The 53,160-nt window shown below is 58.7% G+C and carries 54 protein-coding genes; 27 read left to right on the top strand and 27 right to left on the bottom strand.

All coding sequences use genetic code 11. From position 1 onward, the window contains the following. From fdnG to fdnI, 3 genes are all read left to right on the top strand, one after another. Positions 1-2,863: formate dehydrogenase-N subunit alpha (gene fdnG / locus HMPREF3140_RS20285; RefSeq protein ID WP_228705082.1), on the top strand; the 2,863-nt coding region annotated here is incomplete at its 5' end. A gap of 11 nt (positions 2,864-2,874) precedes the next feature. Next, positions 2,875-3,759 (top strand): formate dehydrogenase subunit beta, encoded by an 885-nt coding sequence (gene fdxH, locus HMPREF3140_RS20280; protein WP_004143747.1) that lies wholly within the window; start codon positions 2,875-2,877, stop codon positions 3,757-3,759. Continuing rightward, positions 3,752-4,408, top strand: coding sequence for a formate dehydrogenase-N subunit gamma (gene fdnI, locus HMPREF3140_RS20275; RefSeq protein WP_032411560.1), 657 nt, complete (start codon positions 3,752-3,754; stop codon positions 4,406-4,408). The genes fdxH and fdnI overlap by 8 nt, the downstream gene beginning before the upstream one ends. A 51-nt stretch (positions 4,409-4,459) precedes the next feature. On the opposite strand, the gene HMPREF3140_RS27720 is transcribed toward fdnI, so the two are convergent. From HMPREF3140_RS27720 to HMPREF3140_RS20260, 4 genes are all read right to left on the bottom strand, one after another. Further along, positions 4,460-4,786, bottom strand: a complete 327-nt coding sequence (locus tag HMPREF3140_RS27720; RefSeq protein ID WP_015958479.1) for a CcdB family protein — start codon at positions 4,784-4,786, stop codon at positions 4,460-4,462. Next, positions 4,783-4,968 (bottom strand): hypothetical protein, encoded by a 186-nt coding sequence (locus tag HMPREF3140_RS20270; protein ID WP_004175994.1) that lies wholly within the window; start codon positions 4,966-4,968, stop codon positions 4,783-4,785. Before HMPREF3140_RS20270 ends, HMPREF3140_RS27720 begins: the two co-directional genes overlap by 4 nt. 178 nt (positions 4,969-5,146) lie before the next feature. Beyond that, on the bottom strand, positions 5,147-5,965 hold the full coding sequence (ppk2, locus tag HMPREF3140_RS20265) for a polyphosphate kinase 2 (protein WP_004200045.1): 819 nt from the start codon (positions 5,963-5,965) through the stop codon (positions 5,147-5,149). A gap of 67 nt (positions 5,966-6,032) precedes the next feature. Then, positions 6,033-6,473 (bottom strand): VOC family protein, encoded by a 441-nt coding sequence (locus tag HMPREF3140_RS20260; RefSeq protein WP_032411557.1) that lies wholly within the window; start codon positions 6,471-6,473, stop codon positions 6,033-6,035. Between the two features lie 264 nt (positions 6,474-6,737). Between HMPREF3140_RS20260 and araJ the strand changes: the two genes are divergently transcribed. Continuing rightward, positions 6,738-7,892: an MFS transporter AraJ gene (araJ, locus tag HMPREF3140_RS20255; protein WP_004180082.1), complete on the top strand. Its 1,155-nt coding sequence runs from the start codon at positions 6,738-6,740 to the stop codon at positions 7,890-7,892. Positions 7,893-7,898: 6 nt separating this feature from the next. On the opposite strand, the gene HMPREF3140_RS20250 is transcribed toward araJ, so the two are convergent. The 7 genes from HMPREF3140_RS20250 to adhP form a co-directional block, all read right to left on the bottom strand. Next, positions 7,899-8,990 carry an alkylhydroperoxidase domain protein gene (locus HMPREF3140_RS20250; protein ID WP_004184179.1) on the bottom strand — a complete coding sequence of 364 codons (1,092 nt, stop codon included), beginning with the start codon at positions 8,988-8,990 and terminating at the stop codon, positions 7,899-7,901. A 9-nt stretch (positions 8,991-8,999) separates the two neighbouring features. Continuing rightward, entirely contained in the window at positions 9,000-9,986 is a 987-nt protein-coding gene (locus HMPREF3140_RS20245) for a putative FMN-dependent luciferase-like monooxygenase (protein WP_004200040.1), read from the bottom strand. Continuing rightward, a complete protein-coding gene (locus HMPREF3140_RS20240; RefSeq protein ID WP_032416215.1) occupies positions 9,986-11,602 on the bottom strand; it encodes a dipeptide ABC transporter ATP-binding protein in 1,617 nt (538 codons plus the stop codon). Before HMPREF3140_RS20240 ends, HMPREF3140_RS20245 begins: the two co-directional genes overlap by 1 nt. Next, positions 11,599-12,447: an ABC transporter permease gene (locus tag HMPREF3140_RS20235; RefSeq protein ID WP_020324770.1), complete on the bottom strand. Its 849-nt coding sequence runs from the start codon at positions 12,445-12,447 to the stop codon at positions 11,599-11,601. Before HMPREF3140_RS20235 ends, HMPREF3140_RS20240 begins: the two co-directional genes overlap by 4 nt. Beyond that, positions 12,444-13,388 (bottom strand): ABC transporter permease, encoded by a 945-nt coding sequence (locus HMPREF3140_RS20230; protein ID WP_002906228.1) that lies wholly within the window; start codon positions 13,386-13,388, stop codon positions 12,444-12,446. Before HMPREF3140_RS20230 ends, HMPREF3140_RS20235 begins: the two co-directional genes overlap by 4 nt. A gap of 10 nt (positions 13,389-13,398) precedes the next feature. Continuing rightward, positions 13,399-15,021, bottom strand: coding sequence for a TIGR04028 family ABC transporter substrate-binding protein (locus HMPREF3140_RS20225; RefSeq protein WP_002906226.1), 1,623 nt, complete (start codon positions 15,019-15,021; stop codon positions 13,399-13,401). Between the two features lie 169 nt (positions 15,022-15,190). Then, positions 15,191-16,201 (bottom strand): alcohol dehydrogenase AdhP, encoded by a 1,011-nt coding sequence (adhP, locus tag HMPREF3140_RS20220; protein WP_002906221.1) that lies wholly within the window; start codon positions 16,199-16,201, stop codon positions 15,191-15,193. A 252-nt stretch (positions 16,202-16,453) separates the two neighbouring features. Here adhP and HMPREF3140_RS20210 point away from each other — a divergent pair, with 252 nt between their 5' ends. Then, complete coding sequence (locus tag HMPREF3140_RS20210) at positions 16,454-17,053, top strand: inorganic diphosphatase (protein ID WP_002906218.1); 600 nt, start codon at positions 16,454-16,456, stop codon at positions 17,051-17,053. A 167-nt stretch (positions 17,054-17,220) separates the two neighbouring features. Beyond that, positions 17,221-18,174 carry a bifunctional helix-turn-helix transcriptional regulator/GNAT family N-acetyltransferase gene (locus tag HMPREF3140_RS20205; protein ID WP_032411551.1) on the top strand — a complete coding sequence of 318 codons (954 nt, stop codon included), beginning with the start codon at positions 17,221-17,223 and terminating at the stop codon, positions 18,172-18,174. 36 nt (positions 18,175-18,210) lie between these two features. Here HMPREF3140_RS20205 and HMPREF3140_RS20200 read toward each other — a convergent pair whose 3' ends face one another. The 4 genes from HMPREF3140_RS20200 to HMPREF3140_RS20185 form a co-directional block, all read right to left on the bottom strand. Beyond that, on the bottom strand, positions 18,211-19,926 hold the full coding sequence (locus HMPREF3140_RS20200; protein ID WP_032411550.1) for an ABC-F family ATP-binding cassette domain-containing protein: 1,716 nt from the start codon (positions 19,924-19,926) through the stop codon (positions 18,211-18,213). A gap of 361 nt (positions 19,927-20,287) precedes the next feature. Beyond that, complete coding sequence (locus HMPREF3140_RS20195) at positions 20,288-20,974, bottom strand: hypothetical protein (protein ID WP_004200032.1); 687 nt, start codon at positions 20,972-20,974, stop codon at positions 20,288-20,290. Continuing rightward, positions 20,971-21,666 (bottom strand): hypothetical protein, encoded by a 696-nt coding sequence (locus HMPREF3140_RS20190; protein WP_023285188.1) that lies wholly within the window; start codon positions 21,664-21,666, stop codon positions 20,971-20,973. Before HMPREF3140_RS20190 ends, HMPREF3140_RS20195 begins: the two co-directional genes overlap by 4 nt. A gap of 180 nt (positions 21,667-21,846) precedes the next feature. Beyond that, a complete protein-coding gene (locus HMPREF3140_RS20185) occupies positions 21,847-23,544 on the bottom strand; it encodes an NAD-dependent malic enzyme (protein ID WP_002906125.1) in 1,698 nt (565 codons plus the stop codon). A 77-nt stretch (positions 23,545-23,621) separates the two neighbouring features. Between HMPREF3140_RS20185 and HMPREF3140_RS28940 the strand changes: the two genes are divergently transcribed. Continuing rightward, positions 23,622-23,729 (top strand): hypothetical protein, encoded by a 108-nt coding sequence (locus HMPREF3140_RS28940; protein ID WP_198406546.1) that lies wholly within the window; start codon positions 23,622-23,624, stop codon positions 23,727-23,729. Here the strand turns inward: HMPREF3140_RS28940 and sra are convergent. Together sra and HMPREF3140_RS20170 are read right to left on the bottom strand one after the other, a co-directional pair. Further along, complete coding sequence (sra, locus tag HMPREF3140_RS20175) at positions 23,726-23,866, bottom strand: stationary-phase-induced ribosome-associated protein (RefSeq protein ID WP_004143727.1); 141 nt, start codon at positions 23,864-23,866, stop codon at positions 23,726-23,728. The genes HMPREF3140_RS28940 and sra overlap by 4 nt on opposite strands. Positions 23,867-24,043: 177 nt before the next feature. Further along, positions 24,044-24,895 carry a Vmh family MBL fold metallo-hydrolase gene (locus HMPREF3140_RS20170; RefSeq protein WP_070553084.1) on the bottom strand — a complete coding sequence of 284 codons (852 nt, stop codon included), beginning with the start codon at positions 24,893-24,895 and terminating at the stop codon, positions 24,044-24,046. Between the two features lie 113 nt (positions 24,896-25,008). On the opposite strand from HMPREF3140_RS20170, the gene HMPREF3140_RS20165 reads away from it, so the two are divergent. Continuing rightward, the gene (locus HMPREF3140_RS20165) at positions 25,009-25,902 is read left to right on the top strand and encodes a LysR family transcriptional regulator (RefSeq protein ID WP_021440195.1); all 894 of its coding nucleotides are present in this window, start codon (positions 25,009-25,011) and stop codon (positions 25,900-25,902) included. 67 nt (positions 25,903-25,969) lie between these two features. Here the strand turns inward: HMPREF3140_RS20165 and HMPREF3140_RS20160 are convergent, their stop codons facing one another. Then, the gene (locus tag HMPREF3140_RS20160) at positions 25,970-26,215 is read right to left on the bottom strand and encodes a YmjA family protein (protein ID WP_004180069.1); all 246 of its coding nucleotides are present in this window, start codon (positions 26,213-26,215) and stop codon (positions 25,970-25,972) included. A gap of 196 nt (positions 26,216-26,411) precedes the next feature. Beyond that, positions 26,412-27,326 (bottom strand): SDR family oxidoreductase, encoded by a 915-nt coding sequence (locus tag HMPREF3140_RS20155; protein WP_004151242.1) that lies wholly within the window; start codon positions 27,324-27,326, stop codon positions 26,412-26,414. Positions 27,327-27,981: 655 nt separating this feature from the next. Between HMPREF3140_RS20155 and HMPREF3140_RS20150 the strand changes: the two genes are divergently transcribed. From HMPREF3140_RS20150 to HMPREF3140_RS20130, 5 genes are all read left to right on the top strand, one after another. Then, positions 27,982-28,167, top strand: coding sequence for a con-10 family general stress protein (locus HMPREF3140_RS20150; RefSeq protein WP_004143718.1), 186 nt, complete (start codon positions 27,982-27,984; stop codon positions 28,165-28,167). Positions 28,168-28,532: 365 nt separating this feature from the next. Then, positions 28,533-28,748, top strand: coding sequence for a hypothetical protein (locus tag HMPREF3140_RS20145; protein ID WP_004143717.1), 216 nt, complete (start codon positions 28,533-28,535; stop codon positions 28,746-28,748). 23 nt (positions 28,749-28,771) lie between these two features. Next, positions 28,772-29,278, top strand: a complete 507-nt coding sequence (locus HMPREF3140_RS20140; protein WP_023301896.1) for a ferritin-like domain-containing protein — start codon at positions 28,772-28,774, stop codon at positions 29,276-29,278. A 16-nt stretch (positions 29,279-29,294) separates the two neighbouring features. Continuing rightward, positions 29,295-29,477 (top strand): hypothetical protein, encoded by a 183-nt coding sequence (locus tag HMPREF3140_RS20135; RefSeq protein WP_020802170.1) that lies wholly within the window; start codon positions 29,295-29,297, stop codon positions 29,475-29,477. A gap of 39 nt (positions 29,478-29,516) precedes the next feature. After that, positions 29,517-31,142, top strand: a complete 1,626-nt coding sequence (locus tag HMPREF3140_RS20130; protein ID WP_004898428.1) for an alpha-amylase family protein — start codon at positions 29,517-29,519, stop codon at positions 31,140-31,142. Here the strand turns inward: HMPREF3140_RS20130 and HMPREF3140_RS20125 are convergent. From HMPREF3140_RS20125 to HMPREF3140_RS20115, 3 genes are all read right to left on the bottom strand, one after another. Continuing rightward, positions 31,139-32,134: an SDR family oxidoreductase gene (locus tag HMPREF3140_RS20125; RefSeq protein WP_004151245.1), complete on the bottom strand. Its 996-nt coding sequence runs from the start codon at positions 32,132-32,134 to the stop codon at positions 31,139-31,141. The two genes, HMPREF3140_RS20130 and HMPREF3140_RS20125, sit on opposite strands and share 4 nt — an antisense overlap. 318 nt (positions 32,135-32,452) lie before the next feature. Continuing rightward, positions 32,453-32,899: a DUF421 domain-containing protein gene (locus tag HMPREF3140_RS20120; protein WP_004148482.1), complete on the bottom strand. Its 447-nt coding sequence runs from the start codon at positions 32,897-32,899 to the stop codon at positions 32,453-32,455. Positions 32,900-32,907: 8 nt separating this feature from the next. Beyond that, complete coding sequence (locus tag HMPREF3140_RS20115; RefSeq protein WP_004184168.1) at positions 32,908-33,411, bottom strand: hypothetical protein; 504 nt, start codon at positions 33,409-33,411, stop codon at positions 32,908-32,910. A gap of 155 nt (positions 33,412-33,566) precedes the next feature. Here HMPREF3140_RS20115 and HMPREF3140_RS20110 point away from each other — a divergent pair, with 155 nt between their 5' ends. The 4 genes from HMPREF3140_RS20110 to HMPREF3140_RS20095 all read left to right on the top strand — a co-directional run bounded on the left by HMPREF3140_RS20110 (position 33,567) and on the right by HMPREF3140_RS20095 (position 35,652). Further along, positions 33,567-33,971: a YdeI family stress tolerance OB fold protein gene (locus tag HMPREF3140_RS20110; RefSeq protein WP_020316426.1), complete on the top strand. Its 405-nt coding sequence runs from the start codon at positions 33,567-33,569 to the stop codon at positions 33,969-33,971. Between the two features lie 15 nt (positions 33,972-33,986). Continuing rightward, the gene (locus HMPREF3140_RS28935) at positions 33,987-34,133 is read left to right on the top strand and encodes a hypothetical protein (protein WP_002906033.1); all 147 of its coding nucleotides are present in this window, start codon (positions 33,987-33,989) and stop codon (positions 34,131-34,133) included. Positions 34,134-34,246: 113 nt separating this feature from the next. After that, positions 34,247-34,678: an OsmC family protein gene (locus tag HMPREF3140_RS20100; RefSeq protein WP_002906030.1), complete on the top strand. Its 432-nt coding sequence runs from the start codon at positions 34,247-34,249 to the stop codon at positions 34,676-34,678. A gap of 104 nt (positions 34,679-34,782) precedes the next feature. After that, on the top strand, positions 34,783-35,652 hold the full coding sequence (locus tag HMPREF3140_RS20095; protein ID WP_004176040.1) for an oxygenase MpaB family protein: 870 nt from the start codon (positions 34,783-34,785) through the stop codon (positions 35,650-35,652). 1 nt (position 35,653) lies between these two features. On the opposite strand, the gene HMPREF3140_RS20090 is transcribed toward HMPREF3140_RS20095, so the two are convergent. Both HMPREF3140_RS20090 and HMPREF3140_RS20085 read right to left on the bottom strand, forming a co-directional pair. Continuing rightward, entirely contained in the window at positions 35,654-36,340 is a 687-nt protein-coding gene (locus tag HMPREF3140_RS20090) for an ABC transporter substrate-binding protein (RefSeq protein WP_004184165.1), read from the bottom strand. After that, entirely contained in the window at positions 36,330-36,512 is a 183-nt protein-coding gene (locus HMPREF3140_RS20085) for a hypothetical protein (protein ID WP_004143707.1), read from the bottom strand. Before HMPREF3140_RS20085 ends, HMPREF3140_RS20090 begins: the two co-directional genes overlap by 11 nt. Positions 36,513-36,561: 49 nt before the next feature. Here HMPREF3140_RS20085 and HMPREF3140_RS20080 point away from each other — a divergent pair, with 49 nt between their 5' ends. The 5 genes from HMPREF3140_RS20080 (at position 36,562) to HMPREF3140_RS20060 (ending at position 42,851) form a co-directional block, all read left to right on the top strand. Further along, positions 36,562-37,503 (top strand): cation diffusion facilitator family transporter, encoded by a 942-nt coding sequence (locus HMPREF3140_RS20080; RefSeq protein ID WP_023280135.1) that lies wholly within the window; start codon positions 36,562-36,564, stop codon positions 37,501-37,503. Between the two features lie 232 nt (positions 37,504-37,735). After that, positions 37,736-38,653 (top strand): bestrophin family protein, encoded by a 918-nt coding sequence (locus HMPREF3140_RS20075; protein WP_004148478.1) that lies wholly within the window; start codon positions 37,736-37,738, stop codon positions 38,651-38,653. 315 nt (positions 38,654-38,968) lie between these two features. Next, positions 38,969-41,269 (top strand): FdhF/YdeP family oxidoreductase, encoded by a 2,301-nt coding sequence (locus HMPREF3140_RS20070; protein ID WP_002906020.1) that lies wholly within the window; start codon positions 38,969-38,971, stop codon positions 41,267-41,269. Between the two features lie 149 nt (positions 41,270-41,418). Next, complete coding sequence (locus HMPREF3140_RS20065) at positions 41,419-42,300, top strand: LysR family transcriptional regulator (RefSeq protein ID WP_002906016.1); 882 nt, start codon at positions 41,419-41,421, stop codon at positions 42,298-42,300. 236 nt (positions 42,301-42,536) lie between these two features. Beyond that, positions 42,537-42,851, top strand: coding sequence for a PTS lactose/cellobiose transporter subunit IIA (locus tag HMPREF3140_RS20060; RefSeq protein ID WP_004180041.1), 315 nt, complete (start codon positions 42,537-42,539; stop codon positions 42,849-42,851). 40 nt (positions 42,852-42,891) lie between these two features. Here HMPREF3140_RS20060 and HMPREF3140_RS20055 read toward each other — a convergent pair whose 3' ends face one another. After that, positions 42,892-44,298 (bottom strand): MFS transporter, encoded by a 1,407-nt coding sequence (locus HMPREF3140_RS20055; RefSeq protein ID WP_070553083.1) that lies wholly within the window; start codon positions 44,296-44,298, stop codon positions 42,892-42,894. Positions 44,299-44,885: 587 nt separating this feature from the next. Here HMPREF3140_RS20055 and HMPREF3140_RS20050 point away from each other — a divergent pair. Both HMPREF3140_RS20050 and zapE read left to right on the top strand, forming a co-directional pair. Next, a complete protein-coding gene (locus HMPREF3140_RS20050) occupies positions 44,886-45,566 on the top strand; it encodes an MgtC family protein (protein ID WP_002906011.1) in 681 nt (226 codons plus the stop codon). Between the two features lie 97 nt (positions 45,567-45,663). Then, on the top strand, positions 45,664-46,725 hold the full coding sequence (zapE, locus tag HMPREF3140_RS20045; protein WP_070553082.1) for a cell division protein ZapE: 1,062 nt from the start codon (positions 45,664-45,666) through the stop codon (positions 46,723-46,725). A 34-nt stretch (positions 46,726-46,759) separates the two neighbouring features. On the opposite strand, the gene katG is transcribed toward zapE, so the two are convergent. Together katG and HMPREF3140_RS20035 are read right to left on the bottom strand one after the other, a co-directional pair. Further along, positions 46,760-48,937 (bottom strand): catalase/peroxidase HPI, encoded by a 2,178-nt coding sequence (katG, locus tag HMPREF3140_RS20040; protein WP_009485840.1) that lies wholly within the window; start codon positions 48,935-48,937, stop codon positions 46,760-46,762. Positions 48,938-49,205: 268 nt separating this feature from the next. Then, positions 49,206-50,138, bottom strand: coding sequence for a LysR family transcriptional regulator (locus HMPREF3140_RS20035; RefSeq protein WP_023280131.1), 933 nt, complete (start codon positions 50,136-50,138; stop codon positions 49,206-49,208). A gap of 99 nt (positions 50,139-50,237) precedes the next feature. Between HMPREF3140_RS20035 and HMPREF3140_RS20030 the strand changes: the two genes are divergently transcribed. From HMPREF3140_RS20030 to mrdA, 3 genes are all read left to right on the top strand, one after another. Beyond that, positions 50,238-50,672, top strand: a complete 435-nt coding sequence (locus HMPREF3140_RS20030) for a DMT family transporter (protein ID WP_004143693.1) — start codon at positions 50,238-50,240, stop codon at positions 50,670-50,672. Positions 50,673-50,681: 9 nt separating this feature from the next. After that, entirely contained in the window at positions 50,682-51,158 is a 477-nt protein-coding gene (locus HMPREF3140_RS20025) for a DMT family transporter (RefSeq protein WP_032411542.1), read from the top strand. A 198-nt stretch (positions 51,159-51,356) separates the two neighbouring features. After that, on the top strand, positions 51,357-53,160 hold a 1,804-nt coding region (gene mrdA, locus HMPREF3140_RS20020; RefSeq protein ID WP_181023170.1), incomplete at its 3' end, for a penicillin-binding protein 2.

Raw genomic sequence — 53,160 nt, 5'->3', positions numbered from 1 at the left:
TAGCCTCGGCGACGGTGCGAAAAACGCCAAAGAAGCGATCTACCATATCGAAGGGGACCCGGACCATCCGGTGAGCCGCGGCGCGCTGTGCCCGAAAGGGGCAGGCCTGCTGGACTATGTCCACAGCGAAAACCGTCTGCGTTATCCGCAATACCGCGCCCCGGGCTCGGATAAATGGCAGCGCATCTCCTGGGATGAAGCCTTTAACCGCATCGCCCGACTGATGAAAGCCGACCGCGACGCCAACTTTATTGAAAAGAATGAACAGGGCGTGACGGTTAACCGCTGGCTTTCCACCGGCATGCTGTGCGCCTCGGCGGCAAGCAATGAGACCGGCATGCTAACGCAAAAATTTGTGCGATCGCTGGGTATGCTGGCGGTAGACAACCAGGCGCGCGTCTGACACGGACCAACGGTAGCAAGTCTTGCTCCAACATTTGGTCGCGGTGCGATGACCAACCACTGGGTGGATATCAAAAACGCCAACGTCGTGGTGGTGATGGGCGGTAACGCCGCCGAAGCCCATCCGGTGGGTTTCCGCTGGGCGATGGAGGCGAAAAACAATAACGACGCCACGCTGATCGTCGTCGACCCGCGCTTTACGCGCACCGCGTCGGTGGCCGATATCTATGCGCCGATTCGTTCCGGTACCGACATTACCTTCCTGTCGGGCGTGCTGCTGTACCTGATCGAAAACAATAAGATCAATGCCGAGTACGTTAAGCATTACACCAATGCCAGCCTGCTGGTGCGGGATGATTTTGCCTTCGAAGAGGGGCTGTTCAGCGGCTACGATGCGGAAAAACGCCAGTACGATAAATCGTCCTGGAACTACCAGTTCGATGAAAACGGCTACGCCAAACGCGATGAAACGCTCACCCACCCGCGCTGCGTGTGGAATCTGCTGAAGCAGCACGTTTCCCGTTACACGCCCGAGGTGGTCGAAAACATCTGCGGTACGCCGAAAGCGGACTTCCTTAAAGTGTGCGACGTGCTGGCCTCAACCAGCGCCGCGGACCGCACCACCACGTTCCTGTATGCCCTGGGCTGGACGCAGCACACCGTCGGCGCGCAGAACATCCGCACCATGGCAATGATCCAGCTGCTGCTCGGCAATATGGGGATGGCCGGCGGCGGCGTCAACGCCCTGCGCGGCCACTCAAATATTCAGGGGCTGACCGATTTGGGCCTGCTGTCGACCAGTCTGCCGGGCTATTTGACGCTGCCATCGGACAAACAGACCGATCTGCAAAGCTACCTCAGCGCCAACACGCCGAAGGCGACCCTGCCCGAGCAGGTGAACTACTGGAGCAACTACCCGAAATTCTTCGTTAGCCTGATGAAATCCTTCTACGGCGAGGCGGCGCAAAAAGAGAACGACTGGGGCTTTGAGTGGTTACCGAAGTGGGACCAGGCTTACGACGTTATCAAATACTTCAATATGATGGATAACGGCAACGTCACCGGCTATATCTGCCAGGGCTTTAACCCGGTTGCCTCCTTCCCGGACAAAAACAAAGTGGTTCGCAGCCTCAGCAAGCTGAAATATATGGTGGTTATCGACCCGCTGGTGACCGAAACCTCGACCTTCTGGCAGAACCACGGCGAGTCTAATGATGTCGACCCGTCGGCGATTCAGACCGAAGTCTTCCGTCTGCCGTCGACCTGCTTTGCCGAAGAGGACGGTTCGATCGCCAACTCCGGCCGCTGGCTGCAGTGGCACTGGAAAGGTCAGGATGCCCCAGGTGAAGCGCGCAATGATGGCGAAATCCTTGCCGGGATTTACCATCGCCTGCGCGAACTGTACCGCACCGAAGGCGGGAAGGGCGCGGAACCCCTGCTGAAGATGAGCTGGCGCTACAAGCAGCCGGACCATCCGGAATCGGAAGAGGTGGCAAAAGAGAACAACGGCTACGCGCTGGCGGATCTCTACGATCAAAATGGCACTTTGCTGGCGAAAAAAGGCCAACTGCTCAATAGCTTCGCGCTGCTGCGCGATGACGGCAGCACCGCGTCGTCTTGCTGGATCTATACCGGCAGCTGGACCGAGCAGGGTAACCAGATGGCGAATCGTGATAACGCCGATCCTTCGGGCCTGGGCAATACGCTGGGATGGGCCTGGGCGTGGCCGCTCAATCGTCGGGTGCTGTACAACCGCGCTTCGGCCGATATCAACGGCAAGCCCTGGGATGCGAAGCGGATGCTGATCCAGTGGAACGGCAGCAAGTGGGTCGGGAATGATATTCCGGACTTCAATACCGCGCCGCCAGGGAGCAACACCGGGCCGTTTATCATGCAGCAGGAGGGGCTGGGTCGCCTGTTTGCGCTCGATAAACTGGCGGAAGGGCCGTTCCCGGAGCACTACGAGCCGATGGAAACCCCGCTTGGCACCAACCCGCTGCACCCGAAAGTGGTCTCCAGCCCGGTGGTGCGGTTGTATGAAGAGGACGCCATTCGCTTAGGTAAGAAGGATAAATTCCCGTATGTCGGGACCACCTATCGTCTGACCGAGCATTTCCACACCTGGACCAAGCATGCATTGCTCAATTCCATCGCGCAGCCGGAACAGTTTGTCGAAATCAGCGAAGGGCTGGCGAAAAGCAAAGGTATCGCTAACGGCGATTGGGTGAAAGTCAGCAGCAAGCGCGGCTTCATTCGCGCGGTTGCCGTGGTGACCCGCCGACTGCGCACGCTGAACGTCAACGGCCAGCAGGTGGAGACCGTCGGGATCCCGCTGCACTGGGGTTTTGAAGGCGTGGCCCGCAAAGGCTACATCGCCAACACCCTGACGCCTAACGTTGGCGATTCCAACTCGCAAACGCCGGAATACAAGGCGTTCCTGGTCAACATCGAGAAAGCGTAAGGAGCGATTCAATGGCGATGGAAACCCAAGACATTATTAAACGCTCCGCGACCAACCCGATCACCCCCGCGCCGCGCGCGCGGGACTATAAAGCGGAAGTCGCCAAGCTTATCGATGTCTCCTCCTGCGTGGGCTGTAAAGCCTGCCAGGTGGCCTGTTCCGAGTGGAATGACATCCGCGATGACGTGGGGCACTGCGTCGGGGTGTACGACAACCCGGCGGATCTCAGCGCCAAATCCTGGACGGTAATGCGTTTTAGCGAGACCGAACAGAACGGCAAACTGGAGTGGCTTATCCGCAAGGATGGCTGTATGCACTGCGCAGAGCCGGGCTGCCTGAAGGCCTGCCCATCCGCCGGGGCGATTATTCAGTACGCCAACGGCATCGTCGATTTCCAGCAGGAAAACTGCATCGGCTGCGGCTACTGCATTGCGGGGTGTCCCTTTAACGTCCCGCGCCTCAATAAAGAGGATAACCGGGTCTATAAATGCACCCTGTGCGTGGATCGGGTCAGCGTCGGCCAGGAACCGGCCTGCGTGAAAACCTGTCCTACCGGCGCGATCCACTTCGGTACGAAGAAAGAGATGCTGGAGGTGGCCGAGGAGCGGGTGGCTAAGCTTAAAAAACGCGGTTATGCCAACGCCGGGATTTACAACCCGCCGGGCGTCGGCGGAACCCACGTGATGTACGTCCTGCATCATGCCGACCAGCCGGAGCTGTATCACAAGCTGCCGAAGGAACCGCAGATCGATACCAGTATCAGTCTGTGGAAGGGGGCGCTGAAACCGCTGGCGGCGGCGGGCTTTATCGCCACCTTCGCCGGGCTGATTTACCACTACATCGGTATCGGGCCGAACAAGGAAGTTGACGACGACGAGGAGAAGCATGATGAGTAAATCGAAGATGATTGTGCGCACAACGTTTATCGATCGCGCCTGTCACTGGACGGTGGTTATCTGTTTCTTCCTCGTGGCGCTGTCGGGAATATCGTTCTTCTTTCCGACGCTACAGTGGCTAACGGAAACCTTCGGCACGCCGCAGATGGGGCGTATTCTGCACCCGTTCTTTGGGGTGCTGATTTTTGTCGCGCTGATGTTTATGTTCGTGCGCTTTGTCCACCACAACATCCCTGATAAACAGGATATTCCGTGGCTGAAAGGCATCGTCGAGGTGCTGAAAGGCAACGAGCATAAGGTGGCGCGCGTCGGTAAGTATAACGCCGGGCAGAAGATGATGTTCTGGACCATCATGAGTATGATTTTCGTGCTGCTGGTGACCGGGGTGATTATCTGGCGGCCCTATTTCGCGCCGTATTTCCCGATGCAGGTGATTCGCTATAGCCTGCTGATTCACGCAACATCGGCCATCATTCTGATCCACGCCATCCTTATCCATATGTATATGGCGTTCTGGGTGAAGGGGTCGATTAAGGGAATGATTGAAGGCAAGGTGAGCCGCCGCTGGGCGAAGAAACACCACCCGCGCTGGTATCGCGATGTCGAACGCCTGGAAGCGCAAAAAGAGAGCCGTGAGGGAATGAAGTAAGCCTTTACGGGGGAAACCCGCTCCGAGGATGTCGGAGCGGATTCCCGGCAGTCAGCAGTTCGTGATAAGAGTATCGATTGAATCGATAACGCCCTGGCGCGCATGACTCAGATTGCAGACGAAATCCTGTGGCGGGATCCGTTTATTATTTAAGTTACTGCTCATTGGCGTACAAAGTAAAAAGCTGTCAAATTCTATATTTATCCTTGGTACGACATGCTGATGCCAGCGTGGTAACTGTTGTGGTCGCATTAAAGGAATAATGACTCTCGTGGCCAGGTCTGTATAATAATCATTCTGCACGATCATATAATATGGCAGGGTTTTATTTGTCTGAGCAGAACAATTTCGATAAACATTGAATTGTTCAAGCATCATAGCACCCTGAAAAATTCATCATCAGTAAGAGTGCCTCCTTTTGCAATAAATTCATTCATTGCGGCAATGAATTCCTTGTGCTGTCGCTGTTTATCCGCTTCTCGTAAATCCTTACCTGGCTGTTCTGACGCCTTCTGGACGGGTACGTCAGTGGGTCTTTTACGTAGCGTATTACTTTTCATCATAGGCTCCTTGCGGTTGGTTCTGTGATTATTGACTTTACCCACTAAAAAATAAATACCAGCAGTAAGTTTAATATTTATTTTGCGAGACAGCTTCCAGAGGGAAGTAACAGCCTGAAATATTCATGGTTATAGTAATAAACCTGGCGCTGGCATTAACCAGCGCGACGGGAAATAATCAAAACTTCTCCGGAATAAAGCGGAAAGGAAAATTAGTCTGTTTCATTTTGCCAATTTTGCGCTTCGGCAGCGTCACAGGCTCCACCGGTAAAGCTTCATAGGGGATCTGCGACAGCAGATGGGTGATGATATTCAGACGCACGCGCTTTTTATCCTCCGAGCGGGCGACGAACCACGGCGCCCAGGCGGTATCGGTGGCGGCGAACATGGCGTCGCGGGCAGCGGTATATTCATCCCAGCGGTTGAAAGACTTAATGTCCATCGGCGAGAGCTTCCAGATTTTACGCCCGTCGTCGATGCGATCCCGCAGACGGCGCTCCTGTTCCTGCGGAGAGACCTCCAGCCAGTACTTGAGCAGAATAATGCCCGATTCGACCATGCCGCGCTCCACCATCGGCGCGCCGTCGAGGAACTTCTGCACCTCCTCCGGCGTACAAAAGCCCATCACCCGTTCGACGCCGGCGCGGTTATACCAGCTGCGATCGAAAATCACGATTTCGCCGGCCGCCGGGAGATGCTTGATATAGCGCTGAAAGTAGAGCTGGCTTTTTTCGCGCTCGGTGGGCGAGGGTAAGGCGACGACCCGAAAGATACGCGGGCTGACGCGCTCGGTGATGGCCTTAATGGTGCCGCCTTTCCCGGCGCCGTCCCGGCCTTCAAAGACAATGCACACTTTCAGTCCCTTGTGCACTACCCAGCGCTGCAGTTTCACCAGCTCAACGTGGAGTTTGCGCAGCGCTTTCTCGTACGCTTTGTTGTCGAGCGGCGCGATTTTTGTCGCCGTGTCGACCGGATTACCGCTTTTCTTGTTGCCCATCGCCATGCTCCGTGTTGCCGAGGTATCCCTTTGAAGTGTAATCCTCCCCCGGCGAGGCGGTGGAAAATTATTCGCCGGGTTTTCCCGCCAGGATGACTTCCAGTCCCACCCGCTGCCCCCACGACAGCTCCAGGGTGTTACCGTCCGGGTCGGCAAAGAAAGCGAAATAGCCCACCGGATCGCCCAGCTGCTCCGGCTCCCGGCGTAAAACACCTTCCCGCCGTGCGAGGGCCACTTTCTCATCGATCTCGGCCTGGGTGGCGCAGGCGACGCCGAGGTGGCCGAACGGTCCCAGCGGCGTATCGGCCGGATCGTCACTTTGCACCAGCACCAGGGCGAAAGGCCGGGTGCGGTCGCTGAGCCATGCCACTTTCCGCGCCGAGGGGAGGTCGGGCTCGCGCTGGTGAATGACGGTCATCGCGGTATAGCGGGTATAAAAATCGATGCTGCTGGCCAGACAGCGGATGGTAAAGGCGACATGAGTAAAACCGACATCAACACTTTGCATGGATAATTCTCCCAAGGTGAACGATGTTTTGACTTTACAACCTCAAGTTAACTTGAGATCAATGAGGTGTTTATCTCTTTGAGCTCACTGATTTTGATAGGGGATTGTTTCTACGAAACCACGCCGCCGGTATGCCACGCGGCTGGGGAACATGAACGAATCAGGCTGTTGTATGGAGGAAACTGCCGTCGGGCGTTTTTAGCTGGTGTGTCGGGGCGGGATGGTAAATAATGCCGGCCGGCTCTCAATACCCCTATAAGATGTATGAAAAAAACGATTTTTTCACTGGCGCTGGGCACCTTTGGACTTGGCATGGCGGAGTTTGGCATTATGGGCGTGCTGCCGGATATGGCGCACGATGTCGGAATATCCATACCCGCCGCCGGCAATATGATTGCCTGGTATGCCTTCGGCGTGGTGATCGGCGCGCCGATCATGGCGCTGCTCTCCAGCCGGTTTTCCCTGAAATCGGTGATGCTGTTCCTGGCTGGCCTGTGTATTCTCGGCAATACCCTGTTTACCTTCTCCAGTAGCTACGCCATGCTGGCGCTTGGCCGGCTGGTTTCCGGGTTTCCCCACGGGGCGTTCTTTGGCGTCGGCGCGATTATCCTGTCGAAAATCGCGCCGCCGGGGAAGGTGACCGCCGCGGTGGCGGGGATGATTGGCGGCATGACGATCGCTAACCTGGTGGGCGTCCCGGGCGGCACCTGGCTTGGGCATCACTTCAGCTGGCGCTATACCTTTGCGCTTATCGCGGTATTTAACGTGGCGGTATTTCTGGCGATCTTCTGCTGGGTGCCCACGCTTTATGACCGGGCCAGCACGCGGCTGCGCGAGCAGTTCCGTTTTCTGGCCTCCCCGGCGCCGTGGCTGATTTTCGCCGCCACCATGTTCGGTAACGCCGGCGTGTTTGCCTGGTTCAGCTATATCAAGCCCTTTATGCTCAATGTATCCGGCTTTGCTGAAAGCAAGATGATGCTGATTATGATGCTGGCGGGGCTGGGAATGGTGGTCGGCAATCTGTTCAGCGGCAAAATTTCCGGGCGCTACAGCCCGCTGCGCATTGCGGCCATGACCGACGGGGTCATAGCCGTGACGCTGCTGCTGATCTTTGCCTTCGGTGAACACAAAGTCGCTTCGCTGGCGCTGGCATTTCTCTGCTGCGCGGGACTATTCGCCCTGTCAGCGCCGCTGCAGATCCTGCTGCTGCAGAACGCCAAAGGCGGCGAGATGCTGGGGGCGGCCGGGGGACAGATCGCCTTTAACCTCGGCAGCGCCATCGGCGCCTTCTGCGGCGGAATGATGATCGCCCAGGGCTTTGGCTGGAACAGCGTGGCGCTCCCCGCCGCCGCGCTGTCGTTTCTGGCGATGAGCGCCTTGCTCATCTATGGCTGCCATCAGCGGCGACAAGCTTACTAACGACGCCTACTCACGCCAGGGTTCGCCCAGGGTAAGCATCAGGCGGTTGGCCCAGGCGAAAAAGGCCGCGGACTGCAGCAGATCCAGCTGGGCCAGAGTATCTAAGCCCTGCTCATCAAGCGCCGCCAGATGATCGGCGTTTAACGCGGGTGGCGTCACCGATAGCGCGGCGGCGGCGTCGATTTCCGCCTGCCAGCGCGGCGATTGCCCGTCGCGTAGATCCTCTCCCGGCGTCACCGCCAGCAGCGTGTCGACGGCGGTCTCGTCCTTCGCCAGCTGCGCCGCTTTGCGGGCATGCACCGAGGCGCAGTAGATACAGCCGTTGATTTTACTGGCGACCGTGGCGGCCAGCTCGCGTTCGGCGCGCGGCAATCCTCCCGCGGTATAGAAAATGCCCCTATCGGTCAGGGTCCGCTGCTCCAGCACCGGCTGGTTGCGCGCCAGCAGGCGAAAGTAGGGGGAGTCGCTATGGCCATATTTGGCCAGAATCGCCTGTTCTTCAGCGTTGAATTCCGCCAGCGGTTTATCGGCCAGCCAGGGTTCCCAGTGCAGCTCGTCGCGGGTGAAGCGAACCGGGGCCGCTTTGCCGCTCTGCGCGTACGGGGTGGTATGCCAGTATCCGGCGACCAGCGGCGTATCTGCGCTGACGATGGGCTTATGGTTGAGCGCCCGCAGGCCCAGCAGCAGTCGGCTCTGGAAGCTGACAAAGGCTACCAGCTGCGCCAGGGTGACGATGCCCCGCAGGCTCCAGCCCGCGCCGGTTAAGGTGTGCAGCGCGCCGGGAGTGGCTTCAACGGGGGTGAAGGTGAGCAGGCGGGCAAAGGCCAGCGCCGGGACCAGACGATCGGTGGTCGGATCGGCGAGGCCGAAACCGGCATAGTGCGCCGCCAGCGCGTCCGCCTGGTGCAGTTTCGCCACCTTCGCGGCCACCGCGAAGCGTTCATCAAGAGGAAAGTCAGCGTCCTGCTGGCGGAACAGCACTTCATAACTTCCCTGGGCGTGACGGGTGGCGGCATCGCGGACGGCGCGCGCCTGATCGAGCGGGGAACCGGGGGCGATCTCCGCCAGTTCGGCCAGAATATCCTGACTCAGCGTCATGGGGACTCCTTATCTGATGTGGGGGGCAATATGCTGAGCGATCAGCTCAATGGAACGCAGCGTATCCCGGTGCGAAGGCTCGACCGAGTGCACCTGAAACGAAATATCGGTGGCGCGGGCCAGCACGCTGTCCTGCGCCAGGGAGGCAATAACATGCTCAGGATCGCCAACGTGGGCATCCAGCTGTTGCAGATAGTCGGTGACACTGTCACCTTCTATCGTATGACCCGCCGCCCGGTGCTGAGTCGCCTGCTTGCGCAGACCGGGCTCGGCGACCTGCAGGGCGTGGGCGTGACTGTCGGCGACGAAGGCGGTGCGCGAGGCGAGGATCCGCGGCGCAACGCCGTCCGGTAGCGCCGACAGGTAGGCGTCGATGATCGGGTTCTGAATGGCGTCCAGCGGCAGACGTGGCTCGCCGGGCGGCCGTGGCTGGGTGCGCGACAGCATCAGCCCGTGTCCCGCCTGACCGGCGCGGATGGCGCCCTCCGCCGAGAAGGTGGCGATCCAGATACGCTCCGCCAACTGCGGCGCCGGCGGATAGAGACGGTTGTCCGGGTGGCTCAGCGTGTCGCCGCGCCAGGCGCTATGGATCAGGTGCAGATGGTCGGCAAACGCCGCCCCGCGCTGCTCGCTGGTCAGGCCGAAGGGCAGAAACGAGGTTGGCGTGCCGCCGGAGCCAAAACCCACCTCCAGACGTCCGTCGGTGAGTAAATCCAGTACCGCTGCGTCTTCGGCGACGCGCAGCGGATTTTCCATCGGCAGAGTGATAATCGCCGTGCCGAGACGGATCCGGTCGGTCTGTGCCGCGACGTGGGCGAGAAACACCAGCGGTGAAGGCAGGCCGCCTTCCTGTTCATGAAAATGGTGCTGGGCAATCCATGCGCTGTCGAAGCCCAAACGCTCCGCGTGGCGGATCTGTTCGGCCGCCAGCCGGTAGCGCGTTTGCGCGGAGCCCTGATCGAGCAGACGGGTAAAAAAACCGAGGCGTTTAGGCATTATGCGTTCTCCGTGTGGGCCTGTGCTAAGCGGGGGGAAACCTGGGGAATGGCGGCGATCAGTTCGCGGGTGTAGGCCTGCTGCGGGGCGGCGAACAGGCGGTTTACGTCGCCATGCTCCACCACCTGGCCGGCGCGCAGCACCGTGACGCTGTCGGCGATCCGCCTGACCGTCGCCAGATCGTGGGTAATAAACAGGTAGCTCAGACCCAGCTGCTGCTGTAGCTGCTGCAGCAGGGCGAGGATCTGCGCCTGAACGGTGACGTCGAGCGCCGAAGTCGCTTCGTCAAGGACCAGTATCGCCGGCTCGAGGATCAGCGCCCGGGCAATCGCCACCCGCTGGCGCTGGCCGCCGGAAAGCTCCCGCGGCGTACGCGACAGCAGCTCGGGGGCCAGGGCCACCCGGGCGGCAACGCTCTCCACACGCTGGCGACGCGTCGCCGCGCTGAGGCGCTCAAAGTTTTTTAACGGCTCTTCGATAATCGCAAACAGCGTCTGGCGCGGGTCGAGCGAAGCGAAGGGGTTCTGGTAGACAAACTGGATCTTGCGCCGCAGCTGACGCTGCGCCTCGCGGCTGAGATGCCCGGCGTCAATACCGTCGATGGTGACCTGTCCGGCGTCGGCGCGCTCAAAGCCCAGCAGGATCCGCGCCAGGGTGGTTTTCCCGGAGCCGGATTCGCCCACCAGCGCATGGGTGCTGCCGCGTCTGACCTCAAAGCTGACGCTGTCGAGCGCCTGCAGCGCCTGTTTGCCCAGCGAGAAGCGTTTGCTGATCCCCTCCACGCGAATGGCCGGCGTGGCCAGCGGCCGGTGACGCGCCGCCGTTAGCCTCAACGGCGCATCCTGCAGGTCGTGGAGCAGCTGGCGGGTGTAAGGATGCTGCGGACGCTGGACAATCGCCTCGGTGGCGCCTTGTTCCTGAATCTCTCCCTGGCGAAACACCATGATCCGGTCGGCGCGTTCGGCGGCCAGCGCCAGATCGTGGGTGACAAACAGCACGGCGGTGCCCGACTCGCGACGCAGGATATCGAGCAGGTCGAGAATGCGCTTCTGCACTGTGACGTCGAGGGCGCTGGTGGGCTCGTCGGCAATAATCAGATCCGGCTGCAGGGCAATGGCGATGGCTATCAGCACCCGCTGTTTCATCCCGCCAGACAGCTGATGCGGATACTGGTCAAAACGCTGTTCCGGGTGGCTGAGACCGACTTTAGCGAGCAGGTTAAGAACCTGCTGTCGGCGCTCAGCGGCGGAGAGGGACTGATGCAGCCGCAGGATCTCTTCCACCTGCTGACCAATGGTTTTTACCGGGTTGAGCGAATTACCGGGATCCTGCGGGACCAGGCTGATGCTCACTCCGCGCAGGCGGTTCAGGCGTTTATCCGACCAGTCGCTAATCACTTCGCCATTGAGGACAATCCGCCCGGCATCCCGGCGGGCATTATCCGCCAGCAGGCCGATAATGGCCTGCGCGGTGGTGGTTTTCCCCGAGCCGGATTCTCCGACGAAGGCCAGCATTTCGCCGCGCTGGATGGAAAAGCTGATGTTGTGCACCACCTCGCGCCATTCGCCCCGCGAGCGGTAGCTGATGCGTAGATCTTCAACGGACAGAACGGTCATGGGCGTACTCCACTCCACTGGCGGCTAAGACGATTGGCGGCAAGGACCACGGCGACCACGGCGAGGCCGGGGAAGGTGGTCAGCCACCAGGCGGTTGACAGGTAATTGCGACCTTCGGCGATCAGTAGTCCCCACTCCGGGACCGGCGGCGGAGTGCCGTAGCCGAGGAAGCTGAGGGTGGCCAGGGCCAACATCGCCTGACCGAACTGCAGCGTCGCGAAAGCAAGCACCGCAGTGAGCGAGTTGGGCAGAATATGGCGCCAGAAGACGGCGAAAAAAGTGCCGCCGCTGCCCCGGGCCGCCTCGACGTAATCGCTGTGGCGCACGCGTACCACTTCTGCTCGCGCCAGGCGCGCGAAGCTGGCGATAGCCGCGACGCCAACCGCCACCGCCGCATTTACCGTGCCGAAACCCAGCAGAATAATCACCGTGAGCTGCAGCAGCAGGGAGGGGATAGCCAGCAGGACATCGACCAGGCGCATGATGGTGGATTCCACGCGTCCGGCCAGCGCCCCGGCGAGGGTGCCAAGGGCGGTACCCACCACCAGGCCGATGGCGACGGCGATCAGCGCCGCCGACAGGGAATGCACCGCGCCGTAAACCACCCGCGTCCACAGGTCGCGCCCCAGCTGGTCGGTACCCAGCCAGTAGTGCGCCTGCGGCGCCAGGCGCTGAGCGCCGGGGATCCCCTCCAGCGGGTTAGAGGAGGTAAACCACTGTGGGGCAATGGCCATTAACAGGGCGGCGATCATCACCGCCCACGCCAGCCACAGGCCAGGCTGCAGGCGCACTCTACGCCACTCCGGGCGGCGGCGAACCGCGATGGTATAGTCGACCAGGCTCATTTCGCACCTCCGGTCTGTAAATGGAGTCGGGGGTCCAGTCGCGGCATGACCAGGTCGACCAGCAGGTTGATCAGGACGAAACCGAGGGCGGAGATCATCACCACCGCCTGTAGTACGGCGATATCCTGGTTATTGACCGCCTGCTGGGTCAGCTGGCCGAGGCCGCTGCGGCCGAAGACGGTCTCGGTGATTAGCGCCCCGGCAATCAGTTCGCCGAGCAGCAGCCCGGCAATATTCAGCGCCGGTAGCAGAGCATTCCCCATCACATGGCGCCAGAGGACGCCCGTTTCGCTCATGCCCTTGGCGCGGGCGACCGCGACGAAGGGCTGAACCGCCACCTGATCCATGCTGCGCATCAGGATCTGCGCCAGCGGGGCGGAAATGGGCAGCGCGACGGCGATAACCGGTAAAATCAGTCCTTCCAGTGGGCCGGGGTTGATCACCGGGATCCAGCGCAACTGAAACGAGAAGAGCTGGATCAGGGCGATACCCAACCAAAAGGTAGGTAGAGAGATAAACAGCACCGGTAGCGACTGCAGAAAATTGCTCAGCCAGCGCAGCCCCGGCAGCCGCGAGGCGAAAGCGAGGGCGAACGCTAGCGCCACGGCCAGCAGGAAGGCCGGCAGCGCGAGGCTTAAGGTATCCGGCAGGTTGCTGGCAATCAGACTGCTGACCGCCAGACCCGCCTGCAGGGAATAGCCGAAGTCGCCGTGCAGCATCGCCAGCAGCGTGTGCAGGTACTGGCGCCACAGCGGGCTATCGGCGCCGTAGGCCAGCCGCATCTCCGCAATTTGCGCCGGGCTCAGGCCAAGGTCCGGGTTCTGAAACTTGATCAGCACCGCATCCCCCGGCAGGACCTGCAGCAGGAAAAAGGTGAGGGTAAAGGCCGCCCACAGGACCAGCAGCCCCTGGCCGAATCGTCGCAGAAGATAAGCGCTCATAACCGGCCTCTTAGTGCTTGTCCAGCCACGCGCCGTAGAACGACGGACGACCGACGGCCTCGAAGCTGACGCCTTTGACCCACGGCGCGCCGGCGAACACCTGCGGCTCTTCGAAAATAGGGATCACATAGGCGTTATCGATCAGATAGCGCTGGGCGTCACCGGTTAACTGCAAGCGCTGCTGCGGCTCTACCGCCGCGGAGATGCCGGTCAGCAGGTCATTGAGCTTATCATCGCGGAAGCGCTGCACTTTATCGCTGGAGCCGCCTTTCTGCAGCAGCGCATCGCGGTTGTTGGGGAAGAACATACTTTTCACCACATCCGGGTCGGCGCGGCCCACTTCTGAGACGGTGAGCGGGGTTTTCTGCGGGTCGAGGTTATCCAGCGTACGGCTACCGGCATCCCCGGCTTTGACCGTCAACGCCACACCCACCTGGCGCCACTGCTGGGCGATCAGCTGCAGCACTTCCTTATTTTGCGGCTGCGGCAGCGACTCATAGACGGTCAGCGCCAGCCGCTGACCGTCTTTGCTGCGAATACCGTCGGCGGCGGGCTTCCAGCCGGCGTCATCCAGCAACTGCCGGGCTTTGGCCTGGTCGAAGGTGAGTTTATCGCTGAGATTGACATAGCCGGCGGCAGAGCTGGCCAGCACGGAGGTGGCTTGCGGGTAGTTAGCGGAGAACAGCGTCTCCACCACCTGCCTGGCGTTGGTGGCATGGAGCAGGGCCTGACGCACCCGCAGGTCAGCGACCAGTGGGTTATCCGGGCGGAAGCTCAGGCTGTCGTTGACCCCGCGGGTAGGGGCAGCGTAGATCTTAAATCCCTGATCGGTAGCCTGCTTTTCATCGTAGGCCTGCACCTGGCGAATAAAGCCCGCCTGACCTGCCAGCAGCGCGCCGATACGCACGCTGTCTTCCGGCGTCACAATATAGGTGATGCCGTCGAGGTTAGCGGGCCCCTGCTGGGCAATGTTTTTCGGCCCCCACTGGTAATCCTTGCGCGCCACCAGCGTCAGCTCGCGGCCTGGTTTTTCATCCTGCACGACGAAGGGGCCGGAGCCGATAATATGTCGGGCATCGCCCAGCTCTTCAAAATTACGCTGCAGGGTGCTGAGAGATACCAGACCGGAGCCGATGGTGGCGGTTCCCTGCAGGAAGCCCGGCGACGGCTTGTTGAAGTAGAATTTTACCGTCAGCGGGTCGATCACTTCGCTGCGCTGGTAGTTATTGATGACCTCCGAGACGGGCAGACGATGGGCTTTATCTCCCAGACCATAGGTATCGAAGTTTTTGGCGACGGCGGCGGCGTCCAGCGGTGTGCCATCTGAGAAAGTGACCCCTTTGCGCAGGTGGAAGGTGTACTCGGTTTTATCGGCATTGCTGGTCCAGCTCTCGGCGATCCACGGCTCAATCTCCAGCGTTTTCGGGTTCTGCCAGGTGAGCTTGTCGGTTATCTGATTGAGAATCCCGCCATTCGGGTAAAAGCCGCCGGCGGGCGGATAGAGATTGGTGTGCGGTTGCTGCTCCAGATAAATTAAGGTGCCGCCTTTAACCGGCGTGTCGGCGGCCCAGACGGAAAAGGCGCCGGTGAGAAACAGCGCGGCCAGCGCGGGCAGGCGAAAATGACGATGCATGGTGAATTCCTTTGTTATCTATTGTGTTGCCATCATCGGGCGCGGCTAAAAACAAAGGAACCAAGGAATTGCGCTAAGCATTTGCGGAAATTGCATTTACTTCCCGGGTTGGGAAGCGAGAGGACGTGCCAGGGGGATCGCCTCTCCCGGACGGGAGAGGCGCGGGTGATTAGCTACGCAGATCGATAACCATACGGCCGCGGATCTGACCTTGCTCCATCTCTTTGAAGATAGCGTTGATATCTTCCAGCGGACGCAGGGTGACTTTCGGCACCACTTTGCCTTCGGCGGCAAACTGGAAGGCTTCCACCAGATCCTGACGGGTGCCGACCAGCGAACCGACCACTTCGATGCCGTCCAGCACCAGACGCGGAATATCGAGGCTCATCGCCTCCGGCGGCAGGCCCACCGCAACCACGCGGCCACCGGCGCGAACGGCATCCACCGCCGAGTTAAAGGCCGCTTTAGCCACCGCGGTTACTACCGCAGCGTGGGCGCCGCCGGTTTTTTCCTGAATCACTTTCGCCGCATCTTCATTGCGGGAGTTGATGGTCAGGTCGGCGCCCATCGAGGCCGCCAGCTCCAGCTGTCCGTCGTTGACGTCGATAGCGATCACTTTGGCGTTAAACACATTCTTCGCATACTGCAGCGCGAGGTTACCCAGCCCGCCGAGGCCGTAGATGGCGATCCACTGGCCCGGTTTGATGTGGGAGACCTTGACCGCTTTGTAGGTGGTGACGCCCGCGCAGGTGATGCTGCTGGCGGCGGCGGAGTCGAGGCCGTCCGGAACTTTTACCGCGTAGTTGGCGGTGACGATGCACTCTTCCGCCATGCCGCCATCGACGGTATAGCCGGCGTTTTTCACCGAGCGGCAGAGCGTCTCGTTGCCGCTGTTACAGTAATCGCAGTGGCCGCAGCCTTCGAAGAACCACGCCACGCTGGCGCGGTCGCCCGGCTTCAGGGAGGTGACGCCCGGGCCGACTTTTTGTACCACCCCGATCCCTTCATGGCCGAGAATGACGCCGGTTTTATCGCCAAAATCGCCGTTTTTCACGTGCAGGTCAGTATGACACACGCCGCAGCATTCCATTTTCAACAGCGCTTCGCCGTATTCCAGCGGGCGCAGCGTTTTTTCCGTGACGTTAACCTGATGGTCGTGGGTAACAACAGCTGCCTTCATGCCTGTCTCCTTGTGGGGGAATTGATTAACTTAATTAATGCAATAGTACCCAATAAGGATTAGACGCTGAGCGGTAAAATACAAGGCGCTTAGTACAGAATGTGGCTTTTTGCTACAGGGATAGCACAAAATTCAGACAACATCGCTATATTTGGTAGGTAATAATATTGACGCTGAATGGTCATGTTTTTGTCATCACTCGAATCTATTGTTTTGCGCATCAATTTCTTATAACAACAGAGTGATACAACAATGCATCTGGTAAAAACCATCCTCACCGCCGGTCTGCTTTTGTCCGCCGCCGCCCAGGCCCACAATGTGCTGGAATTTCCCCAGCCGGAAAACAACCCGGAAGAATTTTACGCCGTCACTGAGATCCCGACGGGCGGGATCATTAAGTACGAAACCGATGCTAAAACGGGGTTTATCGTCGCCGACCGCTTTCAGTCGATGCCGGTGGCCTACCCGGCGAACTACGGCTCGCTGACCCAGTCGCTGGCCGGGGATGGCGACCCGCTGGACGTGGTGTTTTATACCCGCGCGCCGATGGCCCCGGGCACGCTGATTAAGCTGCGGGCAATTGGTGTGCTGAAGATGATAGACGGCGGTGAGAAAGACGACAAAATCATCGCCGTACCGGCCAGTAAAATTGACCCGACCTACGACGACATCAAGACCATCTCCGATCTGCCGAAAATAGAACAGCAGCGGCTGGAGGCCTTCTTCCGGGTCTATAAAGAACTGCCGGAGGGGCGTAAAAAGGTCGAGCTGGCCGGCTTTAATGACGCCGCGGCCGCGAAGCAGGAGATCAAATCGGCCTGGGAGGCCTGGAAGGCGAAGAACCCGCAATAATATTCATCGCGGGCGCTGTCCGGCGCCCGCGGCATTCGCTTTCACGATCCCTATGGCGGCAAAATCACACGTCATACGACAACGCTTATCCCACCATATTGCATCTTGACGCAGGATGAAGGCGATGGTTGTATTGTACAACCATTTCATTTTCTGGACCCGCCGCCATGCCTGATACCCCCTTAATCCAACAGATTCGTACCGCCTCGCGGTTAATGGTGCGCGAGCTGGGCTTTATGAGCACCACGCTGGCCGCCACCCATTATTCACCTTCGGCGGTGCACACCCTGCTTGAGGTATCGATGAGGGGGGAGATGACGGCCGCGCAGCTGGTCACGTTGCTGGGACTGGAAAAATCAAGCGTCAGCCGGATGGTCTCTCGTCTGCTGGCGGCTGGTGAGCTGGAGGAGCGTCCTTGCGCGGAGGATGCGCGCGCGAAATCACTCGCCCTGACGGCAAAGGGGCACGATACGGTGGCGAAAATTAACGCCTGGGGTACCCGTCAGGTGGTGGAGGCGTTAGACCATCTGGATGAGACGCAGCAGCAAACTGTCGCCACTGGACTGGCGGCCTATGCCCGGGCGCTGGCGCAGTGTCGGGATAGCGCGCTCGCGGATACGGCTCCGCAAATTTCGCTGATGACCGGCTACCAGCCGGGGATGATCGGCCGGATAGCCCAGATGCACGGGGAGTATTACGCCCGTCATCATGAATTTGGCGCTTTTTTTGAAGGCAAGGTCGCCAGCGGCGTAGCGGAATTTGCCACCCGGCTCTCCTCCCCGGCCAACCAGATCTGGCTGGCGATCCGCGAAGGGAAAATCGTCGGCTCACTGGCTATCGATGGCGAGGACCTCGGCCAGCAGGAGGCGCATTTGCGCTGGTTCATTCTCGATGACAGCTGCCGGGGAAGCGGCATTGGCAGGCGGCTCCTCAGCGAGGCGATGGCTTTCTGCGATAGTCGCCAGTTTAGCGCGGTGCAGTTGTGGACCTTTAAAGGGCTGGACGCGGCCCGCAAACTGTATGAATCCTTTGGCTTCACGTTAATCCGCGAATGGCAGGGGGAGCAGTGGGGAAAGGTAATGACCGAGCAGCAGTTTACCCGGTCCGGAAACACCGGCTAAGGGCGTGGCGCCTTAGCCGGTGGGGGGACATGGAGATTACGTCAGTTGGTTAAGCAGGCGGGCAATCTCCTCTTGCCACTGTGCCTGCAGTGACGGCTTTTGATGTTTTGGCTTGCGGGCCATGTCGTCAGCCAGCCACTGCTCCAGGTCAATCAGCCGCGCCAGCAGCGCCTCCTCATCATCGTCAGCCCCGGCGGGTGTACTCTGCAAAGCGAGCCGACTGTCCGGGGCGGGCGCCACGGCCTGCAGACGGGCATAGACCTCCTCCAGGCTGTGCCACTCCGTTAGCCCGGCGCTGTCAATCAGCCAGAAGCGGTTACAGCTTTCGCTAATCAGCTGGCGGTCATGACTGACCAGCAGCACGCCGCCGGGGTAATCGCGCAGCGTCTGCGCCAGCGCCGCTTTACCCTCCATATCAAGATGGTTGGTGGGTTCATCCAGCAGCAGCAGACTGTAGCGCGCCAGCGACAGGCCAACGAACAGCAGCCGCGATCGCTCGCCGCCGCTGAGGGTGCTGACCTTCTGGCTATGTCTCGCCCAGCCAAACCCGGCGGCGATCAGCGCCCGTTTACGGGTGTCCGCCGACGGGGCAAACGGCGTCAGGGCCTCGAGCAGGCTGGCCTCGTCCGGCAACTGCGCCAGCGTTTGGTCATAGTAGCCGGGGTGCAACCGGGGATGCAGGCGCAGCCCCGGGAGAGGCGATGCGTTGTTCATCTGCTGCCACAGCAGGCGCAGCAGGGACGATTTGCCGCCGCCATTACGTCCCATGATGGCCACGCGATCGCCGCTGCGCAGGCGCGCCACGCCGGTGGTGAAGAGGGATGGCTGACCCGGCGCGGGCGAGACGGGAAGGGTGTCCATCTCCAAAAGGCGGTCGGCCGGCAGGGCGTCCCCCTGTAACACCAGGCGCCACGGCGGGCCGACGCTGAGCTCGGTCTGCTCGTCTTTCAGGCGGGCGACCTGCTTCTCCATCTGTTTGGCTTTGCGGGCGAGATCTTCATTGTCATAGACCCGACCCCAGGTGGCCAGCCGCCGGGCGCTGGCGCTGACCCGGTCGATCTCTTTTTGCTCCGCCTTATGACGTAACGCGGCGCTTTCATCCTGCTCCTGCAGTGCCTGACGGGCAGCGCTGCAGGGCAAGGCGAAGCAATGTAGCGTCTGGTCACGGAGGATCCAACTCGCATTAGTTACAGCATCCAGTAAGGTGTTGTCGTGTGACACCAGTACGAAGCTCCCCTGCCAGGTTTGCAGGAAGCTTTCCAGCCACAGCAGGGTGGGCAGATCGAGATGGTTGCCCGGCTCATCCAACAAGAGCAGATCAGGCTGGCGGATCAGCGCCCGGGCCAGCAGCAGACGCGTGTGCTGGCCGCCGCTCAGGGTGGCGGTCTGCTGCTCCATCACCGCCGGGGTAAAGCCCATCTGCGCCAGCAGGCGCTCGGCCAGCCAGCGCTGTGCTTCCCGCGCGTCGGCGGGTAATGGGGCCAGCACCGCCTGCAGCAGCGACTGCGTATGCAGCGCCTCCGGCAGATGCTGTTCAACGCGGGCCATCAGACACTGACCGGCAAGCGAGACGCTGCCCGAGGTGGGCGCGAGGGTGCCGTCCAGCACCTGCAGCAGGGTGCTTTTGCCGCAACCGTTATGGCCGATGAGACCGATCCGGTCGCCTTTCTTCAGGGTGAAGGAGAGGGAGTTAAACAGCGGCCCAAAAGCCGTCTCCACGTGGAGCGCATGGGCAGTTAGTAATGTACTCATAGTCAACTTACTCAAGAGTTACAGGCATGCAAATGCCTCGTCAAAACTCGCTGACGATAACCCGGTAAGCCGGAGAGAAGGGATTGCGTGAAGGGTCTTCGCTCAAGCCATAGTTATCGCAGCACGATACCGATAACGCTTGAGCTGGCGCAATTGCCTAAGGCATGTGAAACAATAAACATTTCACAGTACAGCATGGGGGGCCTCCTTTTTTATTCAGTAAGTGGATGGGTGCTGGCAGTGTAGTGGGGAAAGGGAAAGCGCGCCAGTGACAAAACTGGCAGGGGCCGATACCCACCAGTTTTCGTGTTCAGTGCCATTACCGGCGAGATATTGTTGGCGCAGAAGGCTAGTGTGTTTGCTAAAACGTAATGGGAAACCAGCGGGCGTGGTCGCGGGTATATTCCGTCATCGCCTGGGGATCCTTTATCGCCTGGCAGGGAGCCTCGAGAATATTCGGATACGAATCCGGATACCAATCCTCTTCGGTCGTTAAGGTAAAAAAGCGAGACTCCCGGTGGGTTTCACAGGTATAGGCGTTTTTAATATTGTCGACTTTGCGATATCCCCTGGGATCACGATATTCGATATACACGTTGTACTCAGAGCGGGTACCCCGCCACGCGCCAGGCTCCGGTTTCTGCCAGCGTATCGTCTGGTAGTAGCGCTCCCGCTCGCCGTAGCGATAGACAGGGGTTTCCCCGCCGGGAATCACGTCGGGTCTCAGGAAGAAAAACAGCAAACCCGCCAGCAGGAGTAACACCGATGGGAGAGTGTGGGTCAGCAGCCGCGGCGCCCGACGGTTAACCAGCAGCAGCCACAGCAGCGGCGGGATCGTGCTGACGATAAAAGCAAAGAGGATTTTCGCCGGCGTATAGAGTTCATGCACAGAGACCTCGCCGGCTTTCGCCGCGTAAAACGCCTGCTTATCGCCGAAATACCAGTACTCACCGTGAAAGGCGCTGATGGCGCTCACCAGCAACAGTCCGCTAAACAGCCCCAGCCAGAGGCGTAATATCGGCTGCAAAACCATTTTTTGCTGGCTCATTTACGGCTCCTGATGGTTTTAGTGACAAGCAGCTCGTCTTCAGAGACCGTATCCAGATCGGCAATCTGACTACACTGGTTGGCAAGGACCTGCGGATCGCCGTTCGGGAACCAGCCCTCATTGAATGACAGGGTGTAAAACTGGGTATGCCGCTGCACTTCACAGCGCCAGGCGCGGCGAAGATTGTTTCTGTCGATAAGCCAGCGGGGATCTTTCGCTTCAACAAAGGTTTCATATTTTGATTGCTTAGCGGAATGACTACCTGACCGGGTTTTCATCCAGAATATGGACGCATAATAGGTATTGTGTTTACCGTACTGAATACTGGCATCCCGACCCGGGGTGACCTCCGGGTGGAGGAAAATAAATATCCCGGCGGCAATCAGTACCATCAGCGGTAATATAGGATGCTGTATCGGCCGCCAGGGGATTTTACGTACCGCCAGTAGCCAGACCAGGGTAATAATAAACACGTAGAGCAGGGCGAAGAAAAATTTACTCGGCTCATAGATGACGACATCCACCAGATCGCCGGTGGCGGGCTGATACTGTTCAGCCCGCGGGGTGAGCATCCACATATCGCCGCCAAACAGGCACAGGCCGGCGATGATGGCGGACCCGCCCGTAAGCAATAAAATAACACGGATCAGAATAGCGATTGTTTTATTTGTGCCTGGGATTAATTTTTGCATTTCACATTCCGTTGTGAGGGGAGAGGCAACTATTTTGCACAGCAAAGGGCGTGCGGCAAATGCTATCTGTTTTCTATTTTTACGATGAATGTATATAGGCGGAAAAAACGTTTCTGTGGCGGGAGGTATTATTCTGACGTTATTAATAACCGGGCCGATATGTCGACCCGGTGACAGTGATTAAATCGAGGTGCGGCGATAATTGCGATATTCCGGTAACCAGAAATTATCGCTGATCGCTTGCAGCAGCGCTTCGGCGGAGGTTTTCACCGCCACGCCTTGCTCCTGGGCCACCTTGCCCACCGCGAAGGCAATCGCCCGTGAGACGGTCTGGATATCCTTCAGCTCCGGCAGCACCGGACCTTCGCCGTTGTTGACCAGCGGCGAGTGCTGCGCCAGGGTTTCGCTGGCAGCCATCAGCATCTCGTCTGTGACCCGCGACGCGCCGGAGGCGATCACCCCCAGTCCAATACCCGGGAAGATATAGGAGTTATTGCACTGGGCGATGGGATACTGCTTGCCTTTCACGGTAACCGGGGAGAATGGACTGCCGGTGGCGACCAGCGCCTCGCCGTCGGTCCAGCTCAGGATATTCTGCGGCGTCGCTTCCACCCGTGAGGTTGGGTTGGAGAGCGGCATCACGATCGGCCGCGGGCAGTGCTTGTGCATCTCGCGGATAATCTCTTCCGTGAACAGTCCCGGCTGACCCGAGACGCCGATCAGGATGTTCGGCTTCACGTTGCGCACTACGTCCAGCAGGGACAGCGCCTCGCTGGTGGTATCCCAGCTCTGCAGCTGCTCACGCTTTTGCACCAGCTTGTTCTGGAACGGTAGCAGATTAGGCATGCCGTCGGTTAACAGGCCGAAGCGGTCAACCATAAACACGCGCTGGCGGGCCTCTTCTTCACTGAGTCCTTCGCGGACGATCTGGGCGATAATCTGTTCAGCGATACCGCAGCCGGCCGAACCCGCGCCGAGAAAGACGATTTTTTGCTCGCTCAGCTGGCTACCGGCGCCGCGGCTGGCGGCGATCAGCGTCCCGACGGTCACCGCCGCGGTGCCCTGAATATCGTCGTTAAACGAGCAGATTTCATTGCGGTAGCGGTTGAGCAGCGGCATGGCGTTCTTTTGCGCAAAATCTTCAAACTGCAGCAGCACGTCCGGCCAACGGGCCTTAATCGCCTGGATCACGTCGTCAACGAACTGATAGTACTCGTCGTCGGTAATGCGTGGATGGCGCCAGCCCATATACAGCGGATCGTCGAGCAGCTGCTGATTGTTTGTTCCGACGTCCAGCACGATAGGCAGGGTGTAAGCCGGGCTGATGCCGCCGCAGGTGGTATACAGCGACAGTTTACCGATCGGGATCCCCATTCCGCCGATCCCCTGGTCGCCGAGGCCGAGAATGCGCTCGCCATCGGTGACCACAATCACTTTCACGTTGTGGTTCGGGACGTTTTGCAGGATGTCGTCAAGGTTATGGCGATTCTGGTAGGAGATAAAGACGCCGCGGGCGCGACGATAGATCTCGGAGAACCGTTCGCAGGCCGCGCCTACCGTCGGGGTATAGATAACCGGCATCATCTCTTCAAGGTGGTTGCCGATCAGGCGATAAAACAGGGTTTCGTTGGTGTCCTGGATGTTACGCAGATAAATATGTTTGTCGATTTCAGTTTTGAATCCCTGATACTGGATCCAGGCGCGTTCCGCTTGCTCTTCGATAGTTTCAACCACTTCCGGCAGCAGGCCGAGCAGATTGAAATTGCTGCGCTCTTCCATACTGAAGGCGCTTCCCTTGTTGAGCAGGGGGAATTCAAGCAGAACGGGACCCGCGTAGGGGATGTACAGGGAACGGTTTTTCTTATGGGTAAATTGCATCGCACTAACTCCTTGATCATGACCACAGTCCCGGCGCGGCGATAAGCGAAGGGCGGGTGGAAAGCAGCGGGCAGAGTATAGAGCAGAAGGTCTTCAAGCGGGTAAACAAGCAGTCAATTGCCATAAAAAAACACCATCCTGGCAACAGGACGGTGTTGTTTATCATCACTCAGGCTGAAAATTAACCACCGCGGCGTTTGCGGCCGGTAGCATGGATGTGGTTAATGGTGGTTTCTTCATCGCCTTCCAGCACCACTTTTTTCTGCCGGGAAAGCTTATAGTTCAGACCGAGAAGATGACGTGCCTGATGGTTCGATTTCATTCTGACTCCTTTATCCTGTTCTGGTTTCAAGGGCAAACCCGGTAATGACCGGATGAAATGTAACCCAAAGTCGGCCGCGCGTTTTTTGTGCGGCCACAGGTAGGGTGGTCCATTTTCTCGGTAATAGCAACCCTGGGGAGCCAGATTAAGAACAGTCCTCCTTGCGCGCCGCAGGGGTCACCACTTCATCTCACCGGTATTAACTTTGGCGCTTAACTCCAGCGAGCTGGTCTCCGCCAGGCCCGGCCACTGTGACTCCATCGCCTTGATCACCCCGGCCGAATCCGAATGCGTCTTCAGCGCCTGCTCGAACTGCTGGAGATAAGTTTTTGTAAAGCGCACCGCGCTGTCTCCCTCCGGCGGGGGGCCGAGATAATGGCCCGGGATCACCCGCTGCGGGTGCAGGGCGATCATCTGGTCCAGCGTATTACGCCATTGCTGACGACTGGCCGGCGTCTGGGTGTCGGCGGTCCAGAGATGCATACCCCACGCCACGCCGGTGCCGCCGAGGATCGTTTTGTTCGCCCGGATCCAGACGAACGCCGCGTAGTCATGCGGCTGCATGATGGTCACTTTCTCGCCATCGATGGTAAAGCTGTTGGCCTCCAGCGCCTGCGGGACATACACCTGCGTCGGCGCGCCGTCTTTCATTTGCGGGCCCCAGTACGCCAGTTTGGCCGCTTTGGTGGCTGCAATATGTTTGACGACCTCCGGCGTGGCGACCACCTCCGCCTGCGGGAAGGCTTTTACCAGCGGCTCAAGACCAAAATAGAAATCCGGATCGCCAGAGGTGATCACAATCCGCGATAGCGGTTTGCCGTTTTTCCTGATCATCTCCACCAGCTTTTCCCCATCTTTGACGCTGAACTGCGCGTCGAAAAGTACCGCTTCATGCGGACCGGAAACGAGGGTCGAGTTGACGGCAAAAAGTCCTTTTTCCTGCGGGTTGTAAGTTTGCAGCGTCAGAGGCGCCGCGAAGACCGCGCCGCTGAACAGGGCGGTAGCAACAGCAAGGGCAGATAATTTCATGATTTATTCTCAGTAACAGGTGAATGCGTTCCATTGTACGGATTTCGCTATTTGATAAAATTCCTGAAACAAGAGATGCTGAGTTTCATAAAACGTGCAGATCAGGGGGAGTGATGGACAGGGTGATTGCTGCGCAGGTGTATCTGCGCATCTGCGAGCTGGGAAGTCTTAGCGCCGCGGCGCGGGCGCTGGGTATGTCGCGCCCGATGGTCAGTCGCTATCTGGAGCAGATGGAGAGCTGGGCCGGCGCCCGGCTGATCCATCGCTCAACCCGGCGGCTGACGCTGACCCCGGCCGGGGAGAAGGTATTGCTCAAGACCCGCGGTTTGACGCGGATCGCCGATGAAATCGCCGGCGAGCGTCAGCGGGCCGATCCCAGCGGCACATTGCGCGTCGCCTGCGCGCACTTTACCGCCATGCAGCTAATCTCCCCGCTGCTACCGGACTTTCTCGCCCGCTATCCACTGCTGCGCCTGGAGCTGGATATCAATAACCATCCGGTCAGCCTGATCGGCGAGCGTATCGACGTGGCCATTCGCATTACCGACAACCCGGAAGCGGGGGCCATCGCTCGTCGCCTCGGAGTGTGCCGTTCGCTGCTCTGCGCCGCGCCGGGCTGGATGCGCCAGCATGGCCCGTTGACGACGCCCGACGATCTGCAACGACATAACTGCCTGCTATACAGCCATTTCGCCAGCCAGCACTGGCAGTTCAGCGATGCGCAGGGGCGCGAAGCGTCGGTGGCGGTGAACGGTAATCTGAGCGCAGGGATATCTTCATTGCTGCTGGAGGCGGCGGTTGCCGGGTGCGGCATTGCGATGCTTCCCGAACTGGAGGCCCGGGGCGCGATTGACAGCGGCACGCTGGAGGTGGTGCTTCCGGAGTGGACGCCAAAGGCGTTGAGCGTTTACGGCATCTATCTTTCCCGCGACTACCAACCTGACGGATTACCGCTATTTCTTGATGCGCTGCAGAGGCGTCTGGGAGAGGAGACTGGCCACGGCTGAGTCTAGGCGCTTCGTGCCCAGGCAGCACCGGCGGAAGGCAATTCCGCCGGTAGGCTGACGTTGAGCTTTATTCGTTGCCCCACTGATTAAGAAAATTAGCGATATCGTCAATGCGGTTTTCGTTAATGGCCGCCTCGCGGGCCATTTCTCGCTGCGCCTCTTCGTCAATCTCTTCGTTATTAGTTAACCGCGCAATCAGCAGTTGGAAATAGCGCGCCAGCGCATCGCGTTCTTCATCCTTTACCGGCGCAGCCGCTTCGGTCTCGTATTCGTCCACGATGTCATAAAATTTCAGGGGGATGTCATTACTCATCTGTCGTCCTCAGGGGTGGCGTCGGGGCCAGGGTTAGCGCACAGCGGCGGGCGGACATCATAGCATGCGGCCAGAGTAGCGGAGTGGAGGAAAGAAAAAATTGCCGCAACCGGGAGGCGAGGGGCCAGTATATAGCCGCAAGGGTTGGCCGGGAAAATACCGGCGCGCGCTGGCGCGCGTCGGTATGCCGGGAGGCTTAGACCACACCATCCCCGCCGTCAGAACACCACACCTGTCCGGAGGTATATGAGCAGGCATCGGATGCCAGGGTGACATACAGCGGGGCGATCTCTACCGGTTGCCCCGGGCGCCCCATCGGCGTGTCTTTGCCAAACTGTTTCACCTTCTCGTCCGGCTGGCCGCCGCTGGATTGCAGCACCGTCCAGTAAGGGCCAGGCGCTACGGCGTTCACGCGAATGCCTCGTTTCGCCACCTGTTTAGCCAGCGATTTAGTGAAGATCGCGAGACAGGCTTTGGTCTGCGCATAATCGAGCAGGATCGGGCTGGGTTTATACGCCTGCACCGAGGTGGTATTGATAATCGCGCTTCCGGCCTGGAGGTGAGGCAGTGCGGCGCGGGTGATCCAGAACGGCGCGTAGACGTTGGTTTTGAAGGTGGCGTCGAAATCTTCGGTGGTGAGTTCCTCAAGGGTTTCGCAGTATTGCTGACGTCCGGCGTTATTAACCAGGATGCTCAGACCTCCCAGCTGTTCCACCGCGTCGGCCACCAGCGACTGGCAGAAGGATTCTGAGCGAATATCACCCGGGAGGGCGACCGCGGTGCGCCCTTCGGCTTTGATCAGGGCGATAACTTCATCCGCATCCTTTTGCTCTTCGGGCAGATAGTTTATCGCGACGTCGGCGCCTTCGCGGGCAAAGGCGATCGCCACCGCACGGCCAATACCGGAGTCGCCGCCGGTAATTAACGCTTTCTTACCAGCCAGTCGCCCGGAGCCGGTGTAGCTGGTTTCACCGTGGTCCGGGGATGGCTCCATTTCCGCATCCAGACCCGGCGGGGTTTGTTCTTGCTCCGGGAACTCCGGACGTGGAGCCGTCTCTTCTGGCAACATGGAGGTGGGTAACTTCTTCATTGGCGGTTTTTCATCTTGCATAGTCATCTCCTTCAGACAGAACGGGCCAGCTCTAAGAATAGGTCAGCTTCTCCTGGCGACAGCCACTGAATGACTCGCAACATCGCAGTCAATGGCCAACCGTAGGCGTAACGGTATGCCTTAACCGACTGATCCTTGGCGTATTTCGGGGGATAGCGTTGCGTTATTATTGCTGACGTTAAATTAGGATTATTCCATCCTTAATCAAGGACCGAGGGCTATTTTCGTAACGCGCATGATCTTTTTCTCGAGTTAGGATGAAGGTGCTCCCTGAATAAACGATGAAGATGTTCATTCGCAAACCATGGCCTATAAGTTGATACCTCTTTAGGGGTAATATTCCTGGGGTTGTATTCAGCGGGATAAAGAAATATTTATTCATTAAATCGTTTGCATTTTTTTACAAACGGCCGTTGGACGATTCTGTTTTACCCGCCGGTGAACATAACCTACGTCAAATAAAGGAGTTGTGTGAGGTATATTTTATCTTACCGCTTCGTTAGTAAAGCTTTATTTTGTCAGTGCGCGGATGGGTATCTGAAATTAATTTGACTCCTGCAGGCATTCCTCTAGTGTTAGATATCGAGGGCGATGATTTGTAACAGGGTCATTTTCCATTTACCAACCGATATTGATCAAACCAAAGGTGAAAATTATGGCAGAGCATAGAGGCGGTTCAGGTAATTTTGCAGAAGATCGTGAGAAAGCATCCGAAGCCGGGCGTAAAGGCGGACAGCACAGCGGCGGGAACTTTAAAAATGATCCTGAGCGTGCATCCGAAGCCGGTAAGAAGGGTGGTAAGAACAGTCATGGCGGCGGCCGTAAATCCGGTGACAGCTAGCGACTGATGAGCTGTGACGCCGACAAATCGGCGTTGAGACAAAACCTGTGGGCCAGATGGTCCGCAGGTTTCTGCATATTCAGGGTTTATTTCTCTATAACGACATTCATTATCCGCGATGCGGGGGAACTAAAAGGTGAGGAGGAAATCGCCGCATCACTAGCAATAAAAGAAGGCCGCAGCGGCAATAAATTAGCCGGACGGTAAAGACAGAAAATAACGGAACGGGACAATACGCAACGCTGTTTTCTTTTTTATGCTTAGGCAAAAGAAAGACATTTTCAGCGTAAGGTTTAGCGCCTGACGCTGCGGTCAGAGCGTCGATAAAATGGTCGCTCAATATTGTTCGGTCCTAAGGTAATAAAATGAAGTTGACGCCAGTGTTTATTAAGCGCTGTCATCTTGTCGCCGCCGTTATGTGGGTGGGTCTGGCGATACCCTCGTTGATCTGGTGGAAAGACAGCGTACTGTGGGTCATTCTCATCAGTATTTATGCCAATATTGTTGGCCATTTATCCGGATATAGCGCAGCGCGAGCTGACCAGGCGGCGGAAGAGAGTGAAGATTCCACGTCAAAATAAAAGGTTAATGATCAGAGGTGTATATGACGGATATTGAAAATTATCACAACTGGCTTCGCGATGCGCATGCCATGGAAAAACAGGCTGAGTCGCTGCTGGTGGCCACCATCAGACGCCTCGATAATGAACCGCAGTTACGCACCCGCCTTGAACAACATCTCTATGAAACCCGACGGCAATTGTCCGCCCTGCAGGATATCATCGCCCGCAACCATATTTCCCGCTCTGCGCTGAAGGATGCGATGAGCCGGGTGGCGGCGTTAGGACAGACCATTGGCATCATGCTGCCCGGTGATGAGGTTATTAAAGTGATTATCACTGCCTACGTTTTTGCCCATTTTGAGGTCGCCTGCTATACCGCTTTATTAACGGCGGCGAAAAGAGTAGGCGACCACAGCGCGATGCATACACTGGAGGGTATCCTGGCTGAAGAGAGAGGAATGGCTGATTGGCTGCTCCATTATCTGCCAGTGCTGACCGGGCAATATCTTATGGATACCGATATGCCTGGCGTTGAGGCCGGGCATTAAGCCGCCGGAGGACGCTATGGTCAAACGGCAAACCATCGCGCTCCTCGCCGCCGAGGAAGAGGTTCCGCTGGTATTAACCGCCAGGCAGCAGGCGCTGGTGGACGCGGTAGCGAACAGGATGCTACCAGCGGAACGCAATCCCGTATCGCCTGTCGACAAACCGCGCGCGAAGGCCAGGGCGGGGTCCGGATCGCGCTGAGGCGGCTGACAGGGACGGGCAGAACGCGAGGTGAGAGTGATGCAACGGGAAGAGTGGTTTCACAGAGCGGTCATCTATCAGGTTGACAGTTCGCTCTTTTATGATGCCAATGGCGATGGTTTTGGCGATCTCGCGGGCATTCGCCAAAAGCTACACTACATTCGCAGCCTCGGAGCGACGGTGCTCTGGCTGACTCCGTTCTATCTCACTCCTCTGCAGGATGATGGCTATGATATCAGCGATCATCTGCAGCCCGATCCGCGGTTCGGCACTATCGCTGACGTGATTGAGCTGATTGCCCGCGCCCGCGAGCTGGGACTGCGGGTGATCATTGAGCTGGTGATCCAGCACACCTCCGCGCAGCACCCGTGGTTCCAGGCGGCGCGACGCGATCCCCGGTCGCCGTGGCGGCCGTATTATCTGTGGGCCGATCGGCCGCCGGAAAACGACGATCCTCCCATGTTTCCCGGCGTTGAGGAGAGCGTCTGGCGCTGGGACGAACAGGCTGGGCAATATTATCGCCACATGTTTTATCACCACGAGCCCGACCTGAATCTCGCCCATCCGCCGGTGATCGCTGAAATCGAAAACATTATCACCTTCTGGCTGCAGGCTGGGGTGTCGGGCTTTCGTCTCGATGCCGCGTCACATCTGGTCAAGCAGGCCGGAAAGGGCGACGAGACGCGCGGCTACCCGTTGCTGACCCATCTCCGGCAGGTTGTACAGCGCCTCAATCCCGATGCGATACTCCTGGGTGAAGTGGACGTCGCGGTAGAAGATTACCGTCATTATTTCGGCCAGGGCGATCGGCTGCAGATGGTGCTTAATTTCTGGCTTAACAAATACCTCTACCTCAGCCTGGCGCAGCAGCGCGCCGCGCCGGTGGTGAAGGCCCTGCAGGCGATGGTGACCCCGCCGGACGGGTGCTGCTTCGTCAACTGGCTGCGCAACCATGATGAACTGGATCTTGAGGGGATTGGCGAGCGCAACAAGCGCCAGGTTATCCGCACCTTTGCCCCTGATAAATCGATGTCCGTTTACCAGCGCGGCGTACGCCGAAGACTGGCGCCGATGCTGGACGGCGATACCCGACGCATAGCCTTAGCCCATGCTATCCTGCTGGCGCTGCCCGGCGTGCCGGTGATGCGCTATGGCGACGAGATTGGCATGGGTGACGATCTCTCCTTACCGGAGCGCTACGCGGTCAGAACGCCGATGCAGTGGTCAGCCGCGGCCAACGCCGGCTTTTCCCGGGCGGCGCGGGATGATTTGCCGGTAAAACCGGTGGCCAGCGGGCGGTTCCGCTACCAACGGATCAATGTCGAAACGGCGCTGCGCCATCCCAGGTCGCTGCTGCATCGGGTACGCAATATGGTATTGGCGCGCACGGAATATACTGAACCGGGATCCCTCCCTTTTACTCTCCTTACCCTAAAGCCCGACGCGGTGCTGGGCTTACTCTATCGCAGCGAATCGCGGGAGGTATTGATGCTGGCCAACTGCAGCCAGCAGGCGGTAGAGGTCCTGCTCCCGCCGCTGGCCGAGGGCTACTGGAGCCCAATTCTGGAAGATAAGCTCTATCAGGATGGGCTGCACGGCGGGAAAGATGCGCGGCTGGCACTCTCCGGGTATGGTTACCGTTGGTTCAGCCGCAGCCTGAGTTAGCGCCGTTTTCCGGAACGACGGAACAACGCCCGCAGCGCCATCGTCGCCACCGCTACCCCGACGCCGGCGGCGACTTTACCCGGGAGATCGGCGCTGATGGTGACTGCTTTACGCCGTGCGCCATCGTTAAAGGGGCCGTGGCCCGGATGATTGCCGCGCACCGGCGTGAACAGGTCGTCCTGTTGGTCTGACGACTTTGGCTGACCGGTAAACTGTCCCTCCCACGCTTTTTTCACCATCAGCCGATCGAGCAGGCGAGGGAAGAAGACCTGGCCGAGGATCGACTGGATGGTGCTTTTTCCGACCCACAGCTCGTTGACCGGGCGCTGGATGACGCTGTAAATAGCCTCGGCGGCGACTTCCGGCTGATAGACCGGGGGCACCGGCTGCATGGCCTGATCCATTTTGTTTCGCGCCCAGCCAAACTGGGCGGTGTTCATCCCCGGCAGTTGCACCATGGTCAACTGGATGTGGCTTTTCTCATGCATCAGTTCGGTTCGCACGGCATCGGTAAAGCCGCGGATCGCCGCTTTCGCTCCGCAGTAAGCCGACTGCAGTGGGATTGAACGCCAGGCCAGCGCCGAGCCGGCCTGAATAATCACCCCCCGATCCCGGGGGATCATGACCTCCAGCGCCGCGCGGGTGCCGTTCACGTACCCGAGATAGGTCACCTCCGTCACCCGGCGAAACTCCTCCTCGCTCATCTGACGAAAGGGCGCCAGCACGGTGGTCATGGCGTTGTTGATCCAGACGTCGATTGCCCCGAGGGTGGTTTCCACCTCGGCGGCGGCGCGCTGCAGCGCCCCGGCATCGACGACATCGGCGCTAATAGCCAGCGTTTTAATGCCAAACCGTTCACAGGCCTGTCGCGTCTCCTGTAAACCCGTTTCGTCTCGGGCGATCAGCGCCACGTGATATCCAGCGCGGGCGAAACGCAGCGCGGTAGCTTTGCCCGCTCCCGCGGTTCCACCGGTAATAACCATCACAGACATAGTGACCTCATTATGTTTTGGCTTTCACAATATTGACTGTACGGATCGGTTAATTATTTCTCACCAATGGCAATGACGAGGTGGGAAATATCCTGGAATAAGCGCAGTGTGAATCAGGCGGCATCTCCTGGTTAGTTTCGGCAGATCCTACATACTTCGGCGAAGGCGTTCTATAATTTGTAGGATCCCTGACAACCAGCGAGGAGGAAAAATGTTAATGTTGAACGTTGTTAACGGTGAAAAAGAAGAGGATGACGCCACTCGCGCTCCGGAATCAGGTGATAAACAACCGGAGCGTGATAAATAGCGAAGCCGATACTATTCCTGCTCAGGAATAATGGATATCTGGCCGTTACGCTCGAGAATAGCGAATTTGATCGCTTTCAATTCATAAATGCCATGGTGCTGCCTGGCCGCCAGCAGGATATCATCGACAGAGATATTGACGAGCTTAATCTTCTCGTCGATGACAGCACCATTTTCCACCACGATAACCGGCGTACCATCGAGAAAATTTTCTGCCTGAGCAAATTTTTTCTTAATATAGCCGAACAAAATATCAATACTAACCAGGGTGACGATAGTCAGCATCGACCCGGTAACCGAATAGTCTGTGCTGAGCATCGCCTGCTGGGTGGCTTCGCTGATAATCAGCAACAGTATCAGGTCAAAGTTGGTTAATTGCATCAGGGTTCTTCTGCCGGCAATCTTAAAAATAATCAACAGGATCAGATAGATTGCTGCGGCTCTAAGGACCATTTCCATAGCGACTCCTACGGATAGACAAACTGCTGCCAGGTTACAGAATAGCGATCGTTAACTACCGCCTGCAGAGAGATATTACCGGCCGTTTTTGGGGTAACGGCTAACCACACAGATATCGGTGAAGGGGGGTTCGACCGCTGATAGACGAGATGTAATTTCCCGTCGGCGCTATACATTTTATCCGGCTGCGGACGGATATCACCGATCTGGTAGCGGGTTAATAACGGGGCGGCGAAGCTGATAATGGTGTCGCTGGCCGTATCCGGTTTAATCTGAATATTAAGCTCGGTTTCACTCATCAGCCTGGCATAGCGCTGATAATCGACGCTTAATTCGCCTCCGCCGGTTTCCCGGTGTGCTTCACTGAAATAACCGGAGGACCACAGGCCGCTTAACGCGGTAAGAATGATGAGACTCAAAACAATTATCCCATAGCGGCGGAAGCGATATTCAAAGCGTAAGGAGCGTTCATTCTCATCGACGATAGGACAAGGCTGTTGATTCTTAATCATTAATATTTTCCCCGCGTTTCGTTTCGCCAGGAGCGTAACGATAAGGACATTCTTATATTAGACGATATCAGAACAATTGACTTTGTAAAAATGGCCAGCCTCAGCCAGGCTTTATTCTCATCGTCAGCAAATCGTCAGCAAAAAACGGAGGCATGATGAAAAAACTAGCATTAGCCATGGCATGTCTGTTTGCCGTAGGTGTCGCGCAGGCGGACGATAAGGGAGGGTTTAGCCAGGATGCCGCGCCGCCGCCGCCGCACAAACTCGATGACGGCTATCGCGGCGTCGAGGATGGCCGGATCATGACCGTTGAGCAGGCGAAAACCATGCACGATGGCGCGACCGTTTCGCTGCGCGGCAATCTGCTCAAGCGGCAGGGAGATGACCGTTATCAGTTTCGTGATAAAAGCGGCATCATCACCGTTATTATCCCGGTCGCCGCGTTTAACGAACAACACGTAGAGCCAGACGATCTGGTCAATATCAACGGCAGTCTGGATCGCAAAATGACGCCGCCGGTCGTGCGAATCGATCGTCTGCTCAAGCAGTCGCCTAAGTAAGCGGAGCACGTCGATATGAGCACCTTTTCTCACTCGCAAGACGAAGAGCGCGGTAAGCAACCTGCCCGTGAGGCGCCCGGGGAGCAGGGCGAAGTTCCGCGTAAACGGGACGACAGCAAGGATGACAAATCCGATCCCTGGCATCCGCAGGATGGCCGATAGCGTCACCAACGACACGAAAACCAGGGGAACGTGGGAGCCAGAGGCTGCAAAAAGACGCAGCTTCGGCATCACGCACTATACTTTTTGTTCGACATCACTACAGGAGGAATCAAATGGCGATTCATAAGAAAGGGCTAGCGCACTGGGAAGGCGACCTGAAGCATGGCAAAGGCACCGTGTCGACAGAAAGCGGGGCGCTGAGCCAGCAGCCCTACGGATTTAACACCCGTTTTGAGGGGGTGAAGGGCACCAACCCTGAGGAGCTGATCGGCGCTGCACATGCCGCCTGCTTTTCGATGGCCCTGTCGCTGATGCTCAGCGAAGAGGGATATACCGCAACGTCCATTGACACTACCGCAGTGGTCACCCTCAATAAAACCGACGGCGGCTTTGCGATTACCGATATCGCGCTGCAAAGCCAGATCGTCCTGCCGGACGTGTCTCCGGCGGCGTTCGATGAGATCATCCAGAAAGCGAAAGCAGGCTGCCCGGTATCGCAGGTGCTAAAGGCCAACATTACCCTCGATTACCAGCTGAATCCGTAAGCCGTCGTGCCCGCGTGCTGCGGGCACTCTTTCCGCAATATCTCTCCCAATGCTGTCCAACAGTGGTATCTTTTGTCCTTTAGTTGCACGTAAGGGATACCATCATGATCGGCATTCGCCGGATGATCGAGGCGCAGGTGCTCGGCCTGACCGGCATGGCGCTAAAAGAGATCGACTTTGAACGACCCAAAGGAGAGCCGGGGCTGTTTGGTCCCCAGTCGGCCATCTGGCAGGTGCACGGCGATTTTACCTCGATGCTCTGCGGCGGCATTAGCGCGCTGTTGCTGCAGATGCTGCATCCTCTGGCGCTGGCCGGCGTCTGGGATCACTCTCGTTTTCGCGAGGATATTTTGGGCCGCCTGCGCCGCACTAGCCAGTTTATTTCTGCCACCACTTTTGCCACTACCCCCGACGCCGAACGGCTAATCGCCAAAGTACAGGGGATCCATCAGCGGATCGCCGGGGTGGATAAGGACGGAACCCCGTATCAGGCGAGCGACCCGGCGCTGTTAACCTGGGTGCACGTCGCCGAGTGCAGTTGCTTTATGGCCTCCCACCTGCGCTACAAGCGGACGGTGGTCAGTCCCGAGCGCCAGGAGGACTATTTTCGTGAGTCGGCGGAAATCGCCCGGCGGCTGGGGGCTCGGGATATCCCTCAGACACCGCAGGAGGTGGCGGACTATCTCGAGGCGATGCGCCCGCGACTGCGCTGCGACGAACGTACCCGGGAGGTAGCTGAGGTGCTGCTCTCCACCCGTCTGCCGGGGCGGATGAGCCAGCCGGTCGGCCGGGTGATGATGAACGCAGGAATTGACCTCCTGCCGGAATGGGCGCAGGAGATGCTGGGATTGTCGCTCACGCCGCTGCAGCGGCGCACGACGCGCCTGATGGTGCATGGCGTGGCCCGCGTACTGCGCGCCTCGGTACGCAACGGCGCCTGGCATTGCGCCATGCGCCGGATGACGGAGGCGTGATTCAGTTCGCTTGGCCCAGGTGACCGGCAATCAGCGCCTGCAGACTGCCATCCGCCCGCCACTCGCTAAGCGCGTCGTTTACCGCGTGAAAACGGTCCACGTCCGCCCGGGCGACGCAGATGGCCTGCTGGATCTCGGTAAAATTATCCGCCAGTACCCGCACCCCGGCGTGCTGACGGGCTGTCGCCTCCAGCGGCTGGCGGATGCCGGCGACCATATCCCCTTCACCGGCGAGGAAGGCGTCGATTGCCTCCTGCGAAGAGGGAAGGCGATGCAGGCTGGCGTGCTGCAGATGGCGGGTTAGCCATAGATCGTATGCGGCGTTTTGTCCGACGTTAATGGTGGTTGCCGGGCGATCCATGTCGGCCACGCTCTGGCAGGGCGAATCAACGCTGACCAGCGCGGTACCCTGGATGGTGATATAGGGCGAGGTAAAGCGCAGGGTGGCTTCCCGCGCCGGATCGATGGCCAGAAAGGCAATATCCCAGTGCTCGCCACCGGCGTCAGCCACCACTTTACCCGCGGCAGGATAGGGAACGAATTCGGCGCTGACGCCCCAGCGCGTCGCCAGCCGATGGCTGAGCTCGACGGTGATGCCCGCTGGCTTTCCTGTCTCCCCGAGATGGGCCAGGACCGCATTGCCCAGATTAATGGCGAAACGCAGCCGGGATGGTTTGTTATGTGACATCGCTGACTCCTGTGGTGGCTAAGCTAAAATGGCCCGACCTGTGGCCACCCTTCAAAAGATAGTTCATAGGCGCAAGGTTGCAGCGTTCCAACGGCACATACAGTAAATAGTCATTACCGACCGCCGCGATATCGTTAAACGGCAAGGCAATGGCTTTTATATTGTTAAGCATAAACTCAGTTTGTCAGTTTATTCTTCCCGCTCACAAAGGGAGAGAAATAATGACACAACATAATTTTGAAAATGATAATAAATATCATGAGCGTTCGGTGCAGGCGCGAAAGAGTACCCTTGTTAGCGTGGTGGTTAATATTTTCCTTTCTGCCTTACAGGTAGTCGTGGGAATATTTTCCGGCTCTCAGGGATTAATTGCCGACGGAATGCACTCTTTTTCCGATCTGGTCGCCGATGGCGTGGTATTGATGGCGAATAAAAAGAGCCGTCGACCGTCTGACCACGATCACCACTATGGCCACTGGCGCTATGAGAACGGCGCCTCCCTAATCATCGGCGCGATGCTGCTGCTCGTCGGGGGTGGCATGCTATGGTCCGCGGCGGGCCATCTCGCGCAACCGCAAACTATTCCGCCGGTGCACAGCGCGGCGCTGTGGATGGCGCTGGTGGCGCTGGCCGTCAAGGAGGGGCTGTTTCGCTATATGCTGGCGGCCGCCAGGCGGCTGAATTCGTCGCTGCTTATCGCCAATGCCTGGCATGCCCGCTCCGACGCCGCATCCTCCCTGGTGGTGGCCCTGGGGATTATCGGTAATCTGGCCGGGTTCGCCTGGTTCGACCCGCTCGCCGCGCTGGCGGTGGGGCTGCTGATTGCGCGCATGGGCTATCGTTTCGCCGCCAGCGCGCTGCATGATTTAATGGACCGTGCGGTTGATGAAGAGATGCAGCAGGCGATCGCCGATACGCTGCGAGCCACGCCGGGCGTGGCGGGCCTCCACGATCTGAAAACCCGTAAGGCGGGGGATCTGGTGCTGGTGGATGTCCATCTCGAGGTGGCTGGCGAGATGTCGGTAGCCGAAGGACATCAGATTGCCCGTCACGCGCGTGAGCGAGTGCTGGCGCAGCATCCGGTGCTTAATGTGATGGTGCATCTCGATCCCTGCGATGAGCATGGGGTTGAAGAAAGCGGTCTGATACACCCGGTAGCATAAGCGGAAAAATGAATTGGCTCAGCGGTTATTTTTTCTTCTGAGGCATTATTGCTGGCGCATTGATTGCCTGAAATATAAAAAAGGCCCATACTAAAAACGCCATTACCATCGCTAAATAATGGCGCAGATCTGCCCATCGCAGTTAACGATAAAATAAACCAATCGGCTCATAGATAATCTCTATTCTGTATTCAGAGATAATGACCAGAGCGGTAATTCAGGAAGTCAGACAATGATCATTCGGCCAGAACAACACTGGTTTCTTCGCCTATTTGACTGGCACGGCTCCGTGCTGTCGAAAATCATCTTTCGCCTGCTGCTAAATGTGCTGATGTCGATCATCGCCATTATCAGCTATCAATGGTACGAACAGTTGGGGATCCACTTAACCGTGGCGCCGTTCAGCCTGCTGGGGATTGCGATTGCGATTTTCCTCGGCTTTCGCAACAGCGCCAGCTACAGCCGCTTCGTCGAGGCGCGCAATCTGTGGGGGACGGTGCTTATCGCCGAACGCACGCTGGTGCGTCAGCTGCGCAATATCCTGCCGGCGGAACACGATGCCCATCGCCGCATCGTCAGCTATCTGGTGGCCTTTAGCTGGAGCCTGAAGCACCAGCTGCGCAAAACCGATCCGACGGCTGACCTGCGGCGGTTGCTACCGGAGGAGAGGGTGACGGAGATCCTCGCCAGCTCAATGCCCACCAACCGGATCCTGCTGCTGGCCGGCAACGAAATTGGCCAGCTGCGGGAGGCGGGCAAGCTCAGCGACATCACTTACGGGCTGATGGACAACAAACTCGACGAGCTGGCGCACGTGCTGGGCGGTTGTGAAAGGCTGGCCACCACCCCGGTGCCTTTCGCCTATACCCTGATCCTGCAGCGTACCGTCTACCTGTTCTGTACGCTGCTGCCGTTCGCCCTGGTCGGCGATCTGCACTACATGACGCCGTTTGTCTCGGTCTTTATCTCTTACACCTTTTTATCGTGGGATTCGCTGGCGGAAGAGCTGGAAGATCCGTTCGGCACCGCAGCCAATGACCTGCCGCTGAACGCGATGTGCAATACCATCGAGCGCAATCTGCTCGACATGACCGGTCAGCATCCGCTGCCGGAGACGCTGCGTCCGGACCGTTACTTCAATCTGACCTGAGCCTGGCCCACCGGGCGGTTTCGCTGCCCGGTCATCACTTTCCGTAGCAATTTATCCGTCACAGCACCGCGGTGAAAACCGCAAAATTTGCAAATAAGTTAAATTTAACACCTGATAGATAACATCAATTATACAGAATTGTGGTGTATGTTATTATTCAGTTAACAAACGCAGTACCTACGCTTTCCCATCGTACTATCCTTGAGAAACAGCATTCTTTTCAGGTGACGCCATGCGATTCACGCTTCGTCGCCGGGGTTGTCGTACGCCTTTTTCGGCTAGCGACAGCCAGAACAGAGCAGCAGGAGTAAAGAGATGACCAATAAAAGACGCGCGGTTCCCGGTGTTCACCCCTATGACGGTCCGGCAGGCGGGTGGGGCGCGTTGAAGGCCACGGCCATCGCCGTGCGCACCCAGATGGATGCCTTTGAGGCGCCCGCCACGCTGCTGCGTACCAACCAGCCGGACGGTTTTGACTGCCCGGGCTGCGCCTGGCCGGATAAAGAACATAAATCGACCTTCCAGTTTTGCGAAAACGGCGCCAAAGCCGTGACCTGGGAGGCGACCACCAAACGGGTGACGCCCGCATTCCTCGCGGCAAATACCGTATCTTCCCTGCTGGCAAAAAGCGATTTTGAACTGGAGGGCTACGGCCGCTTAACCCATCCTTTGGTTTACGACCGGGACAGCGATACCCTGCGCCCGGTGGCGTGGGAGCAAGCCTTCGCCCGTATCGGCGAGATCCTCCGCGGCCTGCAGCCGGATGAGGTTGAATTCTACACCTCTGGCCGAGCCTCCAACGAAGCGGCGTGGCTGTTCCAGCTGTTTGCCCGCGAGTATGGCACTAACAACTTCCCCGATTGCTCCAACATGTGTCATGAATCCACCAGCGTGGGCCTGCCACAGTCGATCGGCATTGGTAAAGGCACCGTCTCTCTCGACGATTTTGACCAGACCGAGCTGGTGATCTCCATCGGCCATAATCCGGGCACCAACCACCCGCGGATGATGGGCACCCTGCATGAGCTATCCCGCCGCGGCGTGCCGATTATCGTTTTCAATCCGCTGCGTGAACGGGCGCTGGAGCGTTTTGCCGATCCGCAGAACGTGATGGAGATGGCGACCCGGCGCTCGACGCCGATCGCCTCGACCTACTACCAGGTACGGGCCGGCGGCGACGCGGCGGCGCTGAAAGGGATCGCCAAAGCGCTGCTGCAGCTGGAGGAGGAGCAGGGCAATGTGCTCGACCACGCGTTTATTGCCCAACATACCCAGGGATTCACCGCCTTCGCCGATGACCTCCACGCCACCCGCTGGCAGGACATCGAACAGGAGTCTGGCCTGACGCGCGAATCCCTGAACCAGGTTGCGGCGGCTTACGCCAAATCCAGGGCCACCATCGTCACCTACGGTATGGGCATCACCCAGCATAACAAAGGCACCTCCAACGTGCGTCTGATTGCCGACCTGCTGCTGATGCGCGGCAATATCGGCAAGCCGGGGGCCGGGATCTGTCCTTTGCGCGGTCACTCGAACGTCCAGGGTAACCGCACTGTCGGGATTAGCGAAAAACCCTCCGCGGCTTTCCTCGACAGCCTGCAGCGGGTGATGGGGATTACGCCGCCGCGGCATCATGGCCACGATGCGGTAAAAGCCCTGGAGGCCATGATCGCCGGCGAAGCCAAAGCGCTGATCTGCCTTGGGGGCAACTTCGCCGTGGCGATGCCGGACCACGAACGCGCCTTCCCGGCGATGCGCGGCCTTGAGCTCAGCGTTCACGTCGGCACCAAGCTCAACCGCTCACATCTCCTGACGGCGAAAGAGACCTTTATTCTGCCGTGTCTGGGCCGCACCGAGCTTGACCTGCAGGCCAGCGGCCGGCAGTCGATCACCGTCGAGGATTCGATGTCGATGGTGCATGCTTCGTCGGGCAAGCTTAAGCCCGCCTCGCCGATGCTGCGCTCGGAGCCGGCGATTGTCGCCGGTCTGGCGAAGGCCACCTTGCCCGCCAGCAAAGTGGACTGGCAGTACCTCGTGGAAGACTACGATCGCATTCGCGATCTGATCGAACAGACCATTCCTGGGTTCGAGGATTATAACCAGCGCATTCGCCATCCTGGAGGCTTCCGCATGCCGCTGCCGCCGACCGAGCGCATCTGGCCTACCGCCACCGGTAAAGCCATGTTCTCGGTATTTAAAGGGGTGCATGAGAACGTGGTGGTGGAGGGTGAGGACGTGATGCGCCTGGTGACGCTGCGCAGTCATGACCAGTACAACACCACCATCTACGCGATGGATGACCGCTACCGTGGCGTCTTTGGCCGCCGCGACGTGCTGTTTATGAACGAGCAGGATATGGCCGCCCAGGGTCTGGAGCATGGCGATCGGGTGGATATCCATACCGCGCTGCCGGGAAGCGCGCTGACGCTGGAAGATATCACGGTGGTGGCCTACGGCATTGCGCCGGGCACCGTCGGCGCCTATTATCCGGAAGCCAACGTGCTGGTGCCGCTGAACTATCTCGATGAAGAGAGCGGCACCCCTTCGTATAAGTCGGTTCCCGTTCGCCTGACGCTGCGCTCGAAAGAGATCCGTCCGCTGGCCGGCGGGCGTTAAAAAGGTATAGCGCAGAGCGGCGTCGCGCCGTCCTGCGCCCCGCAGCACCTCGTGGTGTCCTCGCTTGAATTTATCGCTAGCGAAACTAACATTCTGGTAACCTGTGCGCGGCCCCGGGGGTGAACGGCGGGGTTCAAACGGGAAAGAGAATGGATATTAAGCAACTCAAGTATTTGATCGCGCTCGATCAGACGCGCCATTTTGGCCAGGCGGCGGCGGCCTGTCATATTACCCAGCCGACGCTCTCCATGCGCATTCGTAACCTGGAAGAGGAGCTGAACCTGACGCTGATCCAGCGCGGCCAGCGCTTTGAGGGGTTTACCCCGGAGGGAGAGCGGATCCTGGCCTGGGCGCGGGCGGTGCTGGCCGCTCATGACGGCCTGGCGGCAGAGGCGGCCATCTGTCGCGGGCAGATGGTCGGCCAGCTGCGGGTCGGTATGGTGCCGCTGGCGAGCCTCAATCCGATGCAGTTGATTAAACCCCTGGCGGAGAAATATCCGGCGCTGCAGTTCAGCCTGTTGTCGATGACCTCGGAGCAGATTATCGATGGCGTCAGCCGTAATCAGCTGGATCTGGGGATCTGTTATCTGCAGCATCTGGATGAAGGTCAGTTCAAGATTGCTCGCTTGCCGCAAACCCGGATGGGACTGCTGCACGATAAACGCCATTTCGACTTCAGCGCCGGGACGCCGGGATGGGAGACGCTGGCGACGCTGCCCCTCGGCTTTCTGACCAAGGGGATGTATTACCGGGAATCGATTGAAATCAGCTTTAAGGCCAAAGGGCTAACGCCGAGGTATGTCTTTGAAAGTGATTCGACGTTTCAGATTATCCAGGCGGTGCAGGCGGGGATCTGCTGCGCCATTATGCCGCTTAACAACGGCCTCGAAGCGCTAAGCGATAATCTTGAAATTCTGCCGATCGCCGAAACCCATGTTGATTCACAGCTGGCGCTGATTATGCGCCAGCAGGAACCAGTCTCGACCCTGGCGGAAAAATGCTTCGCCGAGGCGCAGGGGATATTTGGCTGAGGCCGGGCCGCAGACCTGGCGGCTTGTCACTAAAATGCCTAAACGCCCCTCTGATGGGAGAGTGTCAATATAGCCCCGGTGATGCTGGACCGTTGGTAAAAGTGGTATTGCGGCGCCGCTTAATGCTGTCCAGAAGTTACAAGCCTTAATGACAATTTTTTATCCCTTCTGCAGTACACATCACAAATATTAACTATGGCAACAGTCGTCATTCACTTAACAAGTAGGGAAACCGTATGGATATGGAAGCAACCGTCATGGAACTCATCATTAACGCCGGTGAGTCCCGCAGTCTGGCGATGCAGGCGCTGCAAGCCGCCAGAAAAGGAGTGTGGCAGGACGTTGATAGGCTGATGCAGGACGCCGCAGATGCCGCAAAACGCGCGCATGATGTACAAACCATGCTTATCGGTATGGATGAGGGCTGTGGCAAAGTACCGGTTAATCTTATTCTGGTACATGCCCAGGATCATATAATGACCTCTATGCTTGCGCGGGAGTTGATCGCGGAGCTTATTGAGGTTCAGCGCCAGCTGCAACATCGCAACTGATAAAATATGTCGCCGCCGGCACCCTCGGCGGCGACCGCCATCAGATATTCTCCAGACGAATGCCCCGCGTTCTCGGGCCGAAGATCCCCACCGACAGCATCACCATCAGCATACTGACGACGATAAAGCTAATTACTCCCGGCGTACCGGCGTATTGCAGAATAATGCCGATCAGAATGCTGGTCACCGCGGTCGAGAGCCGGCTGAACGAGTAGCAGAAGCCGACGGCGCGGGCGCGAATATGGGTCGGGAAGACCTCGGCCTGGTAGGCGTGGTAGCTGATGGTCAGCCAGGCGTTGGACCAGGTGATCATAAACCCGCAGATCACCAGCAGAATCGGGTTGTTTTGCAGAGCGAACAGGGTGCCGAAGATAACGGTCATCAGCGCGGAGAGGACAATCTGCCACTTGTTTTCAAAGCGATGCACGAAGCGGGTGCAGAACAGGCAGCCCAGCGGATAGGCGAGGGTGATAAAGAAGGCGTACAGCAGGCTATGGGTGATGCTGGCGCCCTGACCGGAGAGCAGCGCCGGCAGCCAGTTGCCAAAGCCGAAGAAACCGATCGCCTGGAAGAAGTTCATCACCATCAGCATCAGGGTGCGCTGCCGATACTGCGGTGCCCAGATTTCGCGGAAGGTGCCGCGTTTGACGACGCTCTGTGCCGCATGCGCATGCTTCGGCGACGGCGTCAGGCCGCAGCGGGCTTCCATCTCACACATCACCGTATGCGCGTCATCATGCCGCCCTTTGCTTTCCAGCCAGCGGGCTGACTCCGGTAGCTTTTTGCGGATAAACCAGATCGCCAGTGAGAACAGTGCGCCAAAGATGATCACCCAGCGCCAGCCGCTGAGGCCGAACAGGGTGGTCGGCACCAGCATCCAGGACATCAGCGCCACCGCCGGAACCGAGAGGAACTGGATGAAGAAGGCAAAGGCAAAGGCTTTATTGCGCAGATGGGTTGGCACCCATTCGCTGAGATAGGTATCAATGGCCACCAGCTCAATGCCGAGGCCGATCCCCACCAGAAAGCGGAAGAAGATCACCCCTTCCGCGCTACTCTGCGTCGCCATCAGCAGCGAAAAAAGACCGTACCAGGCGAGCGCCACCATAAAGGTCAGGCGGCGGCCCAGTTTGTCCGCCAGCGGCGCCAGCAGACTGGCGCCGATAAACAGCCCCATAAAGGTGGCGGAGGCGAAGGCCGCCTGGTCGGCGATGCCGAAGATGCCCGCCTGTCCGGTGTGGAAAATGCCCTCCGCCAGCAGGCCCGCGCTGATATACCCGGTCTGGAAGAGATCGTAGAGCTCAAAGAAGCCGCCAAGTGAGAGCAGGGTAATAAACGACCATAACCCAAATGAGGCGGGCAGCGCATCAATGCGTCCGGTTAAGCTGGCGTGCGGTTGTCCTGGCGAAGCATAGGGCGTTTCGCCGAGAACCTGGGTGGTAGACATGGTGTTGTGTTCCTCAGGAAGAATGGTTTGCCTGCTAATGTTAATTGATTGTTAATAGTTTTAAATTTTTAATCCTTAGCCTTAGCGACATTCTTTAGCGTAAGATCGCGCTGGGGAGACATAAAGATGATATTCATGCTGGTTTTCGCCGCATCCCAGCGACGGAATTGAAGTAAATCACCGCTGACGGCATTTTAGTCGCCTGGCGATGTCACGCTACGCAGGACCCGCGAAAGACAAACTAAACGAATCGTCACCGGCGGCGTTTTCGTGCTTTACCCATCATTACCCCGGGCTATAATGTGCCCACTTTTATTCAGGAGTCATACGTTGGACAGTCACCCTTATTGCGATTTTCCGGCAAGCTAACGCGATCATTTCGCTGCTTGCCATCCCGGCGGGCAGCAATCTCTCAGTTCCGGATTGCCTCCCTCAATAATTTATGCGCCATTGAGCGCGAGAGGCAGCGTTATGTTTATGTTTTCCAGACCCTTATTTCCTCCACCATCATCCACCCGCTAATCGCCCGGCGCGGCTGAGCGCTACATCTGTAATTTTTGGCTTTCTGTTTTCTGGAGGAAGGCGCGATGGTATTTCCTTATATGACACATTTACTCGCGGCAATGTTGTTGGGGGCGCTGATCGGCGCGGAAAGACAGTGGCGACAACGTATGGCCGGTTTACGCACCAATGCCCTGGTGGCCACCGGCGCGGCGGTGTTTATTCTCAGCGCGATGTCGGCCTCGCCGGACAGCCCGGGGCGTATTGCAGCGCAGATCGTCTCCGGTATCGGCTTCCTTGGGGCAGGGGTGATTATGCGTGATGGCATGAACGTCCGCGGCCTCAATACCGCCGCCACGCTGTGGTGTTCGGCCGGGATCGGCGTACTCTGCGGCCTGGGACAGTTCTGGAACGCGACGGCGGCTACGCTGATTATTCTGTGCGCCAATATCCTGCTGCGCGAGGCGGCGCAGCGCATTCATGCCTTGCCGGGGGCCGGTGACGAAGAGAAACGCTATGTCTTACGCGTCACCTGTCTGCGCGAACATGAAAATGCCGTACGTCAGCTGTTGCTGAATATTGCGCAGCAGCAGCGGTTTACCCTGCAGGGATTGCAGTCGGCGGCGGCGGACACCGCGGACCATCTGGAGATTTGCGCGCAGCTGATTAGCCATAAGCAGCACCAAAAAACGCTGGCGCAAATTATGGCGCAGATGGGCGTTCAGCAGAACGTCACATCGGTGCACTGGCGTGTCGGAGAGGCGTAGGGGCTGGCGGCGGAGCAGCGGAAACGGCCGCTCGTCGCGCGATTCGCCATCCCGCGGGAAAGCGGCTAGAATGGCCTCCTCGCAGGAGGTTATAAGAATGTTAAATAATGGATGTGTACCCTCGGAATCTGGTCCCACAGAGGTGACGGCTGATTTTCGTTTTACCCGCGTGATGGCCGAGCAGGCGGCGCGGGCGCGTCTGACGCTGGACGACGATCAGCTGTCACTCATCGCCCGCCTTGACGCCCTCGGTCAGCAGTTGGTGTCCACGACAGGCAGGCCGCAGGGGGTGTACGTCTGGGGACGTACCGGGCGAGGGAAAAGCTTTATCCTCGACCACTTTTTCGCCAGCCTGCCGCTCGCCGCCAGGCGGCGGGTCCATTTTCATCACTTCTTCCGCGAACTGCACCAGCGGCTGAATGCCCCCGGAGCGCCCGACCTGCAGACGGTGATGAGGCAGATGACATCCGGTTGCCGCCTGCTATGCTTCGACGAATTTCATCTGCACGACCCAGGCGACGCCATGCTGATTAAAGCCTTGCTGGAACACCTCTTTCAACACGGTATCGTGCTGCTGGCCACCTCAAACTACCCACCGGAGATGCTGCTGCCCAATCCGCTATATCACGATCGCTTTTTACCGTCGATCGCGCTGATCCGCGCCCATCTAACGGTGGTGGCGCTGAACGGCGAGGAGGATTATCGCGTACGGCATCTTAGCCAGGATAAGGCCTTCTGCAGCGGGCGGATGTGGGTTAATCCGAATGCACAACAGCGTCAGCTGTATGACCTGCCGTCGCTGCCTGGCGAACCGGTTTCGCTGACGGTAGGCTATCGCACGCTGCTGGCGGCCGCGGCGTCGCCCGCGTTGCTGCACTTCACCTTTACCCAGCTTTGTCAGGCCGCCACGGCGGTGATGGACTATCTGACGCTCTGCGAAAGCTATGCCGTCTGGCTACTGGACGAGGTGCCGCCATTGGCTACGGTGGGGCCGGCGGCCCAGCAGCGCTTTATCAATGTGATTGATGTGCTGTATGAAAAGCAGATCCGCCTGCTGCTGGTGACCCGCTGCGACCTGGAGACGCTGGTGGCAGGGGTGGAACTGGAGGATATTCAACGAACGCGGAGTCGCCTGCAACAGCTGCCGCGGGCGGTATAAGGAAAACGCCCCGGCGGGAGCCGGGGCGAGAGGATTACAGATCGAAGCGGTCGAGGTTCATCACCTTGGTCCAGGCGGCAACGAAGTCATGCACCAGCTTCTGCTGCCCGTCGGCGCAGGCGTACACTTCCGCCAGGGCGCGCAGTACCGAGTTGGAGCCAAACACCAGATCCACGCGGGTGGCGCTGTACTTCGCTTCGCCGGTTTTACGGTCGCTGCCGGTAAACAGCTCCGCGTTATCATCGGCCGTTTTCCAGACGGTAGCCATATCAAGCAGATTGACGAAGAAGTCATTGCTGAGCACGCCGACGCGGTCGGTAAACACCCCGTGTTTGCTGCCGTCGTAGTTCGCGCCCAGTACGCGCAAGCCACCGACCAGCACGGTCATTTCCGGGGCGGTTAGCGTCAGCTGCTGCGCTTTATCGATCAGCAGGGTTTCCGTCGAGACACCGCCTTCGATACGGCGATAGTTGCGGAAGCCATCCGCCAGCGGCTGCAGCAGATCAAACGACTCGACGTCGGTCTGCTCAGGCAGAGCGTCGACGCGGCCTGGGGTAAACGGCACATTGACGCTGACGCCGGCGGCAGCGGCCGCCTGCTCAACGCCGACCACGCCGGCCAGCACGATAATATCGGCCAGCGACGCTTTGCCGGAGGCGCGCTGGATCGCCTGCAGGGTCGGCAGCACCCGGCTGGCGATGGCGTTAACCGGCCAGTCTTTCTGCGGGGCCAGCGCCAGACGCGCGCCGTTAGCGCCGCCGCGTTTATCGCCGCCGCGGAAGGTGGAGGCGGACGCCCAGGCGACCGAGACCAGCTCACTGACCGACAGGCCGGCGCCGGCGATGGCGGTTTTCAGGCTGGCGATATCTTCCGCGCTCGGCTGATGGGTCGCTGCCGGCAGCGGATCCTGCCAAATCAGATCTTCTTTCGGCACTTCCGGCCCGAGGTAACGGGATTTTGGCCCCATATCACGGTGGGTCAGCTTGAACCACGCCCGGGCGAACGCCTCGTTAAAGGCCTGCGGATCGTTGAGGAAGCGGCGGGAGATTTTTTCAAACTCCGGGTCGAAGCGCAGGGTCAGGTCGGTGACCAGCATGGTCGGTTTGCGCTTTTTCTCCGGGTTAAACGGATCCGGGATAATCTCCGGCGCGTCTTTGGCTTCGAACTGGATCGCGCCAGCCGGGCTGCGGGTCTGCACCCATTCGTATTTGAACAGGTTTTCGAAAAAGTAGTTGCTCCACTGGGTGGGCGTCTGCGTCCAGACCACTTCCAGACCGGAGGTGATGGCGTCCGCGCCTGCGCCGCTGCCGTAGCTGGAGTGCCAGCCCAGACCCTGCGCTTCCAGCGGCGCGGCTTCCGGCTCGGCGCCGACGTGGCTGGTTTCTGCGGCGCCGTGGGTTTTGCCCAGCGTATGGCCGCCGGCGATCAGCGCGACGATCTCTTCATCGTCCATCGCCATATTGCCGAAGGTGGCGCGAATGGCCGCCGCGGCGGACAGCGGCTCGCCGCTGGCGTTCGGACCTTCCGGGTTGACATAAATCAGACCCATTTCGGTGGCGCCGATGGCCTGTTTCGCCAGGCTTTCCGGATGACGGTGGGCCAGCCACTCTTTCTCATCGCCCCAGTCGACGTCGAGATCCGGTTCCCAGACGTCTTCGCGACCGGCGCCAAAGCCAAAGGTGCGGAAGCCGGCGTTTTCCAGAGCGACGTTACCCGCCAGCATGTAAAGGTCGGCCCAGGAGATTTTCTGGCCATATTTCTGTTTCACCGGCCACAGCAGACGGCGGGCCTTATCGAGGCTGACGTTGTCAGGCCAGGAGTTCAGGGGGGCAAAGCGCTGCTGTCCACGACCTGCGCCGCCGCGACCGTCAACGGTGCGGTAGGTGCCGGCGCCGTGCCAGGCCATACGAATAAACAAGCCAATATAGCTACCCCAGTCTGCCGGCCACCACTCTTGCGAATCGGTCAGCAGCGCTCTGAGATCAGCCTTCAGCGCGGAGTAATCGAGCTTTTTAAACTCTTCCCTGTAGTTAAAATTCTCACCCAACGGGTTGGAGCGATTGGAGTGCTGGTTTAACAGATCGACACGCAGCTGGTTCGGCCACCAGTCGCGGTTGGCGGTGCCGCTGCCGGCGCTCTGTTTTGGCGTCTCGGCGTGGAAAGGGCACTTCCCGGCGGATGCATTGTTGGATGGGTCGTTAGACGTGCTCATATCAGGCTCCGTTTGCTTTTGTGAATGCCGTTACGATATACACTGCTACCAATAAGCGATATTTGAATGAATCTACGGATTTAATAGCTATTTCCGTTCAATGAAGGGTTAGGCAACCCCCTGGTGGGACCGTGTCGGCCTGGAGATTGAGATTAACCTCATTAGTAACCATAGCCGTAACGAGGCGGCAAAGGAAACGATTCGCGTCAAGCTGGGCGAAGGAATGCTAATTGTTTGAGATATGACAAGTTTTACTACGAATCTCGCATTAGCGCTGCCAGTAGGGCGGCGATCCAAACACGTCGGCAAAATAGTCAATCACTGTCCGCACGTTGAGAGAGGGATGGCGGGTATAAGGATAAATCGCCGCGATATACGATGGCGTGTGGCTGATGGCCGCCGAATAGCGATCCATCAGCGTGACTAATGTCCCGTTGTGCAGCGCCCCGCTGACCATCCAGTCGGGAAATAACACGATCCCCATCCCGCCGATGGCTGAAGTGAGCAGGGCATCGGCATTGTTCGAGGTCATGAGCGGGGTCAACGGATAGTGCACCCATGCCTCTTCGCGCTGGCGAAACAGCCAGCGGTTGGCTCCCTGCGAACCGCCATACACCAGCGTGCGATGTTGATGCAATGCCTCCGGCGAAGTCGGGCTGCCGTACCGTGAAACATACTCCGGGGAGGCGGTCAGGTAATAGCGCTGGCTGCCAAACACTCTGGCGTGATAGCCCGCGTCCGGCAGGCTGCTGATGCGAAAAAGGATATCCGTCGCATCGCGATGGGGATCGATAAAATCGTCGGTCAGCATCAGGTCAAACTGCAGTTTGGGATGCCGGGCCGCCAGTTCCGGAAGCCAGGGGGCGATATGCCGCTGACCAAAATAGACCGGCGCATTGATCCGCACCAGTCCGCCGGGGACCTGTGCCCGATCCTGTAACGCCCGTTGCGCGTCGGCGTACTGTCCCAGCAGTTCCCGGGCGGACGCTGCGAAAAGGCGTCCTGCTTCGGTCGGTACCACGGCACGGGTGTTGCGGTAGAACAGCTGCTGCCCGAGGGCATCTTCCAGCTGCTGGATGGTTCGCGAGATCAACGAGGGAGAGACCCCTTCGCGGCGGGCCACTACGGAAAAACTCTGGTTATCGTAAACCGCGATGAAAAGCTGAAGGGCGCGAAAATCGACGCTGCTGGCATCGGCCATCTGTGCAATTCCTGCAATAGTGTTTTCTGCATTATACCGTTTATCGCATCAGCACGCTGTTTTATCCTCAGCCGCCTGTTGTACAGAGGAGGCGCAGTAATGGCGTTATTATTCATTTTATTAGTGATTGCCGGCGGCATGGGATTATCGGTCGAGGCCGGCCTGCTGGGGCCGCTGGCGAGCCAGGTGGGGGATCTGTGGGCAACCATGAGCATCTTTGGGATTGGCGCAGTGTTAACCTTTTTTCTGATGCTCTTTTTCAGCCCGCGTAGCAGCCCGTCGTTCTTTTCTCTGCCCGGCTGGCAACTCACCGGCGGTCTGTTGGGGGCGGGGTACGTGGTGATCTTGACCATGGCGACGCCGGTGATTGGTATTGCCATGACCATGATCGGCATCCTGGCGGGTCAGGTGGCGAAAAGCCTGGCGATCGACCATTACGGGTTATTCGGCAGCCCACGGCGCAAAATCGATCCGCGGCGCGCCATGGCGCTGATGTTGATTATGGCGGCGTTACTGCTGGTGGCTCTGGGTTAAGGAGGGGAAATGGATACGATAGTGATCATTCTGGCGCTGTGCGGCGGCGCATTGCTTAGCGTCCAGGCGGCGATAAATGGCCGTCTTGGCAGCCAGGTGGGGGTGCTGCGCAGCGCCTTTTTAACCTTCGCCACCGGCGCGCTGGTGACGGGATTGCTGATCCTGTTTTTTGCTCCAGCGACGTCGGTAAACCTGCTACAGGTGCCTAAGTGGCAGCTGCTGGGCGCTTTTTGCGGCGTGCCCTACATCGTCATTATGGTGCTGGCGGTGCAGCGGATAGGCACCGCTACGGCTACCGTGGCGGTGATCTTTGGCCAGCTGACGATGAGCCTGCTGATCGACAACTTTGGCTGGCTGGGCAATAGCACGATGGCGTTCTCGCCGGCGCGACTGGCGGCGGTGATATGTCTGGCCCTCGCGCTGTACTTAATCTACACCTCAGGGAAGTCGGCTACCTCCCACGAGGCGGCCCGCGCAGAACACTGAGCTGCGCCGACGCGTCGGGCATCGTGAATATAGCCTGACGCGTCACGGGCAAGGTTAAGAATAACGATCCCTCTAACATGCTGAAACATTTCTGCCAGATCATTAGCAACCTTTCAGTAGGGCTGACGCTGCGATAAGGCTATGCTTCCCGGCCGTTACGCCGTTGGCTTTTCCAGTGATTCAGGTGATGTACCGCTAATGCCCCTTTTGAGAGACGAAATTCGCGACCACTCCGCGGAAGAGATGCTGTTTATCCGCCGGGCCGCAATTGCTTTTCTGCTGGTGGTGGTCTGCTTTGGCGTGCTGATCGTTAACCTCTACCATCTGCAGGTGGAGCAGCACGATTTTTACCAGACCCGGTCAAACCAGAACGACATCAAAATGCTGCCCATCGCCCCCAGCCGCGGGCTGATATTCGATCGCAACGGCATTCCGCTGGTGCAGAATATCACCCTGTATCGCCTGCAGGTGATCCCGAGCAAAATTCCCGATATGGCCGCGCTGTTGCAGCAGCTGACGCCTATCGTCGACCTGACGCCGGACGACATCGCCAGCTTTCGCGACGATATGCACCACACCAGCCGCTACAAAGCGGTCACCCTCAAGTCAGACCTCAGCGATGTGGAGGTGGCCCGCTTCGCGGTCAACGAATTCCGTTTCCCCGGCGTGACGGTGGAGAGCTACCAACAACGGGAATACCCCTACGGCGCAGAGCTGGCGCACGTGGTGGGCTATGTGTCGAAAATCAACGACAGCGATCTGCAACGGCTGGCGAAAAACGGCGAAGAGGAGAACTACGCCGCCGACCGCAATATCGGTAAGCAGGGCATCGAGGGCTATTATGAAAAAGCGCTCCACGGCACCACCGGCTATCAGGAAGTGGAGGTGGATAACCACGGCCGGGTGGTGCGTCTACTGAAAGAGATGCCGCCGGTGGCCGGAAAAAACCTCTATCTGACTCTCGACCTTCATCTCCAGCAGTATATTGAGTCGGTGCTGAAGGGACAGCGGGCGGCGGTGGTGGTGGTCGACCCGCGGGATGGCGGCGTGTTGGCGATGGTCTCCAGTCCCAGCTACGATCCTAATCCGTTCGTCAAAGGTATCGGCTATCAGGCCTATAAATCGCTGCTGGAGAATCCGGACCGGCCGCTGATCAACCGCGTCACCCAGGGGCTATATCCTCCGGCTTCGACGGTCAAACCCTATATGGCGCTGTCGGCGCTCTCCGCTGGGGTCATCACCCCGAACACCACCTTCTTCGGGGCGCCGACGTGGACGCTGCCGGGCACGCAACGCCGCTACCGCGACTGGCTGAAAACCGGCCACGGCATGCTCAACGTGACTAAAGCCATCGAAGAGTCAGCGGACACCTTTTTCTATCAGGTCGCCTTCGAGATGGGCATTGACCGGATCCATGAATGGCTGAGCAAGTTCGGCTACGGCCAGTCCACCGGCATCGACCTTAATGAGGAGTACGCCGGGGTGCTGCCCAGCCGGGAGTGGAAACAGCGGGTGCATAAAAAGCCCTGGTATCAGGGGGACACCATCTCGGTCGGCATCGGCCAGGGGTACTGGATCGCCACCCCGATCCAGATGGTGAAGGCGCTTACCACTCTGCTGAACAATGGTAAAGTACAGGATCCGCATCTGCTCTATTCGATGAAGCAGGGCAACCATGTGGAACGTTATCAGCAGCCGGCGAACCTGCCGCAGGTGGGTGACCCGAAATCCCCGTACTGGGGCATTGTGCGCAACGGCATGTATGGGATGGCGAATCAGCCCAACGGCACCGGCTATAAGCTGTTTCATACTGCGCCGTATCAGATCGCGGCGAAGTCCGGGACCTCGCAGGTCTTTAGCCTGAAGCAAAACCAGACCTATAACGCCAAAATGATCCCGGTGCGTCTGCGCGACCATATCTTCTACACCCTGTTTGCCCCTTATCAGCATCCGAAGGTGGCGATGGCGCTGATTCTGGAGAACGGCGGCGGGGATGGGGTGG

It is taken from the genome of Klebsiella sp. HMSC16A12, assembly GCF_001808265.1.
Classification (GTDB): domain Bacteria; phylum Pseudomonadota; class Gammaproteobacteria; order Enterobacterales; family Enterobacteriaceae; genus Klebsiella; species Klebsiella pneumoniae.
The sequence above is the reverse complement of the archived record's forward strand: the minus strand, read 5'-3'. Positions and strand labels throughout refer to the sequence as shown.

Bases quoted from the DNA above. Each gene is read 5' to 3' on its own strand.
- HMPREF3140_RS20190 (WP_023285188.1), bottom strand. From the start codon at position 21,666: ATGCAAAAATTAATCCCAGGCACAAATAAAACAATCGCTATTCTGATC.
- HMPREF3140_RS20095 (WP_004176040.1), top strand. From the start codon at position 34,783: ATGATCGGCATTCGCCGGATGATCGAGGCGCAGGTGCTCGGCCTGACC.
- HMPREF3140_RS20185 (WP_002906125.1), bottom strand. From the start codon at position 23,544: ATGCAATTTACCCATAAGAAAAACCGTTCCCTGTACATCCCCTACGCG.
- HMPREF3140_RS20100 (WP_002906030.1), top strand. From the start codon at position 34,247: ATGGCGATTCATAAGAAAGGGCTAGCGCACTGGGAAGGCGACCTGAAG.
- HMPREF3140_RS20170 (WP_070553084.1), bottom strand. From the start codon at position 24,895: ATGAAATTATCTGCCCTTGCTGTTGCTACCGCCCTGTTCAGCGGCGCG.
- HMPREF3140_RS20270 (WP_004175994.1), bottom strand. From the start codon at position 4,968: ATGAAAAGTAATACGCTACGTAAAAGACCCACTGACGTACCCGTCCAG.
- HMPREF3140_RS20150 (WP_004143718.1), top strand. From the start codon at position 27,982: ATGGCAGAGCATAGAGGCGGTTCAGGTAATTTTGCAGAAGATCGTGAG.
- fdnI (WP_032411560.1), top strand. From the start codon at position 3,752: ATGAGTAAATCGAAGATGATTGTGCGCACAACGTTTATCGATCGCGCC.
- HMPREF3140_RS20060 (WP_004180041.1), top strand. From the start codon at position 42,537: ATGGATATGGAAGCAACCGTCATGGAACTCATCATTAACGCCGGTGAG.
- HMPREF3140_RS20115 (WP_004184168.1), bottom strand. From the start codon at position 33,411: ATGATTAAGAATCAACAGCCTTGTCCTATCGTCGATGAGAATGAACGC.
- HMPREF3140_RS27720 (WP_015958479.1), bottom strand. From the start codon at position 4,786: ATGATGCTTGAACAATTCAATGTTTATCGAAATTGTTCTGCTCAGACA.
- HMPREF3140_RS28935 (WP_002906033.1), top strand. From the start codon at position 33,987: ATGAGCACCTTTTCTCACTCGCAAGACGAAGAGCGCGGTAAGCAACCT.
- HMPREF3140_RS20260 (WP_032411557.1), bottom strand. From the start codon at position 6,473: ATGCAAAGTGTTGATGTCGGTTTTACTCATGTCGCCTTTACCATCCGC.
- HMPREF3140_RS20160 (WP_004180069.1), bottom strand. From the start codon at position 26,215: ATGAGTAATGACATCCCCCTGAAATTTTATGACATCGTGGACGAATAC.
- HMPREF3140_RS20070 (WP_002906020.1), top strand. From the start codon at position 38,969: ATGACCAATAAAAGACGCGCGGTTCCCGGTGTTCACCCCTATGACGGT.
- HMPREF3140_RS20240 (WP_032416215.1), bottom strand. From the start codon at position 11,602: ATGACCGTTCTGTCCGTTGAAGATCTACGCATCAGCTACCGCTCGCGG.
- HMPREF3140_RS20055 (WP_070553083.1), bottom strand. From the start codon at position 44,298: ATGTCTACCACCCAGGTTCTCGGCGAAACGCCCTATGCTTCGCCAGGA.
- ppk2 (WP_004200045.1), bottom strand. From the start codon at position 5,965: ATGGGCAACAAGAAAAGCGGTAATCCGGTCGACACGGCGACAAAAATC.
- zapE (WP_070553082.1), top strand. From the start codon at position 45,664: ATGTTAAATAATGGATGTGTACCCTCGGAATCTGGTCCCACAGAGGTG.
- HMPREF3140_RS20135 (WP_020802170.1), top strand. From the start codon at position 29,295: ATGGTCAAACGGCAAACCATCGCGCTCCTCGCCGCCGAGGAAGAGGTT.
- HMPREF3140_RS20110 (WP_020316426.1), top strand. From the start codon at position 33,567: ATGAAAAAACTAGCATTAGCCATGGCATGTCTGTTTGCCGTAGGTGTC.
- HMPREF3140_RS20140 (WP_023301896.1), top strand. From the start codon at position 28,772: ATGACGGATATTGAAAATTATCACAACTGGCTTCGCGATGCGCATGCC.
- HMPREF3140_RS20225 (WP_002906226.1), bottom strand. From the start codon at position 15,021: ATGCATCGTCATTTTCGCCTGCCCGCGCTGGCCGCGCTGTTTCTCACC.
- HMPREF3140_RS20230 (WP_002906228.1), bottom strand. From the start codon at position 13,388: ATGAGCGCTTATCTTCTGCGACGATTCGGCCAGGGGCTGCTGGTCCTG.
- araJ (WP_004180082.1), top strand. From the start codon at position 6,738: ATGAAAAAAACGATTTTTTCACTGGCGCTGGGCACCTTTGGACTTGGC.
- HMPREF3140_RS20145 (WP_004143717.1), top strand. From the start codon at position 28,533: ATGAAGTTGACGCCAGTGTTTATTAAGCGCTGTCATCTTGTCGCCGCC.
- HMPREF3140_RS20130 (WP_004898428.1), top strand. From the start codon at position 29,517: ATGCAACGGGAAGAGTGGTTTCACAGAGCGGTCATCTATCAGGTTGAC.
- HMPREF3140_RS20250 (WP_004184179.1), bottom strand. From the start codon at position 8,990: ATGACGCTGAGTCAGGATATTCTGGCCGAACTGGCGGAGATCGCCCCC.
- HMPREF3140_RS20035 (WP_023280131.1), bottom strand. From the start codon at position 50,138: ATGGCCGATGCCAGCAGCGTCGATTTTCGCGCCCTTCAGCTTTTCATC.
- adhP (WP_002906221.1), bottom strand. From the start codon at position 16,201: ATGAAGGCAGCTGTTGTTACCCACGACCATCAGGTTAACGTCACGGAA.
- HMPREF3140_RS20075 (WP_004148478.1), top strand. From the start codon at position 37,736: ATGATCATTCGGCCAGAACAACACTGGTTTCTTCGCCTATTTGACTGG.
- katG (WP_009485840.1), bottom strand. From the start codon at position 48,937: ATGAGCACGTCTAACGACCCATCCAACAATGCATCCGCCGGGAAGTGC.
- HMPREF3140_RS20030 (WP_004143693.1), top strand. From the start codon at position 50,238: ATGGCGTTATTATTCATTTTATTAGTGATTGCCGGCGGCATGGGATTA.
- HMPREF3140_RS20050 (WP_002906011.1), top strand. From the start codon at position 44,886: ATGGTATTTCCTTATATGACACATTTACTCGCGGCAATGTTGTTGGGG.
- sra (WP_004143727.1), bottom strand. From the start codon at position 23,866: ATGAAATCGAACCATCAGGCACGTCATCTTCTCGGTCTGAACTATAAG.
- HMPREF3140_RS20205 (WP_032411551.1), top strand. From the start codon at position 17,221: ATGCCTGATACCCCCTTAATCCAACAGATTCGTACCGCCTCGCGGTTA.
- HMPREF3140_RS20125 (WP_004151245.1), bottom strand. From the start codon at position 32,134: ATGTCTGTGATGGTTATTACCGGTGGAACCGCGGGAGCGGGCAAAGCT.
- HMPREF3140_RS20155 (WP_004151242.1), bottom strand. From the start codon at position 27,326: ATGCAAGATGAAAAACCGCCAATGAAGAAGTTACCCACCTCCATGTTG.
- HMPREF3140_RS20065 (WP_002906016.1), top strand. From the start codon at position 41,419: ATGGATATTAAGCAACTCAAGTATTTGATCGCGCTCGATCAGACGCGC.
- fdxH (WP_004143747.1), top strand. From the start codon at position 2,875: ATGGCGATGGAAACCCAAGACATTATTAAACGCTCCGCGACCAACCCG.
- HMPREF3140_RS20120 (WP_004148482.1), bottom strand. From the start codon at position 32,899: ATGGAAATGGTCCTTAGAGCCGCAGCAATCTATCTGATCCTGTTGATT.
- HMPREF3140_RS20025 (WP_032411542.1), top strand. From the start codon at position 50,682: ATGGATACGATAGTGATCATTCTGGCGCTGTGCGGCGGCGCATTGCTT.
- HMPREF3140_RS20195 (WP_004200032.1), bottom strand. From the start codon at position 20,974: ATGAGCCAGCAAAAAATGGTTTTGCAGCCGATATTACGCCTCTGGCTG.
- HMPREF3140_RS20210 (WP_002906218.1), top strand. From the start codon at position 16,454: ATGCATCTGGTAAAAACCATCCTCACCGCCGGTCTGCTTTTGTCCGCC.
- HMPREF3140_RS20165 (WP_021440195.1), top strand. From the start codon at position 25,009: ATGGACAGGGTGATTGCTGCGCAGGTGTATCTGCGCATCTGCGAGCTG.
- HMPREF3140_RS20085 (WP_004143707.1), bottom strand. From the start codon at position 36,512: ATGCTTAACAATATAAAAGCCATTGCCTTGCCGTTTAACGATATCGCG.
- HMPREF3140_RS20235 (WP_020324770.1), bottom strand. From the start codon at position 12,447: ATGAGCCTGGTCGACTATACCATCGCGGTTCGCCGCCGCCCGGAGTGG.
- HMPREF3140_RS20245 (WP_004200040.1), bottom strand. From the start codon at position 9,986: ATGCCTAAACGCCTCGGTTTTTTTACCCGTCTGCTCGATCAGGGCTCC.
- HMPREF3140_RS20080 (WP_023280135.1), top strand. From the start codon at position 36,562: ATGACACAACATAATTTTGAAAATGATAATAAATATCATGAGCGTTCG.
- HMPREF3140_RS20200 (WP_032411550.1), bottom strand. From the start codon at position 19,926: ATGAGTACATTACTAACTGCCCATGCGCTCCACGTGGAGACGGCTTTT.
- HMPREF3140_RS20090 (WP_004184165.1), bottom strand. From the start codon at position 36,340: ATGTCACATAACAAACCATCCCGGCTGCGTTTCGCCATTAATCTGGGC.